The 40,635-nt window shown below is 38.5% G+C and carries 35 protein-coding genes, 2 pseudogenes and 1 riboswitch; of the genes and pseudogenes, 22 read left to right on the top strand and 15 right to left on the bottom strand.

Annotated elements, in window-relative coordinates:
• Positions 1–230: 230 nt before the first annotated feature.
• The 5 genes from BDR01S_RS18685 to BDR01S_RS18665 all read right to left on the bottom strand — a co-directional run bounded on the left by BDR01S_RS18685 (position 231) and on the right by BDR01S_RS18665 (position 3,908).
• Entirely contained in the window at positions 231–848 is a 618-nt protein-coding gene (locus BDR01S_RS18685) for an NAD(P)-dependent oxidoreductase (RefSeq protein ID WP_066249013.1), read from the bottom strand.
• A gap of 179 nt (positions 849–1,027) precedes the next feature.
• Positions 1,028–1,339 (bottom strand): heme oxygenase, encoded by a 312-nt coding sequence (locus tag BDR01S_RS18680; RefSeq protein ID WP_066249010.1) that lies wholly within the window; start codon positions 1,337–1,339, stop codon positions 1,028–1,030.
• Between the two features lie 34 nt (positions 1,340–1,373).
• Complete coding sequence (locus BDR01S_RS18675; RefSeq protein WP_066249008.1) at positions 1,374–2,093, bottom strand: ABC transporter ATP-binding protein; 720 nt, start codon at positions 2,091–2,093, stop codon at positions 1,374–1,376.
• Entirely contained in the window at positions 2,093–3,214 is a 1,122-nt protein-coding gene (locus BDR01S_RS18670; protein WP_066249003.1) for an ABC transporter permease, read from the bottom strand. The genes BDR01S_RS18675 and BDR01S_RS18670 overlap by 1 nt, the downstream gene beginning before the upstream one ends.
• Before the next feature lie 175 nt (positions 3,215–3,389).
• Entirely contained in the window at positions 3,390–3,908 is a 519-nt protein-coding gene (locus BDR01S_RS18665) for a PadR family transcriptional regulator (protein ID WP_066249002.1), read from the bottom strand.
• A gap of 183 nt (positions 3,909–4,091) precedes the next feature.
• On the opposite strand from BDR01S_RS18665, the gene BDR01S_RS18660 reads away from it, so the two are divergent.
• From BDR01S_RS18660 to BDR01S_RS18625, 9 genes and pseudogenes are all read left to right on the top strand, one after another.
• Positions 4,092–5,228, top strand: a complete 1,137-nt coding sequence (locus BDR01S_RS18660) for a glycerate kinase family protein (RefSeq protein WP_066248999.1) — start codon at positions 4,092–4,094, stop codon at positions 5,226–5,228.
• Between the two features lie 416 nt (positions 5,229–5,644).
• Positions 5,645–7,171: a glutamate/gamma-aminobutyrate family transporter YjeM gene (yjeM, locus tag BDR01S_RS18655; RefSeq protein ID WP_066248996.1), complete on the top strand. Its 1,527-nt coding sequence runs from the start codon at positions 5,645–5,647 to the stop codon at positions 7,169–7,171.
• An 85-nt stretch (positions 7,172–7,256) separates the two neighbouring features.
• The gene (locus BDR01S_RS18650; RefSeq protein WP_066248992.1) at positions 7,257–9,593 is read left to right on the top strand and encodes a helix-turn-helix domain-containing protein; all 2,337 of its coding nucleotides are present in this window, start codon (positions 7,257–7,259) and stop codon (positions 9,591–9,593) included.
• Between the two features lie 291 nt (positions 9,594–9,884).
• Positions 9,885–11,312, top strand: a complete 1,428-nt coding sequence (locus BDR01S_RS18645; protein WP_066248990.1) for an MFS transporter — start codon at positions 9,885–9,887, stop codon at positions 11,310–11,312.
• A gap of 69 nt (positions 11,313–11,381) precedes the next feature.
• Positions 11,382–12,569, top strand: coding sequence for an amidohydrolase (locus tag BDR01S_RS18640; RefSeq protein WP_066248986.1), 1,188 nt, complete (start codon positions 11,382–11,384; stop codon positions 12,567–12,569).
• Between the two features lie 265 nt (positions 12,570–12,834).
• Positions 12,835–13,014, top strand: a complete 180-nt coding sequence (locus BDR01S_RS26315) for a hypothetical protein (RefSeq protein ID WP_335582596.1) — start codon at positions 12,835–12,837, stop codon at positions 13,012–13,014.
• 197 nt (positions 13,015–13,211) lie between these two features.
• Positions 13,212–15,128 (top strand): FUSC family protein, encoded by a 1,917-nt coding sequence (locus BDR01S_RS18635; RefSeq protein WP_066248985.1) that lies wholly within the window; start codon positions 13,212–13,214, stop codon positions 15,126–15,128.
• Positions 15,129–15,169: 41 nt separating this feature from the next.
• Positions 15,170–15,667: pseudogene (locus BDR01S_RS18630) on the top strand (M20/M25/M40 family metallo-hydrolase); the annotation flags it as partial.
• A gap of 194 nt (positions 15,668–15,861) precedes the next feature.
• A complete protein-coding gene (locus BDR01S_RS18625; RefSeq protein ID WP_066248982.1) occupies positions 15,862–17,463 on the top strand; it encodes a glucose PTS transporter subunit IIA in 1,602 nt (533 codons plus the stop codon).
• Between the two features lie 60 nt (positions 17,464–17,523).
• On the opposite strand, the gene BDR01S_RS18620 is transcribed toward BDR01S_RS18625, so the two are convergent.
• The 6 genes and pseudogenes from BDR01S_RS18620 to BDR01S_RS18595 all read right to left on the bottom strand — a co-directional run bounded on the left by BDR01S_RS18620 (position 17,524) and on the right by BDR01S_RS18595 (position 24,527).
• Positions 17,524–17,916: an HIT family protein gene (locus tag BDR01S_RS18620; protein ID WP_235846612.1), complete on the bottom strand. Its 393-nt coding sequence runs from the start codon at positions 17,914–17,916 to the stop codon at positions 17,524–17,526.
• A 146-nt stretch (positions 17,917–18,062) separates the two neighbouring features.
• Positions 18,063–19,517 (bottom strand): L,D-transpeptidase family protein, encoded by a 1,455-nt coding sequence (locus tag BDR01S_RS18615; RefSeq protein WP_066248977.1) that lies wholly within the window; start codon positions 19,515–19,517, stop codon positions 18,063–18,065.
• Between the two features lie 313 nt (positions 19,518–19,830).
• Positions 19,831–20,586 (bottom strand): LysM peptidoglycan-binding and 3D domain-containing protein, encoded by a 756-nt coding sequence (locus BDR01S_RS18610; protein WP_066248974.1) that lies wholly within the window; start codon positions 20,584–20,586, stop codon positions 19,831–19,833.
• A gap of 256 nt (positions 20,587–20,842) precedes the next feature.
• A pseudogene (locus tag BDR01S_RS26755) lies at positions 20,843–21,130 on the bottom strand (3D domain-containing protein); the annotation flags it as partial.
• Positions 21,131–21,746: 616 nt separating this feature from the next.
• A complete protein-coding gene (locus BDR01S_RS18600) occupies positions 21,747–22,664 on the bottom strand; it encodes an aldo/keto reductase (RefSeq protein ID WP_066248969.1) in 918 nt (305 codons plus the stop codon).
• Between the two features lie 210 nt (positions 22,665–22,874).
• The gene (locus tag BDR01S_RS18595) at positions 22,875–24,527 is read right to left on the bottom strand and encodes a M20/M25/M40 family metallo-hydrolase (RefSeq protein ID WP_066248967.1); all 1,653 of its coding nucleotides are present in this window, start codon (positions 24,525–24,527) and stop codon (positions 22,875–22,877) included.
• Between the two features lie 185 nt (positions 24,528–24,712).
• Positions 24,713–24,895: riboswitch (Lysine riboswitch) on the top strand.
• An 82-nt stretch (positions 24,896–24,977) separates the two neighbouring features.
• Between BDR01S_RS18595 and BDR01S_RS18590 the strand changes: the two genes are divergently transcribed.
• The 4 genes from BDR01S_RS18590 (at position 24,978) to BDR01S_RS18575 (ending at position 29,001) form a co-directional block, all read left to right on the top strand.
• On the top strand, positions 24,978–25,778 hold the full coding sequence (locus tag BDR01S_RS18590) for an ABC transporter substrate-binding protein (protein ID WP_066248965.1): 801 nt from the start codon (positions 24,978–24,980) through the stop codon (positions 25,776–25,778).
• Positions 25,779–25,832: 54 nt separating this feature from the next.
• On the top strand, positions 25,833–26,534 hold the full coding sequence (locus BDR01S_RS18585; protein WP_082797495.1) for an amino acid ABC transporter permease: 702 nt from the start codon (positions 25,833–25,835) through the stop codon (positions 26,532–26,534).
• Entirely contained in the window at positions 26,531–27,253 is a 723-nt protein-coding gene (locus BDR01S_RS18580; RefSeq protein ID WP_066248960.1) for an amino acid ABC transporter ATP-binding protein, read from the top strand. Before BDR01S_RS18585 ends, BDR01S_RS18580 begins: the two co-directional genes overlap by 4 nt.
• 200 nt (positions 27,254–27,453) lie before the next feature.
• Complete coding sequence (locus BDR01S_RS18575) at positions 27,454–29,001, top strand: flavin monoamine oxidase family protein (RefSeq protein WP_066248953.1); 1,548 nt, start codon at positions 27,454–27,456, stop codon at positions 28,999–29,001.
• Between the two features lie 90 nt (positions 29,002–29,091).
• On the opposite strand, the gene BDR01S_RS18570 is transcribed toward BDR01S_RS18575, so the two are convergent.
• Entirely contained in the window at positions 29,092–29,631 is a 540-nt protein-coding gene (locus BDR01S_RS18570) for a helix-turn-helix domain-containing protein (protein ID WP_066248951.1), read from the bottom strand.
• A 143-nt stretch (positions 29,632–29,774) separates the two neighbouring features.
• Positions 29,775–30,491 (bottom strand): 23S rRNA pseudouridine(2604) synthase RluF, encoded by a 717-nt coding sequence (rluF, locus tag BDR01S_RS18565; protein ID WP_174523460.1) that lies wholly within the window; start codon positions 30,489–30,491, stop codon positions 29,775–29,777.
• 193 nt (positions 30,492–30,684) lie between these two features.
• On the opposite strand from rluF, the gene BDR01S_RS18560 reads away from it, so the two are divergent.
• From BDR01S_RS18560 to BDR01S_RS18545, 4 genes are all read left to right on the top strand, one after another.
• Complete coding sequence (locus BDR01S_RS18560; protein WP_066248945.1) at positions 30,685–31,878, top strand: L,D-transpeptidase family protein; 1,194 nt, start codon at positions 30,685–30,687, stop codon at positions 31,876–31,878.
• A gap of 16 nt (positions 31,879–31,894) precedes the next feature.
• A complete protein-coding gene (locus tag BDR01S_RS18555; protein WP_418303020.1) occupies positions 31,895–32,347 on the top strand; it encodes a DUF3052 domain-containing protein in 453 nt (150 codons plus the stop codon).
• 407 nt (positions 32,348–32,754) lie between these two features.
• On the top strand, positions 32,755–33,930 hold the full coding sequence (locus tag BDR01S_RS18550) for a ParM/StbA family protein (RefSeq protein WP_066248940.1): 1,176 nt from the start codon (positions 32,755–32,757) through the stop codon (positions 33,928–33,930).
• 13 nt (positions 33,931–33,943) lie between these two features.
• A complete protein-coding gene (locus tag BDR01S_RS18545) occupies positions 33,944–34,570 on the top strand; it encodes a hypothetical protein (protein ID WP_066248938.1) in 627 nt (208 codons plus the stop codon).
• 63 nt (positions 34,571–34,633) lie between these two features.
• Here BDR01S_RS18545 and BDR01S_RS25005 read toward each other — a convergent pair whose 3' ends face one another.
• A complete protein-coding gene (locus BDR01S_RS25005; protein ID WP_082797494.1) occupies positions 34,634–34,759 on the bottom strand; it encodes a DUF4023 domain-containing protein in 126 nt (41 codons plus the stop codon).
• Positions 34,760–34,909: 150 nt separating this feature from the next.
• Between BDR01S_RS25005 and BDR01S_RS18540 the strand changes: the two genes are divergently transcribed.
• Entirely contained in the window at positions 34,910–35,851 is a 942-nt protein-coding gene (locus BDR01S_RS18540) for a phosphotransferase (RefSeq protein WP_066248935.1), read from the top strand.
• A gap of 57 nt (positions 35,852–35,908) precedes the next feature.
• Here BDR01S_RS18540 and pepT read toward each other — a convergent pair whose 3' ends face one another.
• A complete protein-coding gene (gene pepT / locus BDR01S_RS18535) occupies positions 35,909–37,141 on the bottom strand; it encodes a peptidase T (RefSeq protein WP_066259529.1) in 1,233 nt (410 codons plus the stop codon).
• A gap of 269 nt (positions 37,142–37,410) precedes the next feature.
• On the opposite strand from pepT, the gene BDR01S_RS18530 reads away from it, so the two are divergent.
• The 4 genes from BDR01S_RS18530 to BDR01S_RS18515 are packed head-to-tail and all read left to right on the top strand — an operon-like array spanning position 37,411 to position 40,560.
• Positions 37,411–38,034 (top strand): TetR/AcrR family transcriptional regulator, encoded by a 624-nt coding sequence (locus tag BDR01S_RS18530; RefSeq protein WP_066248932.1) that lies wholly within the window; start codon positions 37,411–37,413, stop codon positions 38,032–38,034.
• 13 nt (positions 38,035–38,047) lie between these two features.
• On the top strand, positions 38,048–38,932 hold the full coding sequence (locus BDR01S_RS18525; RefSeq protein WP_066248931.1) for an ABC transporter ATP-binding protein: 885 nt from the start codon (positions 38,048–38,050) through the stop codon (positions 38,930–38,932).
• 6 nt (positions 38,933–38,938) lie between these two features.
• Positions 38,939–39,736, top strand: a complete 798-nt coding sequence (locus BDR01S_RS18520; RefSeq protein ID WP_066248927.1) for an ABC transporter permease subunit — start codon at positions 38,939–38,941, stop codon at positions 39,734–39,736.
• Between the two features lie 23 nt (positions 39,737–39,759).
• Positions 39,760–40,560, top strand: coding sequence for an ABC transporter permease subunit (locus BDR01S_RS18515; protein WP_066248924.1), 801 nt, complete (start codon positions 39,760–39,762; stop codon positions 40,558–40,560).
• Positions 40,561–40,635 lie beyond the last annotated feature (75 nt).

Genomic DNA, 40,635 nt, shown 5'->3' with positions numbered 1-40,635 from the left:
AACTAACCGGAAAATCTCCGCTTATTTTTCCTTCGCTGGTTACTTTAAGGACAGGACTTCTTATTTAAATGAAAGTGAGATGAACGGTTTCTAGAAGAGCACTATTCAGATTAAAGCATCGACGAATCACAAAAAAGGCTGAATTTAAAGTTGTTTATCTTAACAACTTTTGATTCAGCCTTTCTTTTTTATAGTCATTGAGGGATGCCACCACTAGTTGAAGCTTTACTTTATTTAGCAATACCGATAGATGAGTTTTCATATTGTTCATCGCTTAAAGCTTTCACAATAAAGTGTGCTACATCAGCGCGTGGAATCGTTCTTGATTTTTCAGGTACGCCTGCTTTTGATTCCCTGTACTTTCCTGTTAAGGCATCATTTGTTAATCCTAGCGGTCTAACGATCGTGAAATTCAATCCATGTGCTTCAATATAATCAACGGCATTGCGATGATCCGTCAGAGCATTTTTTAGCATTTTCATGACTATTTTCCCGCTAATGCCTGGAATTTCTTTGTTAATTCCCGCAGAAGCTGTGTAGACGATCCGTTTGACATTATGTGCCTGCATCCCAGCTACAATGTTTTTCGTCATCTCTTCAAGCTCCGTCGATTTTTTCATCCCTTGATTTGAGCCTAAACATGAGATGACTGCATCATGCCCTGCAATCGCTGCAGCGACTTCTTCTTTATTGAAGGCATCGCCCTGTATAATATGTAACTGCTCATGTGCCAATTCTATCTTTGCTGGAGTGCGTACAAATGCAGTTACCTCAAGCTCTTTTTCTAACGCTTGCTTCACGACATTTTGGCCCACGCCGCCAGTTGCACCAAATACAATAATTTTCATAACGCTCCTCCGTTCTTTTTTATTATCGGTATAACATCCTCAAGGGAAAATCCTCTTTCTGAATCAAGTAATGGCAGGTTTGCCAATCCATGCACTAAGAATGCTCGTTCTACATTTTCCCGGTTACTAACAGAACCCCTACTTTTAGCTAGTAGGGGTTCTGTTAGTAATTATGCATTTTATTCTAAAGTAGAAGCAACTTCATAAATAATGATTTCACTTCCCAAAATTGGGGATTCCTGTTCAGCGTTAGCTGGACCTTTATGGGCTTCTTTGAAAGCATCGCTATTTTTCCATTGGGTAAAATCTTCAATTGTGTTCCAATACATATTTACATTCAACTCATCATATTCTGAAAGATTTTTAGTAATTAATGCTTCGACTTTTACAAAACCCTCCATTGTCTGTAAGGCTCCTGGTCTTGTGAACATTGGAGCCATTTTTGCAGCAAAGCCTAATTTCATTTTAATTCTGTTTGTTACAATAATCATTGATTATTCCTCCTTAATTTTTATATGCAGAAGTTTATCCTTTAGAAGAGATTGCCTTCAACTTTTCATGACTGAAAGAATCATCATGTTTAAGTCTGCCATCTTCCATTCGATATACTTTATCGCAGTATTCCAGCATTCGTTCGTCATGGGTAACCATGATTGCTGCTTTGTTTCTTGATTTTGCTTCGTTGGCTATAAGTTGAACCACTTCATGAGCTCTTTTCGAATCAAGACTTGCTGTTGGCTCGTCTGCCAGAATAATTGATGGATTGTTCATAAAAGCACGAGCAATTGCCGTACGCTGTCGTTCGCCGCCAGATAACTGTTCAGGTAATTTTCCCAGTTTGGCTGCTAAACCGAGACTCTGTAATAATTCGTTTGCATATTCCTTATCCGCTTTTGCAAGTTTTCCTGCCATTCTTTTCACGACAAGTAGTTGTTCTAGAACATTTAAATAGGGGACAAGATTACTAGTTTGTAAGATAAATCCTATTTCCTCCAGCCGCAATTGCGCTAAATCCTTAGGTTTTAATTCATTAAGGTTCTTACCGTTAAGAATGACCTCACCTTTAGATGGATGGAGCAATGCTCCTGCAATAGCTAGGAATGTGCTTTTTCCTGAACCTGATGGGCCAATGACGGCAATAAACTCACCTTGTTCCACCGTTAGGGAGATTTCATCAAGGGCAAGAACTTGGTTTTCACCCTGTTGATACAGTTTTGAGACATTTTTAAATTGTATTCCTGACATTATTCCATCCTCCCAATCGCTTGAAGTGGGTCTATTTTTGTGATTTTTCGAACGGAAACCAATGAACTTAAAATCGAAATCACAAGTAATAATAGGGCATAAAGGACAACTAATTTAAGATCAAGTGAAAATGGCATTTCATCCGGAAGAATAAGGGCTGTCCCGTAGGTTAACAAGATTCCTACTACAATACTAATAAAGGATAGTAGAAATACTTGGGATACAATGGCTCTTCCAAGGAAACGATTGCTTGCGCCAATGGCCTTCAATATGCCAAATTGATTTGACTTTTGTAAGGTAAGTACGTAGAAGAATACACCCAGTACAAATGCCGAGATGGCCAATAGGAAAGCAAGCATCATCGTAATCGTGCCATTTTCTTCTTTATAACCAGGCATTCCTTGTATGGCTGCAGCCTTGGTTACGGTCTCAGTATTTTTGAAAAGCTGTTTTATTTTCGCTGAGTCGACATTTTCCCCTTTGAGCATAATCCCATTTACAGGTTTCTCAATTCCTTTATCAGAACCAGGTGCTGCAAATTGAATAGAGCGCCATTTATCCAGGGTAGTAAAAACAGCGGGTAAATGATTGTATGTTTCATTTTTAACAAACCCGACAATTTTCATTTTTTCTAATGATCCTTCAATCTTCAGAATATCACCAATCTTAAAGCCCTTTTTCTTTAAAGTATCATTAGCGATAACCTCCAAAGAATTTTTAGCTTGAAGTGGCTTTCCATCAATCACATTGGGTTCAAGAAAACTTCCAGGTGTTATTCCCAATATGGCAATATCTACTTTTTCCTTATCATCAGATTTAGAATTATTAAGTACCGTTCCCATGGTCGCACCCATTGCTGATGCAGCTGAAACATTCGTTTGATTTTCTAGTTTCTCAACCAATGATTCACTCAATAATGATCGACTCATAGAGGATCTTGATCCATCTTCAAAAGTCACATAATTGGCATCCATATTTTTAAATGTTGCCGCACTAAGAGTGGAAAGTCCGTTTCCTAACCCAGATAGAATGAATACCAGCCAGGCAATCAGGACTGTAATAACGCCAATCATCAGAAACCGTAATTTACCATGCTTTAACTCTTTTATAGCAAGAAACAATGTACGTCACTCCTTTAGTGTAACACGATTAGTCACGTGTGATTAATGTAAGCATACTAGTTTATTTCAGATTAGTCAATCGTGACTATATGATTAAAAAATGGAAATTTTTTATTGAGATTCAAATAAAAAAGGAACCCTCGGTCGGTTCCTTTGATTCATATGGATATAAAATTTAATCCGAATGAAGAAGAAGTTGAATGTTTTTTTTGAGAAAGGCAACTTCTGCTTCTAACATTGTAATTTTATGTTTGACTGCAAGATTAACACCAGTTCGTATTCCATGAACAGGAGTTTGATTAAATAGATCTATTAGCTTTTGGTTTTTCTTTAATCTTTCCTTTAAGGCCGGTATTGCTTGATCCATCGGAAGAAAATCAATAAACATTAACCCTATATCTCCTTGGTAATTAACACTTTCCGCAGAAGACAGATTATTCAATAGTAATTGATAAAAATAGTTTCGGCCGCTTTCATTTATAGAGTACACTTTTCGGGTGGGCCTGTTTCCTTCTTGTTCTAACTGAATATCTATATATCCCTTTTGATTTAGCTTATCGAGAGTAGCATAAGCAGTAGGCTTTTTCATATCTGTAACTGTACTTAAGTTTCTTTCAATAAATTCATTAATTTGATATCCGTGTTGACTTTGTCCCATGAGTAACCCAAGCAGAATTAGTGAGCGATGTTCCACTGAAATCCTCCTTTCTTTCATGCATTCTTTATATATTCTCTCGTAAATTTTATTTGTAGTCAATTGAGGGCTTACCAACAGAAGTACTACAACCATTATCAATTGTTTGAGGAGCATTATGAAACTAAAATGAAGGTGTAGTCATCTTCGGATTTATTTTAAAATAGGATGGAGTGTTTAGGGATGGGGAAAACATTTTTATTGGCACCTGATTCGTTTAAAGAAAGCATGACGGCAAAAGAAGTTTGCGAAGCGATGGAAATCGGTATAAAAAGAGCGATTCCCGATGCTGAATGCATTCATGTACCAATGGCAGATGGTGGTGAAGGGACTGTCCAGTCGCTAGTAGATGCAACAGAGGGCACATTGATAAAGAAAGAAGTTACCGGACCACTTGGCACACCGGTTATGGCACAATACGGAATTCTTGGAGGTGGCAAGACAGGTGTTATTGAAATGGCATCAGCCAGTGGAATTCATTATGTTACGAAAGAAACAAAAAATCCATTAATTACAACTACTTTTGGAACAGGGGAATTAATTAGGGATTGTTTAGAACGGGGAATAACAGACATCATTTTGGGTATTGGCGGGAGCGCTACGAATGATGGCGGTACCGGTATGGCAGCAGCACTGGGATATAAATTCCTGGATAAAGAAGGAAATGAGTTACCACTTGGCGGTGGATATTTAGGCGAACTCGATACAATCAATGTGTCCGAAGTTAATCCACAATTAAAGAAAATAAATATTTTGGTAGCATCAGATGTAACAAATCCATTGTGTGGTGAGCACGGGGCTTCAGCAGTTTTCGGTCCGCAAAAGGGAGCGACTCCTGAAATGGTTCAAATGTTGGATGAAAATTTGAGGCACTATAGCAAAGTTGTAAAGGAGCAGATTGGAGTCGACATGATCGATATACCTGGTGCAGGTGCTGCTGGTGGTTTAGGTGGAGGTTTGCTTGCGTTTACTAATGCCACTATGAAAAAGGGTATTGAAATTGTTATCGAGTATACAAATTTAAAAGAAAAGCTGCAAAATGTGGATTACTGCTTCACAGGAGAAGGTGGCATCGATTTCCAAACAAAATTTGGGAAGGCACCATACGGAGTTGCTCAGGCAGCCAAAAGTGTTAACAGCGACATTAAAGTAATTGCACTGGCAGGTTATGTTGGGCAGGATGTTGAAGCTTTATACGATGAAGGTTTTGACGCCATTTTTGGCATCGTCCCGGGAGCAGCAGATATTGATACCTTGCTAGTAAAAGGCAAGGAAAATGTAAGTCGCACATCTGAAAGCATTGCTCGTTTATTAAAATAAAAATAAAAAAAACACATCAGATACTAACAGGTTTACTTTAGAGGGGCAAACATTCTAAAAAACATAGGAAAACGCACTTGAATTCACAATCTAATTCACAGTTCGTTTTCAGTGATACTTAAAATAAGCGGAGTTTTTCCGGTTAAGCAAAGCAAAAATAACCATTTTCATGCTTTTTGAACCAATAGTCGGAATCCTTCCGTCTATTTAAGCTGTTTTCAGTGCTATTTTCTAATTAAGAGGAATTTCTCCGCTTATTTATCAAACACGTTTTAGCGCTCCTTAATAATCACTTGTCTAAATTATATGCATCGCTTATTTTATTTTCAATCTTATCCAGCCCTAAATATTTATATAGAAAAAGTTTAAGGTCATACTAAGGAAGGATTATGATGACAAATTAAGGGGAGAAAAATATGGCGTCAAACACAAAGATAACCAAAAATTTGACTTTAGTATCCCTTGTATTAATGATATTTACTTCTGTTTATGGATTTAACAATATTCCACGCTCATTTTATAAGATGGGTTATGCCGCTATTCCTTGGTACATATTTTCAGCGGTAACCTTCTTTGTCCCTTTTGCATTAATGGTAGCTGAATTTGGTTCTGCCTTTAAAGACGAAAAAGGTGGCATCTATTCATGGATGGAAAAATCCATCGGCTCAAAATTTGCATTTATAGGAACGTTCATGTGGTATTTTTCTTATATAACTTGGATGGTTAATGTGGCATCCGGTATGTGGGTTCCGGTGTCAAATGCGATCTTTGGAGAAGATACAACGCAAAACTGGACTTTATTTAATCTCCGAGGGCCTCAAGTTCTAGGCGTTTTAGGAATTATTTGGATTCTTGCAGTAACCTATACATCAACCAAGGGCCTGGATAAGATTAAGAAGGTAACTAATTTGGGTGGTTCTGCCGTCTTGTTATTGAATGTATTTCTTTGGGTTGGCGCAATCGCAGTTCTTATCGGTAATCAAGGACAATTGGCACAGCCGATTTCAGGGATAGATTCATTTACTCAAACACCCAATCCCATCTATGCAGGAGATATTATCGCTTCATTAGCATTTGTAGTCTATGCTCTATTCGCTTATGGTGGACTTGAAGCAGTAGGCGGGTTAGTGGATCAAACGGAAAATCCGGAAAAAACGTTTCCGAAGGGAATTCTTTTATCCGCAGCAATAATCTCTGTAGGCTATTCATTAGGAATCCTGTTAATTGGTGTATTCACAAATTGGGCAACTGTAATGGGGATTGAAAATGTTAACCTAGGAAATGCAAGTTATATTGTTATGGCCAATTTAGGCTATTCACTTGGAACAGCTTTTGGAGCTAGCCATGCTGCAGCTACGGCTCTGGGCTTTGGGGTTGCAAGATTTGTTGGACTTTCGATGTTCCTAGCACTGTCCGGTGCGTTCTTTACCTTGATGTTTGCACCGCTAAAGCAGCTAATTGAAGGAACACCTAAGGGATTGTGGCCTGGAAAAATCGGTGAAACAAAGAATGGAATGCCTATTAATGCTATGTGGATTCAAGCTGCGATTGTTTGTGTAATGATCGCACTGATCGCTTTTGGAGGAAGCACAATGGCTGCATTTTTTAACATATTGGTTTCGATGACTAACGTGGCTATGACGATACCCTATGTATTTATTGCACTTGCCTTCCCCTATTTTAAGAAAAAAGTGGAAATCAATAAGCCGTTTATCATATTTAAAACGCAAGCGAGTGCCAATTTTTGGTCATTAGTCGTCGTTCTAACCGTTGGACTTGCAAATTTCTTTAGTATCATGCAGCCAGCTTTAGAAGGAGATGTGCAAACAACCATTTGGAGCGTGGCCGGACCTGTTATTTTCTCGGTTATTGCTTGGCTAATGTATAGCAAATATGAAAAATTACATCAGCTAGGAAAGCAGAGAAAAAAACAAATAAGTTAGCAACAATTAATAGTGGATTTGGCTCTAATTCCTAATTCTGAGGAATTAGGGCTCTTTTTTTAAGTAGAAGTGAGGAGTGAGTGAAATGAACGATCCATTGTCAGATTTCCAAATATCATTTCAACATATTGATTTACTTGTTCCAAGGGTAAATAAAGGGATTCAATTTATCCTTGTCATAAGCGGTGAATTAAAAATAGAAACATCTAGTCGTTTTTATCATTTGGAAGAAAAGGATTTGCTGGTCATTAATCGTAATCAGCTTTACCAGGTTCAGGGGTGTGAAAATAATCGGGTAATGATTGTAACCATTTCGGATGCCTTCATGGATTATCATTACACAGACTATCGAAATAGGCGATTTGAATGCTATTCAAGAGAAATTGATTTGGGAAGAGAGGACATGATTCTTTCGATTCGTAAGCTGCTGGCAAATGTGATGATCAGTAATTATAGACAAGATGAAATCTATCGAATTGAGGTAAAAAGTTATCTCTGTCAAATGTTACTTATACTGATTCGTGGTTTTGAAGAAGAAGGCAGTGTCGTTGAGAAAATGGATACAGGCGATGAACGTTTATCACAAATCATTGACTATATGGAAAAAAACTATGACCAAATGATTACATTAGAGGGGATTGCTAAGAAATTTTTTCTTTCAACGGGGTATCTATCCCGCTATTTTAAACAGAAAATGGGATTGGGGTTTAGTCGTTTTTTAATGGATATCAGGCTTAAGCATAGTATGAAGGATTTGCTTTACACGTCTGATTCGATTTCGCAAATTGCCATGAATAATGGCTTTCCCAACGCCAAGTCCTTTTCAACTTTTTTTAAAGAAGTGTATGGAGTGACCCCTCATATTTATCGAGACAACCATTATATACAAAATGAAGATTCAGTTAAAAGCTACAGCAAAGAAGATGCTTCAAATTTTATTCGATCACCAGAAATTGTCGCAAAACTAAGCAGCATGATTTTAGAGGATCAAAAATCTTATTCCCATACAGAGACAAGATATGAAAAGCTGCCGTTAAATCTGTCCAAACCTGTGACAATGAAATTAAATTGTCCTAATCACATTCTTGAAATTGGAGAAATTATTGAATTATTAAAAGAAGATGTACGATCCCAAGTACTCGATGTGAAAAAGGATTTGCAGCTGAAATATATCGGAGTTCGTCATCTTATTAGCAATACAGCCATTCCTCCTGAGGTAGAGACAGATGAAGAGATTCCGACAACATCTCCATATTTTAATATTGATAGTGCATTGGAATTTATGAAGCGGCATGATTTATCTTTGTTTGCCCGGGCCGATTATATGGATATTTCAAGAAGTGAAGAACAATATTTTACAAAACTCACTCAATTTATCCGCCATTGTTTGCAACTTTATGGAGAATCGTTTATTAAGCAATGGCATGTAATGTTTTATGAGCCGTACTTTACTGGAGTCGAAGCAACAGAACTTCAGAGGGTGTATTTAAAACTTCACGAACGATTGAAATCGATTATCCCTTCCATTCAGGTAGGAGTGTATATGCCTTTTTCTTTCCGGAAAGAAAAGACAAGCGATAATCATGTATGGCAGCTAGAATATGGTGAGTCTATTGATTTTATTGGTTATAATGCGAACCAAAATGAAGTCATTGACTTTAAAGAAATGGCGAATACCACATTCGATTTAGCAAAGGATTATATTAAGGAAAAAACGGATAAGATGAAGCGGTATTTGAAAAGGAACAATATAGAAAAACCGCTTCATCTCGTATCATGGAACACGTTGTCTGGCAATACGCGGTATACGAACGGCACTTTTTTTCGAGGAGCATTAGTCTTGAAAAATGTTTTAGATATAGCCAATGACGTAAAAACAGTTTCGCTCTGGATCAATACCATTGTTCATGAAGACGAAGGAAAAGATTCGCGTTATCGGATGGATGGCGTCGAATTATTCCATTATTTAAACGGAAAACGACCTGCTTATTTTGCATTGATGTTTTTAAAACGCCTGCATGGCGAGATTGTTGAACATGGCAAGGATTACGTAATGACACAGAATGAACGGGGATATCAATTGATTCTGATGAATGTTACGATCATCAATCCTTATTTCTCCGTTGAAGAGACATTTCTTCAAAAACTCAATAAAGAAATTCACGTAACAATTTCTGGAATTCCGAAAGGGGAATATCAAATACGCAAGCATGTGTTTGATAAAGATCATGGAGCTTTGTATACAAAATGGTGGAACTTGAACAGTAAGCATGGCATGGATGCTGAAATTATTGATTATATTATCAATTCGAGCAGGCCCTCTTTAGAGATTTTTGATGAATCGATTGAAGAGGATTGGTCATTCTATTCCTATCTAACCAGTAATGCGATTCACTTTTTTGATATTCGAAAAACCTATTGATAATACCAATAGGGTCGGACCTTTTATTGGCTAGAAGGGTAAAAATCAACTGTCTTATTTTTACCTCAATATCTGGAAGGATAATTTATTTACACATTGTCCTATTGATTTGTATCAAAATTGACTCTCTTAACTATGCGTTAATTTTTATAATTATGGTATAGAAACAGAACAAAGGGTTCCTTAGTTTCATTAAGGCTAATCCATTTAGAATAAGGTCATCCGAGTAGGAGCAATCTAAACATAAAGATTGGTGTTAACAGGAACCTTTTAAAAATTAGGAGGCAAATCATGGAGACAAGTTATAAAGGTACAAATAAGATGATCACAGGAATTGTGTTTGGGGTTCTTACATTCTGGCTATTTGCACAAGCATTGCTAAATGTGGTTCCATCTGTTCAAAAAGATTTAGGCGTTTCACTTGGAACAGTGAACATTGCCATTAGTTTAACGTCCTTGTTCTCAGGATTGTTTATCGTTGCTTTTGGTGGACTTGCAGATATAGTTGGTCGTAAAAAAATGGCTAATATTGGTTTTGTTTTAAGTATCATTGGTTCACTTTGTCTAGTTTTCGCTAACGGAGCCGTATTGCTCATTATTGGGCGTATCTTAACAGGATTTTCGGGTGCAGCTATTATGCCATCAACCATCGCCTTAATGAAAGCTTATTTTGATGGGGCAGATCGCCAACGTGCTCTAAGTTTCTGGTCTATCGGTTCTTGGGGAGGAACAGGGATTGCCTCATTTTTAGGCGGTGCCATTGCCTCATCTTTGGGATGGAGATGGATTTTCATCATTTCTATCATCGTTGCCATTCTTGGTATGCTTCTATTGAGGGCTACACCAGAAAGTAAACAAGAATCTGAAGGTGGTTTTAAATTCGATTACACTGGTTTAGTCATTTTTATCATCACCATGTGTGCTCTGAATGTATTTATTAATTTCGGAAAGACTCTTGGATGGACAAGCATGACTTCCATTGTTCTTATCATTATCACAATCATAGGTTTGATTGTTTTCATAAAAGTTGAAAGTAGTAAAAAAATCGTACTGATTGACTTTGCTGTATTTAAAAATAAGGCATATACGGGTGCAACTATTTCCAATTTCTTGTTAAATGCAACTGCTGGTGCGATAGTTGTAGCTAATACGTATGTACAAGTAGGTCGTGGAATGAGTTCATTCCAAGCAGGTTTGTTATCACTAGGTTATCTAGTAGCTGTGCTTGTGATGATTCGTGTCGGAGAGAAAATTTTACAAAAAGTAGGCGCAAAATTACCAATGGTCTGGGGTACCATAATTACGACAATTGGTGTGGCATTGATGGGCTTAACTTTCTTACCAGGTGTTGGTTATATAATTTCTGAATTCATTGGATTTACACTATTTGGTCTCGGACTTGGATTTTATGCGACTCCATCAACGGATACATCTGTATCGAATGCTCCTGCTGACAAAGTAGGGCAAGCAGCTGGAGTTTATAAAATGGCAAGCTCACTTGGTGGTGCATTCGGCGTTGCAATTTCCGCAGCTACTTATGGTGCAATCGCAGCAAGTGGAAATCTTGAATCAGCCGGTGCAATTGGTATGGCCGTAAATGTTATATTTGGCATAATTGCAATACTATCTGTTATCTTTTTGGTGCCAGGAGATGCTGGTAAAACATCTACTGCTCCTAAAAAATCAAAGGTTAACAGCCATCGTCCTATTACAGAATAATTAGCAGTAGGAAATGTAAAACGCCACATTTAGTGGCGTTTTTAAAAGTAAGGAAAGGATGACAAAATGATGAAAAGTAAATTGATGGAAATGTTAGAATCTCGTAAGGATGAAATGATTGAAATTCGCAGACATCTACACGAAAATCCTGAGCTTTCTTTTAAAGAAGAAAAAACGGCTCAATATATTATAGATTTTTATAAAGGTAAAGATGTTGAAGTTCAATCGAATGTCGGTAATGGCTACGGCATTATCGTGACCATTAAAGGTGGAAAGCCTGGGAAAAAGATTGGTTTGCGCGCTGATTTTGATGCACTTCCAATTGTCGAAGAAACAGATTTACCATTTACATCAAAAAATGAAGGCGTTTTTCACGGGTGTGGGCATGATGGACATACAGCCTATTTGTTAGTCTTAGCGGATTGCCTCATTCAATTAAAAGATGAAATTCCAGGTACCATCAAAATTATTCACCAACATGCAGAAGAAGTTCCACCAGGTGGCGCAAAAAGCATCGTAGAATCTGGGGTGCTTGATGATTTAGATAATGTATTTGGTATTCATTTATTGCCAATGGGACCAGCTGGGGTTGTTGGTTACCACGCTGGATATTCATTTAACGGTAGAGCATACATGAAATTAAAAATTCAAGGTACAGGTGGACATGGTTCTTCACCACATCTAGCAAATGATGCCATTGTAGCTGGTGCTTATTTTGTTACTGCGGTTCAAACGATTATTAGCCGTCGTTTAAGTCCATTTGATATTGGTGTTATTACAATTGGGTCTTTTGATGGTAAAGGTACTTTCAATGTTATCAAAGATAGTGTAGAACTTGAAGGTGATATCCGTTATATGACTGTTGAAACAAAACAAAAAATTGAAACAGAAATGAGACGTATTGTAAAAGGAATCGAAGAAGAATTTGGTGTAACATGTGATCTAACTTACGAAAATGATTATCCACCACTTTATAACAACCCAGAATTAACAGAGAAAGTATCTCAATTCCTAAAGAATGCAAATGATCATGATATTACAAAAGTAGAAGAGTGGCCAGCTATGCCACCATCCGAAGACTTTGCTTATTATGCTGAAAAATTCCCTTCATGCTTCTTCTATATCGGTTGTACACCTAAGGGCGTGGAAAAACCTTATTTCAATCATAATCCTAAATTTGATATTGATGAGGATTCATTAATAGTTGCAGCAAAATCAGTAGGATATGTCGTTTGCGGTTATTATGAGTTAGATTAGGAAAAAAATAGAGTAATTTGTAAGTTGTGGTATAGATGACCACATGCTTCGGTGTATCACGATTAAGATTTTGACCTATGACAATAAATGGGGCCAATGAGTAAAGGAGGTGTCGCTTTGACATGGGACATTCCTAACATCATTGGTCCCATTCTTTCGCTATAAGTGGTGCCCTTATCGCAAAGGAAGAGGATTATGATATTAGGAATTTGGGCTTTAGGCTTTAGGGTTTACGACAGCATTCGGAGGCGGTCTTGTTCGTAATATATTAATTGGAATACCTATTGAAAACATTTGGAAGCAAGATTATTTATTTGAAATTGCCTTTTGGGCTATTACCATCATACTTATCATTAAAATGAGACTAAAAAGTGGCACGATTAACTGTTGCATTATCGGTAATGTTATTTATAGTGATATCTTTGAAATCCTTTTTATAAGTTAATTTTATAAACCCATCCATTAACAATCTTCTTGTTCGTATACTTCGTGGTTCTACTTTCGTATTTTTCATATTTATCCCTTTCTTTTCTTACATGAAACAATTTCAAATAAAATTATTTAAAAATGCTAGTCATGTCGAGTATATTTCAATTTTTTCCAGCAAATAGAAAACCATGTATAGAAAGAAGGAGACAACGAATGAAAAAAAATCTGATAAAAGGGGCTTTTACGATTAAAAAGGTACCCTTTCCTTGGGAGCGGGCAATTTGTGCGGGAATAAGTTCAGCTGTGCCTGTCCTCATTGGATTGTTATTTGGAAACTTCCAATATGGTCTGATTGCTGGAATAGGAGGCTTTTCTTATCTTTACGTATGGAATGAACCTTATCCGCAACGAGCTAAGAAGATATTTTTTGTCGCGCTCGGACTTGCTGTTTCTAATGGATTAGGAATCCTTACTGCTCCTTCACCATTTGTATTCGCCGTCATACTTGGTTTGATCGGAGCAGTCGGCACCTTTATTTTTGGTGCGTTAAAGATCCCCGGTCCTGCTTCTATATTTTTTGTTATCGTATTCGCCATGACTTCGGCATCACATGTTGATCCAACGCTCGTTCCATTGCGTGCCGGTCTTGTTTTTCTAGGAGGGGCTTTTGCATGGCTGGTAGCAATGGCAGGCTGGTTCCTCCATCCTCATGGTCCTGAGATAAAGTCTGTCAAAAGGATTTATTTAGAATTAGCAGCACTCATTGATTCTGTTGGAACGGAACAGTTTAACGATGCAAGAGAGAAAACCGTTTTAGCGTTAAATGACGCAAATTCAACCCTTTTAGCAGGATATGTGTCTTGGAAAAGTTCAACGATTTTTAAACAGTTGTATTTATTAAAAGAACAAGCGAATTCAATTTTGTTAGATATTCTTGAAATGGCTGCTGAAGGCAGAACGAACCTGCCGCCCGCAGTAGGAGAAACGGTTCAAGCACTGGCCCATTCACTTGATCGAAAGAAAAGTGAACCTATGAAAATTCTTCAACCAAAAGAGACTGATCAAGCCGTGGATCGATTATTTTCAAAAATCTATGACGCTGATGCCATCATGAATGAACCGATTTCTAGGATCAATCAAGACTTAAAAATAACAAAACCTACTTTAATCAGTATTTTTTTAGATGCATTTGATAAAAATTCCATTGTTTTTCTTTCTTCATTAAAGTATGGAATTGTCCTGATGATTGCTGCGATGATTGCCTTCGGATTTAATTTCAACCGGTCCTATTGGATTCCGGTATCCTGTGGCGCTGTGATGCTGGGATCGACCATCATAGCTACCTTCCATCGAGCAATCCAAAGAGCAATTGGAACGATCGTTGGCATAATAATTGCGTCCATCATACTTTCCATTCAACCAGCTGGCATTTGGGTCGCTTTATTCATCCTATTTTTAGGAGGGATTACAGAGCTTTTTATGGTACGAAATTATGCCTTTGCCGTTATGTTTATCACACCAAACTCTTTGATGATGGCTGAAAGTACAACTCAGATACATAATCTATCTTATTTTGCTACAGCGAGAATTACCGATATCCTCATAGGGGCCATTATTGGTCTTATTGGAGTTTTGTTGGTAGGAAGGCGATCTGCTTCAAGCAGGCTCCCCCATTTAATCGCAAAAACGATTCGAAGTCAGTCCCAACTATTTTTCAAGTTGCATTCTGAACAAAAAAATGGCTCTAGTTATGATGGGAGCAGAGAGCGAAACAAAATGCGAACGAATTTGATTAACTTGAGGACGGTATACACGACTGCATTAGGAGAAATTCCTAACCATAAAAAAAAGTTAGAATACCTTTCTCCAGCCATCTTTTCAATGGAACAGTTGGAATATTTACTTGAGTTAAGCTCGAAAGACTCAAACCGTCCTGTCTTATCAGATGAAATCCTTGCTCAATTTCTTTTAGTGTTTGAAACAATGGCAAAATCGGTGGAACAGCATGATTTGGTAACGAAGAAAAAGGTCCCAGAGATAGAAGGTTATTCTAAATTACAAAAAGAAATTATTTCCTTACAAGAAGCACTTAAACTGGTGCGAGATCAGGTTAATGTTGCCTTAAAGTAATGAGATGGATCCTATAGTGTTTCATCATTTATATTTATGGTTTCGATGTAGGTGTTATCACCATTGGATCTTTTGATGGAAAAGGGACATTCAACGTAATCAAGGATAGCGTTGAGCTTGAAGGTGATATCCGTTATATGACGATTGAAACAAAAGAAACGATTGAAAAAGAAGTAAAACGGATTACAAAGGGTATTGAAGAAGAATTTGGCGTAACCTGTGAGCTTACCTATACTCCAGATTACCCGCCTTTATACAACGACCCTGAGCTTACGGCAAGCGTTGCGGAAAGCTTGCGAAGCATGAATGATAAAGATATTAAAGAAGTGAAAGAATTTCCGGCGATGCCTCCTTCCGAAGACTTTGCTTACTATGCTGAAAAATTCCCTGCCTGCTTCTTTTACATTGCATGTACACCAAAAGGAGTAGAAAAACCTTACTTCAATCATCATCCAAAATTTGATATTGATGAAGATGCACTCATTGTAGCCGCTAAAGCTGTTGGACAGGTTGTTTGCAGCTATTATCAATTAGACTAAAACTAATAGGTCTATGCCTGTCAGCACAAAATTTGAGCCTATCCTTTGGTATAAAGGGAGGCTCTTTTTTCATTTTCCACAGTGAAAGAAATTTTTAAAATATAGTGATTAGAAAATGGAAAGCATAAGAAAGAGTGCTTACATATAGAAATTGTTTTATCTAATGGAAATTTGCTAACAAGGAGAACATGTGAATGACAACGACTACTATTTCAAACGATGTCCCTAAAGAAAAAAAGGAAACGGTTATGAATAGGATCTTAGGAGTGGTTAGCGGCGGTTTTGCGCCTATTTTGGGAGTCCTTGCCGGATCCGGATTAATTTCAGCTTTATTAGCGATTTTAGTAACCTTAGGCTGGTTATCTGCTAAAAGCGGGACCTATGCTATTCTTTCTGCAGCCGGACATGCTATTTTTTACTTCTTCCCCGTTTTTCTCGGAATTACATTGGCCTCAAAGCTCGGAGCCAACGGCTTTGTTGGCGGTGCTATTGGTGCTGCGCTTTTGGAACCACATTATACAGAATTAGTTGCATCAAAAGCTCAAAATGTAGATTTTTTAGGAATTCCTGTTATATTAGCGAATTATTCATCAACCGTTTTTCCCATCTTAATTGCTGTTTCCATTTATTCCATCTTAGACAAGTTTTTGAAAAAAGTGATCTATAAAGACCTACAAATGTTTGTGAATCCACTCATTTCATTAATTATTATCGTCCCTTTGACCGTGCTTGTTTTTGGTCCTTTCGGTACTTATGTCGGAGGGGCTTTAGCAGTGGTAATCAAATTTTTAAGTTCACAAAGCGGAATGCTTACAGGAGCTGTGATGGGAGCGGCATGGTCATTCCTGACAATATTAGGACTCCACTGGGCTATTATTCCAATATTCATTGCAAATCTTGCGACGGGCGGTGATCCGCTTAGCCCAATGATTGCCGCAGCACCTTTTGCTCAAATTGGTATGGGCCTTGGGGTATTTTTTAAAACAAGAGATAAGGACTTGAAGACACTTGCTGGCTCTGGGCTTGTTCCCAGTGCCTTAGCAGGGACAACAGAAATCATCACTTACGGTATCCTCGTACGGTACAAACGAACGATGGTGATTGTTGCCCTAGCTGGAGCCATTGGCGGTGCGATTAATGGGGCACTGGGGGTGAAAGGGACTGCATTTGCTCTCCCAAGTTTCTTGTCTATTCCTGTATTTGTACCAATTGGATTCTATTTAATTGGTACGTTAACATCTTTAGTTATCGCATTGGTGCTGACACTTTTAGTTGGGTATGAAGGGAAAAGTGATATAGAGCTTGCCAAAACCGTGAAGGAATTTGGACTAGCGAATGTAACGAGAGAAACGATTCTAAGTCCGTTAAGCGGGGAAATTGTTCCATTAAGTGAAATTAGTGATCCTCTTTTTTCAACAGAAATGGTCGGTAAAGGAATTGCAATTGAACCCACAAAGGGCGAAGTGATTTCACCCGTTAACGGAACGGTTACCACTCTTTTTCCAACTGAACATGCCATTGGCATTACATCCGAGGATGGAGCTGAAATCTTAATTTGTATTGGGGTAGATACCATTAATCTAAAAGGGGAATTTTTCACATCTAAAGTAAAACAATGGGATACAGTAGCGAAGGGCGATTTACTGATTCAATTTGAAATTGATAAAATTAAAGCTAAAGGCTTTGACGTAAAAACTCCTGTAGTGATTACGAATACTAATCAATATTTAGATGTGGTCCCAGCTAAGGATGGGAAAGTTCAAGCAAATGATGAGTTAATCAGGCTGCTTGTCTAATAAATGTAAAAAGAGCATTCCCCTTCTCGGAAATGCTCTTTTTCCTATAAAAATTCAGTGTTACAGTGCTCTTTTTATTGTCTCGATCATGTTATTATATTCTTCATCTGTTAAGTAGGTTTTTCCTGGGTTCATCTCGAAAGTGGAGCCCCAATTCTCTTTTCCTTCGTACTTAGGCACAATATGCATATGGAGATGATGTAAGGTATCACCATATGCACCATAATTAATTTTATTTGGTTGGAAAGCCTTATCGACCGCGGCAGCTACCTTTTTTACATCGTTCATAAATGCCGCTAATTCATCAGGATTGAGTTGGAATAGTTCCTTGACATGATCCTTATAAACTACATTACATCGGCCAGTATAAGTCTGTTCTTTGAAAAGAAAGACTGTTGAAACCTCCAACTGACATATTTCAATCATTAGATTGTCACGTCGTTCATCTTTCATGCAATACATACAATCTTTATTTAGTTCCATCTTTTTTCTGCCTCACTTATTTATGAATTTTGAACCTATCCTTATCTTACCTCAGTTTTGATTAAAATAAAAAAAGTCAGGAAATCCTTGTCGATTTCCTGACTCTAATCGTTTGTTTAATAGACAACGACCGGGTCGTAGGTGCTTAGTGTATTATAAACAGTTCCCATAACACTAGGCGGTGTATTGACGCAGCCATGTGATCCTGCATTAAGATAGGCATTACTAGACCAGTTTGACCGAAAGCCTGCATCGTGAAATCCTTGTCCGTCATTTGTAAATGGTGCCCAATAATTAACCTTTACTTGATAACTAGGTTTTCCTCCGAGTTCTCTGCCCGTTAGTATGGAAGGTGATCGTTTGTAGAGGATATACCACACTCCTTTGGAGGTATCATGACCGGTGCTGTGTTTACCGGTCACGACATTCGTTGTGACGACCATTTTCCCATTTTTATAAATCCAAATACGCTGCTGTGCAATCGAAACTTCGGCATATGTACCACCGATACCTCCGTTTGAGGTCGTTTCAAAACCATAGCCTTCACCACTCCAGCCATGTCCGGTTGTATGAGAAGCAGAAATAGAGTTCTCTCCTTTTTCAAAAGCGGACTTAACTTGTTTTGCTTCTTTGTCGACATCTAATGCCCAGCCATAGCCTTTTCCTTTAACTGTGACGACTGAACCTGAATGGGTCTTAAACTTAAAGTTTTTATCCAATGTGGATTGTGAACTATTAATATCAGCAATTTTCGCATTTATATCGCTAGGGTCAATCTTGACCTTTAAGTCTTTTGTCACCGAAGCATTTTTGATTAATTCACTGCCCTTTAAAGAATAAACTTGATCCTGGACCTTATACTCAACGGTTTGCAAAAGGAGTTCTTCTAGCTTTTTCTGTTCATTTTTCACAATCGTACTGTCTTCTTTGATCGGCTGGATGTATACAGGGTTCAAACGGATTTCACTCGTATATCCTTGCTTATCGTAGTCCTTTAATAGACTGGCAATATCAAGCTTCTGCCCATCATTACTTTTTGAGACGACAACTTTCCCTTGTTCCAAACTGGCCTTCGCATCTATAGGCGCCGTTAAACTCTCATTCATTGATACCAGCTTTTCTTCAACTTGTTTTTTCATCTCTTCACTGCGATACGGATCGGGTTGGCTAGGCATTAATGAAAATTCCTTCGCCTTTGAAGAAGGAAAATACGTTCGCTGGTTTTTTAATAATTTTTTGACACCAGTCAGATCTTTATTCGTAAAGCCCATCTTCGTATCATTTCCATCAATAATTTGTTTGTCTTCCACATAGACTTCGTTTTTTAACACGGTGGTTTTTAATTTTTTCAGTGCCTGATCGGCAGTCAGTCCACCAACGTTTGTGTCATTAATTTTGATATGAGCATTAAAGTAGTTTGCTTGATAATAGCTGATTGCTGCAATAATAACTGCAATAATGATGATGATACCGATCGTAATAAACTTCCATTTTGAGGATCGTTTGTACGATTTCGATCGTTGTTTATCAATTCCTTCGACCGATTCATTCACAGCATTTTCCATTAACATTCCCTCCGATATCTAAAAACCCAGCTTTTGCTGTCTTTCGACTTAAAGCTTATGGTTTTACATCCAAAACATCAAGTATATAGTATTATATTATACTTTAATTTTAATACTATTATACTAGATTTAATAGTGTGAACTTTGTCACATTTTGTCTATCGGTGAAATTTCTTTTGTGCTGTTGTATTATATAATTTCAACTTTTTTCCTTGGAATTAAATGAGTCCACAAAAAAACACTGCAACCCCTTTGTCAAAAAAGGTTTTGCAGTGCTTTTTACATCATTAAGGTGATTTGAATCAATGGGTTTGTCTTCTTAGTTTAAAATGGTGACTTTTAATTTTTTTACGCCAAAATTGATTGCATCTTGTTCAGAAGGGATAAAGATATCGATCCGATTTCCTTTAATCGCTCCGCCTATATCTGCGGCGATTGCTTCACCAAAGCCTTCTACATGAACTTTACTGCCAAGCGGGATTACAGATGGGTCAACGGCGATGACCTTTTTATTTGGATTTGCTTTAAGGTTTATTCCGGTTTTGGTAATGCCAGAACATCCCTCACAGGAAGCCGTATAGGCTGTAGCTTTCACTGTTATTTCTTTTGGCCCTGCTGTATTACTAGCTGCGGCAGCTTTTACCACAGGTTTACTGTTATTTGATGTTTGTGTGGCAGATTTCATTGGTTTTTCTGATACGGCTTTAGTAGTACTATATAAACCTTCATAGATTAATAGACTTAATCCTGGATGGATGAGATCGGAATTTAACTTGTTCCATTCTTTAATTTGCGAAGTAGTTACGGAATACGCCTCGGCAATGTCCCATAAAGTGTCACCTTTTTTAACTCTATAATGTTTTTCAGGTGCAATCGTAAGCACGTCCCCAGGATGAATTAGGTCGGTAGTAAGATGATTTATCTTTTGGATATTCTCTAGTGATGTATCGTTTTCGCGTGATAATTCCCAAAGGGTATCCCCTTTTTGTACAGTAATATTTGCAGCTTGTACATTAGCACTTACAGTTCCTGAGAGTACAGCAACTGCTATAATCATAATCATTTTCTTAAGCATTCATTTACCCTCCATGTTCTTTGGTTGCTAAGTTTTTATCATCGTAACATAGAATTTTCTGAAACAAAGAACAGGGAGATGTTAAATCGTTTACGACCATGGCATTTATATTGCAATAATATTTCTAAAATAAATTAATAATCAGAAAATAGTATCGTTTATATCTATATAAAAAACACTGCAACCCCTTTGTACATAAAGGTTTTGCAGTGTTTTTTATGCTATGAAGATAATTCGAATCAGCTGGTTTGTCATCTTAGTTTAAAATGGTGACTTTTAATTTTTTTACGCCAAATTCAAGTGCATCTCGTTCAGATGGAATAAAGATATCGATTCGCTTTCCTTTAATCGCTCCGCCAGTATCAGCGGCGATTGCTTCACCAAAGCCTTCTACATAGACTTTACTGCCGAGCGGTATAACAGATGGGTCAACAGCAATGACCTTTTTTTCTGGGTTATCTTTAATATTAATGCCAGTTTTAGTTATTCCTGAGCATCCTTCGCATGAAGCTGTATAGGCAGTAGCTTTCACCGTAATTTCTTTTGTCTCTTTTACTTTTTTTGTTTCTTTTGACCTAGTGCTGCTCGTTAATTTGATTGGAGATGCACTTTTCTTTTTTGCATGGGCAATAATCGGCTTGGCGGAAACCGGAAATGGTTCTGAAACAACAGGTGCTGCGGGATTTACAGGAATATCTGTTTCAAGCGTATCTCCATTCTTTTGGATTTTTTCTAAGGTTAGATTATATTGATCCCAACGGGTATCTTCTTGTTTATTAGTAATCGTTGCAGCTTGTACATTAGCACTCACAGACCCTGAGAGTACAGCAACTGCTATCAATGCTTTTATTTTTTTTAGCATGTTTTACCCTCCCTGTTTTTTGTCAGCTAATTTAACCTAATGCTAACATGGATTTTTCACTAACAAATAACAGGCGTATGTTAAAACCTTTACAGCTGTGGCAATTATATTGCAATAGTATTTCTGTATTCATCTAATAATCTGAAAATAGGGATTTTCCAATACATTTCAATGTGAAAAGCCCAGTAGTGATACCTACTGAGCCTAATTTCTATTTATTACATTCATGTTACAAAGTTTGTATTGGTTCTTTTAGTATTACTGATATTTACCATTAATACCAATAGTTTTTGCACGCTTACGGAAGGATATTGCCTGCGGCACGGTAGATTTGATACCATTCTTCACGAGATAGATGAAGCTCGCTTGCTTTCACACAGTCCATTAACCGGTCAATATTCATCGTTCCAATCACTGGCTGCATGTTCGCGGGGTGACGTAAAAGCCACGCGATTGCAATGGTCGTATTGCTCACTTCATATTTGGCGGCAATTTCATCAATTTGCTGATTCAATTCTGGAAATTTCTCGTTTCCAAGGAAGACACCTTCAAAGAAGCCATACTGGAATGGAGACCAAGGTTGTATGGTCATATCATTCAGCCGGCAATAATCAAGGACGCTGCCATCGCGATTTACTGCTGAACCATTATCCATGTTCACATTAATTCCATTCGAAATCATATTGGCGTTGGTGATACTTAATTGCAATTGATTCGCGACGAGTGGCTGCTTCACAAATTTCTTGAGCAATTGAATCTGCATCGGATTCTGATTCGAAACGCCAAAATGCCGTACTTTCCCCGAGTTTTCCAGGATATCAAAGGCCTCTGCGACTTCTTCAGGTTCGACCAGCGCATCGGGACGGTGCAGAAGAAGGACATCAAGATATTCAGTGTTTAGGCGCTTCAAGATGCCATCAACCGATTCTAAAATATATTCTTTCGAAAAATCAAACATGCCTTTACGAATACCGCATTTGGATTGCAAGAAGATTTTTTCACGAATTTCCGCGTTCATATCGATCGCATCCGCAAAAATTTCCTCACACGTTCCACCGCCATAAATATCCGCATGGTCGAAGAAGTTAGCGCCTGCTTCTAAAGCCGTTTGTACAAAGTGCTCCGCCTCAGGTTTCTCAAGTGAGTTAATCCGCATGCAGCCAATCGCAACAGCCGGCACCTCTAGTGAACTGCTCCCTAATTTAATTGTTCTCATCGTTTGTTTCCTCCAATTTGTAAAACTTGGCGATTGATGTCGATATGTAGATGGATGGTTCTGACTTTTTTGAAGTCATCATCACCATGTGAAACATTTAAACATTTTCTTACTTATTTTTACACAAGAGGTTATTAACTAGCAATATTATTTTTTTGTCTAATAAGAAACTGCCAAAAAGCCTGTAGACGGGGTCTACAAGCTTTTAGTTTAGTGATTCAAAAGCTTCTGAATCACAAGATTTGTTAAGTTTGGAACCACTTCTAGTGAGTAGGTCATTTCCATTCGTTCAAGTTTTTTGTGAGCATCTAAACCATAAGGACCGATATTGATTACTGGGACATTGATATCGCGAATGTCTTGATAGTCCACAAAAAGTTTGGTACCCCAGCTCGGGTTATTGTTGGTTTCAGCATTAATGCCGGCTTCATCATCACTTAGAGCAACAAAACTCATATCAGAGATATAAGGGAAAAAGTTTCGTGTCACAATTGGATGCTGATAATGTGGTTGGATTTCTTCCACTGCTTCATCCAATGCTGTAATTAAAGCAAGCTCGTCCGGTGTTTTCCCTGTCAACTCAATTCGTGGGGAGTAAAGGGATGAGTAAAACAGAATAATCGCCGGATTTTTATCCTTCATCCATTTCCAGGCTGCCTCTACGACTCTTGCCGCAAACATGCGCGTATCTAAAGAGGTATTTGTTGAAAGCTTTTCTTTAAACTCATTCATATGAGTGGTGAAAATATCACCATTCTCTTCTTGTAATAATTGCTCCATTTCTTCATACGTAAAGACGCGCGGTTTCCATGCAGGCTGCATAAAAGGCTCCCCGCTCATTGCACTATACTGCTTGTACCTTTCTTCAAACGATGTTAAGGCATTATTAAAGGCAATATAGGCTTGCTCCTTTAATTTATCAAGCACGTCCTTCGGTGACCAAGAATGAATAAAGAAATTGTAATAAACATAGGCAGACAATGCTGTCTGAACCGTATAAGACGGTTTTAAATCCGTTTGTTTTAACGAAACAGGCGGCACGGTCGTCTCACCAAAAGCTTCGTTACAAAGCTCTGGATTATAATTAATTTGTCTGGTCAGTTCCGCAGCAATAAAGTTTGGGTCTAACCCTTCAAAAGCTGAGCCCACATGTGTTTCTGCACCTGTAATAAAGAAAGATGGCAGCAGCTTTCCGACTGTCCCTTTGTAAATATAGCGATTTTCGTCGCCTTCATATCTTGGTGAAACGAAATCCGCATTAATCGCTGCTACATAGTCAAAACCATGTTCTTTCTTCCAGCGTTTCAATGTTTTCAAAGCTGAAAGAACACCATGTGAACTATCCTCCTCATCACATTCTGATAAGAGGACAATGTTTCCGTCTAATTCTTCAGGATGCAGAGAATAATAGTTTAAGAGATATAAATTGCTGGCAACCCCGCTTTTCATATCAAGGACGCCGCGCCCAAATAACCAATCGCCTGAATCTAAATGTTCCTTAGCAGAAGCGGGCAGCTGTTCACTTTTGAGTGATTCCATCAGTTTCTCCGGGAAGCATGCCTTGTCCTTTAGTTGATTAAAATCATCAATTCCAACCGTGTCAATATGGCCCATCAAAATCACTGTGCGGTTGCTGTTTCCCTTTGTTCCTTTAACAAAAGCAAGAACATTATAACGTTCTTGATCATCGTTAAGCGTTTGCTCTAAAACAAGTTGGCTAGGGTTTTCTGAAAAATAAGGTAAAGAGGAAATCATATTAAATAAAGACTGAGCAATGAGTTTTTCACCCTTTGTGTTAACGACACTTTCGATATTAACAAGCTGTTTCGTGAAAGTCAGCACATCCTCACGACATTGCAACATAAGCTTGGCCCCTTTTTTCTAATAAATTGGTATTTTAAAAAAATGTATCTCAAGATATAAATGCCGTCAAGTCTTTTAATTTGGATAGAAATTCTTATGAAATTATTATTGCATTTTTGTGAATATTTATATATACTGAAAATTGTTTCATTCAACTAAATATAAAATCCTCATCTTTAAGCATTAGATGGGGTAGAGGTCGCGATTTTTATTAGTATCCTATTGGAGATTTAGTGAAATCTATGAAAATAGGAAAAAGGATCAATCGCCGAAGCTTCTGAAATCACTTCTTTCAGAAAGCTGGGTCTGCACTCGAAAAGGGGCAGAACTGTCACAGTTCCTAGGAATTGTGGAGAACTATCTTTACCAATGCTAACTGATGAGGATGTACAAGACACCGTCCTATTCAAATATGACGGTGTTTTTTTATAAAAAAAGGGGGAAAAACATATGAAAAAATTAGCTATTTTGATAGTTGCGGCAATGATGATGATTTTATCTGCTTGTGGAACTGAGAAGAGTGATGGAGCAGAAAAAACTACAAAAGCAAGTGGTTCCAAATTTGAAATGGTAAAAGATGGTTCATTAACATTCTCGATGACAGGGCAGTATCCGCCGCTTAATTTTAAGAAGGATGGAAAATTAACTGGATTTGATGTTGAAATTGGAACAGAAATTGCCAAGAGAATCGGGCTTGAAGCAAACCCTGTTACAAACCCGTGGGAAACGATTATCCAAGGGTTAAAGGCAAAAAAATATGATGCCATTATCGGCAGTATGACTGCAACACCTGATCGTGATAAGCAAGTTGATTTCACGAATCCGTACTACCTATCTGGTGCTCAAATCTTTGTAGCAGAAGGCAATTCCGATATTCAGTCGAAAGAGGATTTAAAAGGGAAAACAATTGGAGTAATTCAGGCTAGTACCTGGAAAGACATGGCTGAGGAATTATCTGATCAAGTGAAGGGCTATCCAACAGACGTAAATGCTCTTCAAGATTTGGAGCTTGGCCGTTTAGATGCCGTCATCACTGATAAAATCGTGGGTGTTAGTGCAAAAAATGAAAAAGGCTTAAAAATTAAAGAAATTGGCGATTTGTTGAATGAAGACCGTGTAAGTGTAGCAATTGCTGAAGGGAACAAAGAGCTGGCTGATAAAATCAACAAGGCCATCCAATCCATGATTGACGATGGTACGTATGAAAAGATCAGCATGAAATGGTTTAATACAAACATCATGGAAAAGTAAGACTGGAAAAAAATATTTAGTGTAAGCACCTGATGAGGGTGCTTGCACTATTCAATGAAGGAGGTACACATTGTGGTTTTTATTGAAAATATAATCAGTATTTTTAGCGAACATGGAATTGCTTTTTTGAAAGCTGCTTGGATGACAATTGCGATAACAGCAATCTCGCTATTGTTTGCGATGGTGATTGGCGTTATTTTTGCGGGCTTTAAGATTTCCTCTAGTAAAATACTAAATCGTATTGCCGATATTTACATAGGTATTATTCGTGGAACGCCTCTCATTGTTCAAATCATGTTCCTTTATTATGGACTTGCCAATATAGTGAACCTGGACAGCTTCACCGCGGGAGCCCTAGCATTAGGTGTTCATACAGGTGCCTATATTGCTGAAATTTTTAGAGGAGCCGTGCAATCCATTGATCGCGGCCAAATGGAAGCGGCCAGGTCACTCGGAATGCCCTATTCTCTTGCAATGAGGAGAATTATTTTTCCACAGGCTTTCAAAAGAGCAATTCCGTCTCTAGCCAATCAATTTATTATTGGATTAAAGGATTCTTCCCTTGTTGCCTATATTGCCGTGACTGATTTATATAACACGGCCCTAAGTGTCCAAGGTGAAAACTATATGCCTTTTGAAACCTATTTCGTTGTAGGAATCTATTATTTGATTATCGTCCTCATTTTCACTTGGTTTGCTAACCGTATTGAGAATAGGATGGATGTCAGCAAACCGAAGGAGGTCCGTTTGGCATGATTGATGTACATAATCTATCCAAGTCCTTTGGTAAGCTTGAAGTATTAAAGAATATTGACGTAAAAGTCTGTGAGAAAGAAGTAGTTGTTTTAATCGGCGCCAGCGGTTCTGGAAAAAGTACCCTGCTTCGCTGTTTAAACTTTTTAGAAGTGGCAGAGCGCGGGGAGATTATCATTGATTCTGAAAAAGTAGACCTTGAAAAAACAAACTTGAATAAAGTGAGAGAAAAGGTTGGAATGGTGTTTCAACATTTTAATCTTTTCCCACATAAAACCGTACTCGAAAATATTATTGAAGCCCCGATGTTTGTCAGAAAAGAAACAAAGGAAACAGCCTATGCCAAAGCCACTGCTCTTTTAAAAAAGGTTGGCCTAGAGGATAAAGCCAACTACTATCCAGAACAGTTGTCCGGGGGACAAAAACAGCGGGTAGCAATCGCAAGAGCGTTGGCTATGGAACCAAAAGTGATGCTCTTTGATGAGCCAACCTCCGCCTTGGATCCTGAGCTCGTGGGCGAAGTACTTCAAGTAATGAAGGATCTCGCACGTGAAGGAATGACAATGGTCATTGTGACCCATGAAATGGGCTTCGCGAAAGAAGTCGCAGACCGAGTCATTATGCTTGCTGACGGGAATATTATTGAAGAAGGACATCCGAGTGAGATCTTTGTCCATCCTAAACACGAACGGACCCAACGGTTTTTGAACCAGGTATTATAGATTGTAGAAACCTACCTTTTACGCTGTGGAAGGTAGGTTTTCCTTTTTGCTAGATGGAGAATTAAAAAATAAATCAAGGAACCGGCTTCTTGTCCCATGCAAATTAAGACTCCATGCATAAATTATTGATAATTACTATCCTTCGATAGTTAATCAATCATTGGCATGGCTTTTATTTTTCATAAAGGGGCTGGTTTTTCTTGGCACGAACGCCATTAGCAAGTATACTGCAGAAATCCTTTGCGTTGGCAGGTACTGGAATGGAGTTAGAAAGTAGTACCGGACAAGCTATTACACGAGCCGATAATCCTTCAAAAGTGGCTCTTCTTAATGACATGGAACTTTGTAACATGAACACGAGTAATGCTCCAACACCTAGAATCGTTATAGTGGGAGCAGGATTGGCGGGGCTCACCTGTGCTTACCGACTGAAACAGGCTGGAATTCCAGCAACGATTTATGAAGCAACGGATCGGGTTGGGGGACGTTGTTGGACCCGAAGAGGATTTTTCAAAGATGGTCAAATTGTTGAGCGAGGCGGGGAATTAATAGATACCTGCCATATCGAAATACAGGAACTAGCCAAAGAGCTAGGTTTAGAATTCGACCATTTAATCAAGGCAGAACCTGTTGATAGCACCCCATTTTATTTCGTTGACAAAAGCCCCTATTCATTTGCTGAAGTAACGAATGATTTTATAAAAATCCTCCCAAAACTACAAAAGGATCTTAACGATGTTGGGGAAACGACCCTTTATAATCATTATACGGATAGAGGATTGGAACTAGATCATATGTCCATCACCGACTATATTAATGAAACAGTTCCAGGAGGCATCCAATCAAGATTTGGTCGATTATTAGCATTAGCCTATACGATCGAAAATGGAGCGGATGCTCACGAGCAAAGTGCCTTAAATCTACTTTATTTGTTGGGGTCTGCTCAAAAGGAGCACTTTCGGATGTACGGTGACTCGGATGAATGCTTTCATATTAAGGGTGGCAATGACCAGCTCCCTGCTATATTAGCAAATAAACTCGATGGAGATATTAGATTCCATTCCCAGTTGATAAGGATTGAACAGTTCGGTCAAAATAATATAAGGCTTGTTTTTCGACATAATGAAAAGGAATGGAAGGTAATTGCAGATAAAGTAATTATGGCGATACCTTTTAGGATTTTAAGAACGATAGATTATGAGAATGCAAGCTTTCGTCCTTTAAAAAAGACAGCGATTGAAGAGTTGGGAATGGGTGTAAATACAAAGCTGCATGTCCAATTTTCCAATCGATTCTGGAATGAGCGTGGCAATAATGGTGAAACATTTGCGGATACAGGCTATCAGCAGACGTTTGAAGCTTCACGAGCTCAACGAGGCAGCTCAGGAATTCTTGTTAATTTTACAGGAGGTGAAACAGCTGCCCAGCAGTTTGCCTTCACAGAAAAGAAATTAATAGAGGCGACGAAAGAATTTTTGGACAAGCTAGAACCTGTTTTGCCAGGATGTATAAGTCATTGGAATGGGTTAGCTACCGTAGATCACTGGCTTAGTAATCAGTGGACCAAAGGGGCCTATTCGTATTGGAAAGTAGGACAATACACCAAATTTGCAGGTATTGGAGGAGAACGAGAAGGGAATATTTTCTTCGCCGGTGAGCACACATCCATCCATTATCCGGGTTATTTAAATGGAGCGGTCGAGACTGGAGAGAGGGCTGCACAAGAGGTAATAGCAGATTTAATTTAAAAAAGGCTGACTGAAAAGGAACCTACAGTTCCATTTTAGTCAGCCTTTTTTCACAATTATTGGCAGTCGTCAGCCAGGGGAAGCTCAAGATTAGAAAATGTCATTTAGTTCGCTGTCGGAATAGATGGAAATTAACACAACCGCTTTTCCCTCGCCAATATTTTTAACGAAATGCGGTACACTGGCATTCCAGCTGAAGGAGTCCCCTTCTTCGATAATCATCGAGTCTTCACCTTGTTCGGCTTGAACTCTTCCCTGCAACACTAAATGACATTCTTCGCCTTCATGGGCGTTTAATTCACCCATAGAAGCCCCTGGAGGAAATTCAACCTGCATCATTCGTAATCCGCCTTTGGAGGTTAGATGTTCTATTTTTAAGCTGTTAAAGGTCGAATAAGTCCTCTCATCCTTTCGAACAACCCGCATGTGCTGTTTCTTTTCCAACAATAAATAAGGTAACGGCACCCCAAGGAAGGTTGAGATGGTTTGTAAAGTGCTAATCGATGGAGATGTGTTATTGTTTTCAACATTGCTGATAAATCCCTTTGAAAGCCCTGTTCCTTCACACATTTGAGCAATCGTGATTTTTTTTCGATTGCGTATGGTACGAATTTTTGATCCGATATCCAAATTTTCCACCTCTAAAGTTTCCAAATAAAAAACATAATTCTATTTTAGCAAAAATAAAGTAGGCAATCTAGAATCATTTTTTGTCTAATTGAGAAATAATATTCATATAGGAAAACAAGATGAGGCTTTTGATTGCCCCTATTTTACCATTCCTTCGGCTGATAATTGAGGTCTGCAAATAATTGATTCCGTTCTTTCTTTGACAAGTCGCGCCACTGTCCTATCGGCAGATTACCTAAATGAATATTCATGATTCGCGTCCGCTGCAGCCTAGCGACTCCGTAACCAAGTGCAGAACACATCCGGCGGATTTGCCGATTTAGGCCCTGTGTTAAGATGATTTGAAAAACATATTTAGAAAGTTGGGTAACTTTACAAGGCAATGTCTTTGTATCCAGAATTTCGACACCGGCTGCCATTCTTTTTAAAAATTCAGGAGTGATAGGTTTGTCAACCGTTACGATATATTCTTTCTCATGCTTATTTTCAGCGCGCAAAATTTTGTTTACAATATCTCCGTCATTCGTCAGCAGGATTAAGCCATCAGATTCTTTATCCAAACGGCCAATATGGAATACTCTTAATGGATGATTGACTAAGTCGATGATATTTCCCTTGATATGTCTTTCCGTTGTACTCGTAATTCCAACAGGTTTATTTAAGGCGATATAGACATAATTTGCAGTAACTTTAATCGGGCTCCCGCTAATGCGAACATCATCGCCGGGCTCAACCTGGCTCCCAATTTCCGCAACCTTCCCATTAATAGTAACTCTTCCTTCACTAATTAACTTATCTGCTCCTCTTCTAGATGCCTTACCAGACTCGCTAATAAATTTATTAATACGCATGTTACACACCCTTAAGTGGAGAATTGTAAGTTTACCATACCCAAATGCTATCTTTTTTTCAAGTCTTACGGTGCCTGACACCAGAAACAAACTAAGTCTTTAAATAAACTAGAGGTATAAGAAATTTCTCCCCACTTTTTGACAAAATATTCTGATTCCATATGTTATTTTTAGTAATAACTACATAATTGGGGAGATTACAATGAAGAAACTATCTATTATTTTTGTTTTTGTTTTGCTGTTCAGCTTATTTTTATTTAAGAACCAAGCAGATGCTAGTGGTGGATCACAGTTGATCATTATTAACAAAAAGACAAATACATTGGCATTTTATGATAGTGAAAAATTAGTTAAAAAATTTAGAGTGGCTACGGGAAGAACAAGGTCTCTTACTCCAGAAGGGACATTTCGGATTGTGACTAAAATTGTAAATCGACCCTATTATAAATTGAAAATCCCTGGAGGAGATCCTCGGAACCCTCTAGGTAAACGTTGGTTGGGATTAGAGGCACGGGGCACCTATGGGACAACCTATGCTATTCATGGGAATGCGAATGAAAATTCGATTGGTACCTATGCAAGTTCTGGCTGTGTTCGGATGCACAATTCAGAAGTGATCTGGCTTTATAGCCACGTTAATAAAAATACAGTGGTTATTATTACTCATACGGACAGCAGCTTTGAATCGATTGCAAAAGCGAATGGATATGGCAATGGCTGGGCGGAAATAGGCGGTAATAAGTATTACTATCTGGATGGCGAAGTAAAGACTGGCTGGCAGTCCATTCAAGGGAAAAGGTATTTCTTTGACGAAGCTGGGGTGATGAAGACCGGTTGGTTAGCTCAGAATGGACAAAAATATTTTCTCGATCAAAAAGGTGTAATGAAAACGGGCTGGTTGGAAAAGGCTGGACAACGATATTACTTCGATCCTACAGGAGCGATGAGGACGGGCTGGATTGTAGATGGCGGAAAGGAATATTATCTTGATCAAAAAGGTGTGATGAAAACCGGTTGGTTATCTATCGGCGAAAGCAGGTATTACCTAGATCGTGATGGAGCTATGAAAACGGGCTGGTTAGCGGATAGCGGGGAATGGTACTATCTCGATGCTTCGGGTGTAATGAAAACTGGCTGGATCAACTCTGAAGGCAGATGGTACTTCCTCAATGATAGTGGCGTTATCAAAAATACGCAGGCGCTTGTCAACAACAGTCAATGGGATTATCTCGATAATAGTGAAGACATAACTGCAGACTCGTCCAATATATTAGCGAAAAAGTACAAACTTAGCAGTAAAGAGACGGTAGTGACCGGCTGGTTGAATTATAATGAAAAATGGTATTATCTCTATGTTGGCGCTGATATGGTTGCTAGTTCGATGAGCGAAGGGTAGATAGGAGGATTTGCATTTGTCAGTTATCAAGAAACTTCAGTTTAAGGATCAAGGGCAAGCTGTATTAATAATTAACGCACCAAGGGCTTATGAAGAAGTGATGGCATCCTTTGAGGGGAATGTCCATAAACAAGGTGAATTGGAAGAAGGTTATGATTTTGTCCAGGTATTTGGAGCCAGTAATGATGAGCTTCAAGCTTTTGCAAAGAATGCGGAAAGGTTCGTGAAAGATAATGGACTGTTCTGGCTTTGCTATCCTAAAAAATCATCGAAGACATACAAAGGTTCGGACTGCAGCCGTGATACGGTTATGTACTTACTAGCTTATGAAGGCTATGAACCCGTTAGACAAATTGCTATTGACGAGGATTGGTCCGCATTGAGATTCCGGAAGCCTGAACAAATAAAGACAATGAAACGGAGCTTTGCAGTTACAGAAGAGGGGAAACTACGTTCAGAGCAGCAATGACATCTCTCAGCTATCAGACCTAAGGCAATGAATGCTTTAGGTTTTTTATTTGCTGTATTTTGGGATTGTAAACAAATTTGTATACAAGTTTACGGCAATATACTTGTTGTTTACAGTTATGTATACAAGTTTACTTTTTGTATACACGATGTTTACAAAGACGTTTACATGTATACGAACTTGTACACACGTTGCAACGACGCTATGTTTACAGGTTTGTTATTGTTGTTTACAAAAATGTAAACAAAGCGCTAAAGTTTACACATTGTTTACATTTTTACAGTTATATTATTTTTAAGAGGAAATTATTGAAGAATCTAGTATTCTTCTATACTCTTAAAGAGGTAAACTAGAACTACATAATTATAAAAAAAATAAATCTATTAAATGAAAAGGAATGATATTTTATGACCAAATCCAGAGTTGCGGCAATTGATGTTGGTAATGACTCGATTAAGGCCATTTTTGGCGAATTAGAATATGAATTGAATATTCCAAACATAATTGCTAGGGATACAGAAGACCGACCTGTTATTGGTATTGAAGAACTTGATTCAAAAAATCCATTAGATGGAATTCATATCAAGGTCCACTCCCCTGCTTTAAAAGAGAACAACGGAATTTTCCGTATTGGTAATTTAGCTACGAAAAGTAATAATGCGATGGAGTTAGATCCTGGCAGCAGCAAGTCTGAGGAAGATCAAACATTAATTATGCTTTTTGCAACCTTAGCTTTAGACGCAGTAAAGGAAAATAATTCACATGCTTTCCCGCGTACAAAAAATGTGATTGATGCTAACTATACATTGGGAACAGGTCTCCCCCTTCGCGAAGTAAAGGAAGGTAAAGATGCTGGCTATCGTTCTAAATTAGTTGGTTCTGTTCACCAAGTGGAGTTCTTAGTTACACCTAAGTATCAAGGATTGAAAGTAAATATTAAATTTGAGGAAGTTAAGGTATATCCAGAAGGATTCGCCGCATTTATTAATCTTGTTTTAGACAATAACGGAAAAGTGATTAATAAAGATCTGATTGATAAACGCATATTAATTCAGGATATCGGCGGATTATCAACAGATATCGCTGTCATCAAAAATCGCAATGTCGATGATGATAAAGCACAAGGCTTTAATCTTGGGGTTTCAGAATCATTAGAAGCGATTCGCGAAGAAATCCGCTCCAAGCATGGTGTGGAATTAGACAGCCGCCGCGATGTGGTTGAAATTATCACCAAGAAAAGCGATCGGAATCATATTATGGTTAAAGGAAGCAGGACAAGTGTGCATGATATTACGGACCGAATTCTGCTTGATTTAGCCAAGAAACAATATCGTTTATTGCGTAATGTTTGGCTTAAGAACTCACAGACAGAAATTTGCTACTTTGTAGGCGGCGGTGCCAATGTCTTAAAGGAATACCTTAAAACATTAAATAACAATTTAGACGGTTATAATATTGATTTCTTTGAGGATGAGAAAGAAAGTATTTGGATGATGGCGAATGCTTATTATAAACTCATCATGGACTTTGTTCGTAAAGCAGAGAAACAAAATGCAGTTAAAGTTGAACCTGTAAAAAGATAAATAAGGTGATCATATGAATAAATCAACCTCAAATGAGGTTCAGAGGGGGCAGGCAATTTCCTTTCGCGTCCCCTCTGATACACCTGACCATATCTTAAAACATTTACAAAAGTTAAAAGAGACAGAGAGAAGAAATTTTTCAAGTAAAATTGCTGAGTTTGTGATGCATGGAGTGAATAGTTCCCATGCGCGGGAAAAGGAAACGATTACGATCCCCCTCCCCCAGAAATTAACCAAGGCGCAACGAGATTGGTTAAAGCATGAGCACTCAGAAGCATTACTAGGAAGTATTCTTTATCAGCTTATCGCTGATCCAGTCCGCTCCACTGCTTTACTTGCGTCCTTAAACAGCCGTTCATTAGATATCGACGAGGCCTTGTACCTTCAAGAAGAAGTATTTCCCGAGGAACTGCCTAGGAATTATATGAATAATACTGGTTACCAAGAAAGTTCTGCGGCCCAGGAAGAGCAACCACCCTCCCCTATCGACTTAAATGAGCTGGATGATGACCTTAGTGACTTTGATTGGGATGGTGCTAAGGATAAGGATAAGGATAAGGAGCCAGTAGTTGTAGATGAGGATATCGAAGAAGATATCGACGATTTGCTTGGCGGATTTTTGGCAAATATGAATAAATAATAATTAAAGGTCCAACCTCACGGGCTGCTTTATTGCGGCTGTGTGGCTGAACCTTTTTTGTGATTAATGCTGTTTGTTAGGTAACCGTTGACTTTTTTGACCAGTAGCTTGTCGCTGTTTATTTTTCTGGTCCTTTTCCTGTTTTTCATGAAGCTGGTCTACAAATTCGTGTGTATTTCTGTTATCCATTCTGCCTAACCTCCTTGAAAAATCGAACCAATGTTATTGTGACCATAGTGGAGGAAAATATTCTGTCATGCATTTCATATGTTGCGAATAAGAATATATCGTTAATTATTTTAAATCTATGAAACTATTAATGGATGTGGTGGTGAGTTAATGGAGCTGCCAACTAATATAGTCTTAGAAAGCGGCACACTTAACGATGAATTAATCGTGAACAGGGAAATCCTCTATAAAGGTATGAATGGTAGATTTGTAGAAAGATTTTATCTGTCCCCAACACAAAGCTACATTTTTAAACCACTAACAAATGATGGCCAATTGGGAAAAGAGGTTTGGGTTCATAATCATATTCTTCCCCAATTCCCGAAAATATATCCAAAAATTATTTCCTTTTCTATCAGTGAAAGGACCGAACTAAATTGGATGATTCTAGAAGACCTTGGCCCGCTGTCCCACGATTTTAATGAGGGTAGTGTTATGGCAGTGATTAAGTGGTTAGCCTGGTGGCATTCGCTTCCTGTGGGGAAATTAGGTAATATTCCTTTAAACGGACTGAAACCACGAATAGAGGAAATGGTTTCAGAAATTTGTTTTAAAAAAGACGAATTATATCGTTTATTGCCAGCACTAAATGTGGAGGAAAGCCTTGTTGATAGCTTATTTTCAAAACTTAATCGATTTGGTTTTTCCGAGAAACAAGTGTTAACTCATGGCGATTTGCATACAGGGAATTTCGCAATCGTCGATAATGAGTTGAAGATTTTGGACTGGGAACACACCCATCTTAATTTGCCCCACTGGGATTTGTTTCATCTGGTGGATCTGTCTCATCCCCTTTTCCCAAAAAAGATAACGAGTCCATTACGGGAGAGAATTTTGGAGTATTATCTTAGTCAGGTGGTGTATGAGGTTGACCGCGCGGCCTTTATCAATGAGTATTATTTATTTGCATCTGTGTTCTCGCTTTGGATGACTTTATTGATTCAAAAGGACTTAGTGAATAATGGCGGGAAATGGTCGATCGAGCAGCTGCATACTCAACTTGAAGAAACGGTATCTAGTCTTAAACAGTGCGCTTCGGCGCTTCTTTTATGAAGTACTTAAAAAGCTAACTGCAGGGATCGAGTGCAGTTAGCTTTTTTTGTGGAATTTTTATGCCTTTTGTTCTGTCAATTTGATGATTTCAATGACTGTGTTGGTTGCTTTGATCATATTATCAACGGAAATAAATTCAAATTTACCATGGAAATTCTCGCCACCGGTAAAAATATTTGGCGTGGGCAGACCCATATATGAAAGCTGTGAGCCATCAGTGCCGCCGCGGATTGGTTTGACAATAGGCGTAATGCCGAGGTTCACCATCGCCTCATGGGCAATGTCGACGATTTCCATCACCGGTTTAATCTTTTCACCCATGTTGTAATATTGGTCGTTTAGTTCTAGTTGGATGTTGTCGCTGCCGTAATTCGTTTTGAACTCATTGACGATGTTTTCGATGAGCGTTTTTCTAGCCTGGAATTTCTCCATGTCGTGATCTCTAATAATATAGTGGAGCTTTGTCAGTTCCACATCCCCATTGAATGAGAGCAGATGGAAGAAGCCTTCGTATCCTTCGGTATGTTCCGGCACTTCCTGTACAGGGAGCTTGCTATGTAATTCCATCCCGATTTTCATCGAGTTGACCATTTTGTCTTTTGCGGAACCCGGGTGAATGTTGTTTCCTTTAATCGTAATCTTAGCTGCTGCGGCGTTGAAGCTTTCGAACTCTAACTCGCCGAGCGGACCGCCATCGACCGTATACGCATGCCTCGCTTGGAATGCCGCAACGTCAAACTTATGTGGACCTCTGCCGATTTCCTCATCCGGGGTGAACGCAACGCGGACCTTACCGTGTTTAATTTCCGGATGATTAAGCAGGTAGGCCATCGCCGTCATGATCTCCGTGATGCCGGCTTTGTTGTCCGCTCCAAGCAGCGTCGTACCGTCGGTCGTGATTAAGGTGTGACCTTTGTATTCAGGAAGGCTTGGAAAATCCTTTGGAGACATCACTACTTTAAGCGCCTCGTTTAAGACGATTTCCTTGCCATCATAATTTTCGACGATTTGCGGGTTAACATTTTTCCCGGTAAAATCTGTGGCGGTATCGACATGGGCGAGGAAGCCGATAGTAGGCACTTCTTTGTTTGTATTCGACGGTAAGGTCGCCATCACATAGCCATTTTTATCGATGGTTACTTCTTGCATCCCAATTGATTTTAATTCGTTGACCAACATGTGGGCTAATGTCCACTGCCCCTCTGTGGATGGACAAGTTTCGCTGTTTTCATTCGACTGGGTGTCGATTTTAACATAGGAAGTAAATCTTTCAATAAGCTCATTTTTCAATTGCACTACACTCCCCTTTTTGTGGTTGAATTCATAAATATCATATCACTAAGAGAGAACGGTTACACGTTTTCGGGTTAATAGGATTTTGAGATTGATTACTCTCGAGCTTGCATCGTATCACATCCCGATATGCCATACTATACAACAAACGGCCAATACATAATTTTGTAAAAATTATAGCTTGGCCACTATTGACCGGAAGAGTCAACGGGAGTAAACTGTGGTTGACTGATGTGGTCAATAGGTGAAAAAGGAGGGCCGCAACAATGTTTTCGAAATTTCTCAACTTAGATAAAGAAAAACAAGATCGAATTATAAATGCCGCCATAAAGGAATTTGCTGAGAAGGGATATGACCGGGCATCAACCAATGAAATCGTCAAAGAAGCTGGGATTTCAAAGGGATTGCTGTTCCATTATTTTCAGAATAAGAAGCAGTTGTTCTTATTTATTTTTGATTACTGCTATGAAATCGTTATCGATGAATTTTACAAAAAAATTAACTTCCAAGAGACTGACTTTTTTATGCGAATGAGGCAGGCCATCGGAATTAAAATAGAAATGCTTGCTACCTATCCGGATATCTTTAAGTTTATGCAAGAGGTATTTTTGGAGGAATCCGCGGAAATAAAGGTCGAGTTTGATAAAAAGAAAGCGGAAATTACTCATATCAATATTGGAAAAGCGTATGAAGGCATTGATTATACAAAATTTAGGGATGATGTGGATCTCACCAAAATCTTAAAAATCATTAACTGGACGTTTGAAAAAATGAGTGATGAAGCATTAGCGCAGGCAAAGTTGTCACCAACCCATGAGATTGATTATCTAACAATCCAGACGGAAGCAGAGGAATACTTTCAAATCTTAACGAGAGTTTTTTATAAATAAGGGGGTTCTTACGATGAATGTGATTGAAATCAACAACCTTACAAAAATGTATGGCAAATCAAGAGGGATCACGGACATCAGTTTTCATGTCGAGGAAGGCGAAATTTTTGGCTTCATTGGACCAAATGGCGCTGGTAAATCAACAACGATCCGAACACTTTTGTCGCTCATCTACCCTACCAGCGGCAGTGCGACCATTTTTGGGAAAGACTGTGTTCAATTTGCACCTGAAATTAAAAAAGAAATTGGTTATTTGCCTTCCGAAGTTTTTTACTATGACAATATGAAAGTAAAGGACCTATTAAAATATTCAGCTAGTTTTTATAAAAAGGATTGCAGTAAAAGAATCAAAGAATTGGCTGAAATTATGGACCTCGATCTCAATAAAAAAATTGATGACCTTTCCTTGGGAAATAAAAAGAAAGTCGGGATTGTTCAAGGCCTGCTCCATCAACCCAAGCTGATTATCCTGGACGAACCAACCAGTGGCCTCGACCCGCTGATGCAGCAGAAATTCTTTGAGCTCTTAGAAGAAGAGAATAAAAAAGGGGCAACCATCCTCTTTTCGTCGCACATTCTTAGCGAGGTACAACGCTTATGTAATCGGGTTGCCATCATTAAAGAAGGTAAGATTGTTACAGTGGAAAAGATTAGTACCCTACAAGAAAACAACTATAAGAAGTTTAAAGTGGAAACGAAAATACCACTCGAGTCGAATTACTTCAACATTAACGGCGTCAATAACTTAGAAATCAAAGAAAACTCTACAAGCTTTTTATTTAGAGGGAACATCAATGCCATCATGAAAAAACTAGCGGACATTGAACTTGTGAATCTTTGGATTGAAGAGCCTGACCTTGAGGAGATCTTTTTGCACTACTACGAAAAGGAGGCCTGAAAAACTATGAATATCTTTTTTCATGAATTGAAGGCTTATCGGAAGTCGACAATTATTTGGTCTGTATCGTTAGTGTTGATTATTGCGCTATTCATGTCGTTTTATCCAGCCTTTGCGAAGGATGCAGAGAGTTTCCAAAAAATCATGGAAGGGTATCCGGAGGCCATCCGGAATGCGATTGGGTTTAATCTGGGGAACTTCTTTACAATTCTCGGCTTCTATTGCTTCCCGTTATCCTTCATTACCTTGTGCGGTGCGATTCAGGGAATGAATCTTGGCACAAGCATAGTCAGTAAAGAAGTCCGTGAAAAAACAGCTGATTTTCTGTTAACTAAGCCTGTAACAAGGACAGCAGTGTTAACATCCAAATTAATGGCGGCATTTGCGTCGATTGTGATGACAAATATCGTTTATCTGGCCGTAACAATCCTGATTACATTACAAATCAAGACAGCTGATTTTAGCCTTAAAGTGCTTATCATGCTTTCACTTACGATGTTTTTTATCCAGCTGATTTTCCTTGCTTTAGGGATGATGATTTCTGTAATTGTCCCAAAGATTAAGTCAGTATTGACCGTCTCCCTGACTACTGTTTTTGCGTTCTATTTTCTGGGGATGTTTAGCAGCACAACGGGTGAGGAAGCAAAACGTTATATCTCGCCGTTTAAATATTTCGACACCGCCTATATCATCAAACATGCCGGCTATGAATCATCCTTTTTGATTGTCGGGGCAGTCAGTATTGTTCTAGCCATCACAGCGAGTTATTTTGTTTATCTAAAAAAGGATATTCACGCTGTATAGCTGTGAAATGGAGGGGTTTGGTCATGAATGTATTTTTAAAAGAACTAAGATCCTATCGAAAGTCGATTATATTTTGGAGCATTGGCGTTTTCCTAATGGTAGCGTCAGGGATGGCTAAATATGAGGCCTATTCCTCATCGGGCCAATCGATTAATGATTTGATTGCCGATCTGCCAAAATCGATGAAGGCCATCATCGGTTTCGGTGTCGTCGATTTATCGAAGATTAGCGGTTATTATTCCATGCTGTATATTTATTTATTGTTAATGGCGACAATCCACGCAGCCATGCTCGGGGCATCAATTATTGCTAAGGAAGAGCGAGACAAAACCGCGGAGTTTCTATTTGTCAAACCCATTTCCAGAAATACGATTATTAGTGCAAAGTTATTGGCTGCTTTCACAAATATCGCCATCTTCAATCTTGTAACTTGGGTGTCGTTGATTGTTCTCGTTGGGAAATACAACAGCGCCAGGGAATCCGTTAATGGCGATATCGCTCTTACGATGACAGGCATGTTTATTTTACAAGTTTTGTTTCTGGCGATTGGCAGTGCACTAGCGGCGGTAAAAAAGAAGCCGAAAGCCGCTCCATCGCTAGCAACGGGTGTCCTTCTCCTTACGTATATGTTATCGATTGCCATCGATTTGAACGAGGACATAGAAAACCTGAAATATTTCACCCCATTTAAATACTTTGATGCCAAAAATGTGATGTTTGGCGGTGGGCTCGAGGGCATCTTTATTGTCCTATCGGTCCTTTTAATTGCATTATTATTAGCGGTAACTTTTATTTTTTATAAAAAGAAAGATTTAAACGCATAAATAGAGGCCTGACTTTTGTCAGGCCTTTTCATGTTCAAAAATCAAATATAAATTTCGACATTGAAAATTGTCCAG

This window comes from Neobacillus drentensis NBRC 102427, assembly GCF_001591445.1.
GTDB lineage: Bacteria > Bacillota > Bacilli > Bacillales > Cytobacillaceae > Neobacillus > Neobacillus drentensis.
This window is presented reverse-complemented; position numbering and strand designations above follow the sequence as displayed.

Coding starts and splice junctions, on each gene's coding strand:
- BDR01S_RS18520 (WP_066248927.1), top strand. CDS start 38,939: ATGAATATCTTTTTTCATGAATTGAAGGCTTATCGGAAGTCGACAATT.
- yjeM (WP_066248996.1), top strand. CDS start 5,645: ATGGCGTCAAACACAAAGATAACCAAAAATTTGACTTTAGTATCCCTT.
- BDR01S_RS18525 (WP_066248931.1), top strand. CDS start 38,048: ATGAATGTGATTGAAATCAACAACCTTACAAAAATGTATGGCAAATCA.
- BDR01S_RS18640 (WP_066248986.1), top strand. CDS start 11,382: ATGAAAAGTAAATTGATGGAAATGTTAGAATCTCGTAAGGATGAAATG.
- BDR01S_RS18530 (WP_066248932.1), top strand. CDS start 37,411: ATGTTTTCGAAATTTCTCAACTTAGATAAAGAAAAACAAGATCGAATT.
- BDR01S_RS25005 (WP_082797494.1), bottom strand. CDS start 34,759: ATGGATAACAGAAATACACACGAATTTGTAGACCAGCTTCATGAAAAA.
- BDR01S_RS18650 (WP_066248992.1), top strand. CDS start 7,257: ATGAACGATCCATTGTCAGATTTCCAAATATCATTTCAACATATTGAT.
- BDR01S_RS18685 (WP_066249013.1), bottom strand. CDS start 848: ATGAAAATTATTGTATTTGGTGCAACTGGCGGCGTGGGCCAAAATGTC.
- BDR01S_RS18635 (WP_066248985.1), top strand. CDS start 13,212: ATGAAAAAAAATCTGATAAAAGGGGCTTTTACGATTAAAAAGGTACCC.
- BDR01S_RS18615 (WP_066248977.1), bottom strand. CDS start 19,517: ATGTTAATGGAAAATGCTGTGAATGAATCGGTCGAAGGAATTGATAAA.
- BDR01S_RS18590 (WP_066248965.1), top strand. CDS start 24,978: ATGAAAAAATTAGCTATTTTGATAGTTGCGGCAATGATGATGATTTTA.
- BDR01S_RS18625 (WP_066248982.1), top strand. CDS start 15,862: ATGACAACGACTACTATTTCAAACGATGTCCCTAAAGAAAAAAAGGAA.
- BDR01S_RS18660 (WP_066248999.1), top strand. CDS start 4,092: ATGGGGAAAACATTTTTATTGGCACCTGATTCGTTTAAAGAAAGCATG.
- BDR01S_RS18595 (WP_066248967.1), bottom strand. CDS start 24,527: ATGTTGCAATGTCGTGAGGATGTGCTGACTTTCACGAAACAGCTTGTT.
- BDR01S_RS18550 (WP_066248940.1), top strand. CDS start 32,755: ATGACCAAATCCAGAGTTGCGGCAATTGATGTTGGTAATGACTCGATT.
- BDR01S_RS18645 (WP_066248990.1), top strand. CDS start 9,885: ATGGAGACAAGTTATAAAGGTACAAATAAGATGATCACAGGAATTGTG.
- BDR01S_RS18540 (WP_066248935.1), top strand. CDS start 34,910: ATGGAGCTGCCAACTAATATAGTCTTAGAAAGCGGCACACTTAACGAT.
- BDR01S_RS18580 (WP_066248960.1), top strand. CDS start 26,531: ATGATTGATGTACATAATCTATCCAAGTCCTTTGGTAAGCTTGAAGTA.
- BDR01S_RS18545 (WP_066248938.1), top strand. CDS start 33,944: ATGAATAAATCAACCTCAAATGAGGTTCAGAGGGGGCAGGCAATTTCC.
- BDR01S_RS18610 (WP_066248974.1), bottom strand. CDS start 20,586: ATGCTTAAGAAAATGATTATGATTATAGCAGTTGCTGTACTCTCAGGA.
- BDR01S_RS18620 (WP_235846612.1), bottom strand. CDS start 17,916: ATGAAAGATGAACGACGTGACAATCTAATGATTGAAATATGTCAGTTG.
- BDR01S_RS18515 (WP_066248924.1), top strand. CDS start 39,760: ATGAATGTATTTTTAAAAGAACTAAGATCCTATCGAAAGTCGATTATA.
- BDR01S_RS18680 (WP_066249010.1), bottom strand. CDS start 1,339: ATGATTATTGTAACAAACAGAATTAAAATGAAATTAGGCTTTGCTGCA.
- BDR01S_RS18585 (WP_082797495.1), top strand. CDS start 25,833: ATGAAGGAGGTACACATTGTGGTTTTTATTGAAAATATAATCAGTATT.
- BDR01S_RS18675 (WP_066249008.1), bottom strand. CDS start 2,093: ATGTCAGGAATACAATTTAAAAATGTCTCAAAACTGTATCAACAGGGT.
- BDR01S_RS18560 (WP_066248945.1), top strand. CDS start 30,685: ATGAAGAAACTATCTATTATTTTTGTTTTTGTTTTGCTGTTCAGCTTA.
- BDR01S_RS18600 (WP_066248969.1), bottom strand. CDS start 22,664: ATGAGAACAATTAAATTAGGGAGCAGTTCACTAGAGGTGCCGGCTGTT.